61 protein-coding genes (2 of these 61 running past the window's edge) are annotated in these 55854 nt (G+C 72.0%); 39 read left to right on the top strand and 22 right to left on the bottom strand.

Going from position 1 to position 55854, the window contains the following annotated elements:
- The 7 genes from clpB to Mco01_RS09760 form a co-directional block, all read right to left on the bottom strand.
- Nucleotides 1-265: the 5' portion of an ATP-dependent chaperone ClpB gene (gene clpB / locus Mco01_RS09790; protein WP_204056549.1), read on the bottom strand. Its footprint begins 2327 nt before the window's first position; the window shows 265 of its 2592 coding nt (coding positions 1-265); it begins with the start codon at nt 263-265; its stop codon lies beyond the left edge, outside the window.
- Between the two features lie 27 nt (nt 266-292).
- A complete protein-coding gene (locus tag Mco01_RS09785) occupies nt 293-595 on the bottom strand; it encodes a heat shock protein transcriptional repressor HspR (RefSeq protein WP_269750602.1) in 303 nt (100 codons plus the stop codon).
- Nucleotides 596-644: 49 nt separating this feature from the next.
- A complete protein-coding gene (dnaJ, locus tag Mco01_RS09780; RefSeq protein ID WP_036325285.1) occupies nt 645-1823 on the bottom strand; it encodes a molecular chaperone DnaJ in 1179 nt (392 codons plus the stop codon).
- A gap of 78 nt (nt 1824-1901) precedes the next feature.
- Complete coding sequence (gene grpE / locus Mco01_RS09775) at nt 1902-2564, bottom strand: nucleotide exchange factor GrpE (protein ID WP_204056548.1); 663 nt, start codon at nt 2562-2564, stop codon at nt 1902-1904.
- Complete coding sequence (gene dnaK / locus Mco01_RS09770; protein ID WP_204056547.1) at nt 2561-4435, bottom strand: molecular chaperone DnaK; 1875 nt, start codon at nt 4433-4435, stop codon at nt 2561-2563. The genes grpE and dnaK overlap by 4 nt, the downstream gene beginning before the upstream one ends.
- 180 nt (nt 4436-4615) lie before the next feature.
- Complete coding sequence (locus Mco01_RS09765; protein WP_204056546.1) at nt 4616-5074, bottom strand: hypothetical protein; 459 nt, start codon at nt 5072-5074, stop codon at nt 4616-4618.
- A 31-nt stretch (nt 5075-5105) separates the two neighbouring features.
- A complete protein-coding gene (locus tag Mco01_RS09760; protein ID WP_204056545.1) occupies nt 5106-5564 on the bottom strand; it encodes a hypothetical protein in 459 nt (152 codons plus the stop codon).
- A gap of 80 nt (nt 5565-5644) precedes the next feature.
- On the opposite strand from Mco01_RS09760, the gene Mco01_RS09755 reads away from it, so the two are divergent.
- Both Mco01_RS09755 and Mco01_RS09750 read left to right on the top strand, forming a co-directional pair.
- Nucleotides 5645-6373: an ABC transporter ATP-binding protein gene (locus tag Mco01_RS09755; RefSeq protein ID WP_204056544.1), complete on the top strand. Its 729-nt coding sequence runs from the start codon at nt 5645-5647 to the stop codon at nt 6371-6373.
- Nucleotides 6370-7104, top strand: coding sequence for an ABC transporter permease (locus Mco01_RS09750; protein ID WP_036325288.1), 735 nt, complete (start codon nt 6370-6372; stop codon nt 7102-7104). Before Mco01_RS09755 ends, Mco01_RS09750 begins: the two co-directional genes overlap by 4 nt.
- 66 nt (nt 7105-7170) lie before the next feature.
- Here Mco01_RS09750 and Mco01_RS09745 read toward each other — a convergent pair whose 3' ends face one another.
- Nucleotides 7171-8742 carry an alpha/beta hydrolase gene (locus Mco01_RS09745; protein WP_204056543.1) on the bottom strand — a complete coding sequence of 524 codons (1572 nt, stop codon included), beginning with the start codon at nt 8740-8742 and terminating at the stop codon, nt 7171-7173.
- A gap of 224 nt (nt 8743-8966) precedes the next feature.
- Between Mco01_RS09745 and proC the strand changes: the two genes are divergently transcribed.
- Nucleotides 8967-9761: a pyrroline-5-carboxylate reductase gene (gene proC, locus Mco01_RS09740; protein ID WP_036325289.1), complete on the top strand. Its 795-nt coding sequence runs from the start codon at nt 8967-8969 to the stop codon at nt 9759-9761.
- On the opposite strand, the gene Mco01_RS09735 is transcribed toward proC, so the two are convergent.
- The 5 genes from Mco01_RS09735 to Mco01_RS09715 are packed head-to-tail and all read right to left on the bottom strand — an operon-like array spanning nt 9743 to nt 14796.
- Complete coding sequence (locus Mco01_RS09735; RefSeq protein WP_204056542.1) at nt 9743-10165, bottom strand: 4Fe-4S dicluster domain-containing protein; 423 nt, start codon at nt 10163-10165, stop codon at nt 9743-9745. The two genes, proC and Mco01_RS09735, sit on opposite strands and share 19 nt — an antisense overlap.
- A complete protein-coding gene (locus tag Mco01_RS09730; protein WP_204056541.1) occupies nt 10162-11754 on the bottom strand; it encodes an FAD-dependent oxidoreductase in 1593 nt (530 codons plus the stop codon). Before Mco01_RS09730 ends, Mco01_RS09735 begins: the two co-directional genes overlap by 4 nt.
- Complete coding sequence (locus Mco01_RS09725; RefSeq protein ID WP_204056540.1) at nt 11751-12752, bottom strand: ABC transporter substrate-binding protein; 1002 nt, start codon at nt 12750-12752, stop codon at nt 11751-11753. Before Mco01_RS09725 ends, Mco01_RS09730 begins: the two co-directional genes overlap by 4 nt.
- Nucleotides 12749-13162, bottom strand: a complete 414-nt coding sequence (locus Mco01_RS09720) for a 4Fe-4S dicluster domain-containing protein (protein ID WP_204056539.1) — start codon at nt 13160-13162, stop codon at nt 12749-12751. The genes Mco01_RS09725 and Mco01_RS09720 overlap by 4 nt, the downstream gene beginning before the upstream one ends.
- The gene (locus tag Mco01_RS09715) at nt 13159-14796 is read right to left on the bottom strand and encodes an FAD-dependent oxidoreductase (RefSeq protein ID WP_204056538.1); all 1638 of its coding nucleotides are present in this window, start codon (nt 14794-14796) and stop codon (nt 13159-13161) included. The genes Mco01_RS09720 and Mco01_RS09715 overlap by 4 nt, the downstream gene beginning before the upstream one ends.
- 344 nt (nt 14797-15140) lie before the next feature.
- Between Mco01_RS09715 and Mco01_RS09710 the strand changes: the two genes are divergently transcribed.
- From Mco01_RS09710 to Mco01_RS09665, 10 genes are all read left to right on the top strand, one after another.
- The gene (locus Mco01_RS09710; protein ID WP_204056537.1) at nt 15141-16532 is read left to right on the top strand and encodes an efflux RND transporter periplasmic adaptor subunit; all 1392 of its coding nucleotides are present in this window, start codon (nt 15141-15143) and stop codon (nt 16530-16532) included.
- A complete protein-coding gene (locus Mco01_RS09705; protein ID WP_204056536.1) occupies nt 16529-17239 on the top strand; it encodes an ABC transporter ATP-binding protein in 711 nt (236 codons plus the stop codon). Before Mco01_RS09710 ends, Mco01_RS09705 begins: the two co-directional genes overlap by 4 nt.
- A complete protein-coding gene (locus Mco01_RS09700; protein WP_204056535.1) occupies nt 17236-18420 on the top strand; it encodes an ABC transporter permease in 1185 nt (394 codons plus the stop codon). The genes Mco01_RS09705 and Mco01_RS09700 overlap by 4 nt, the downstream gene beginning before the upstream one ends.
- Nucleotides 18421-18523: 103 nt before the next feature.
- Nucleotides 18524-19687, top strand: a complete 1164-nt coding sequence (locus Mco01_RS09695; protein ID WP_204056534.1) for an acetoin utilization protein AcuC — start codon at nt 18524-18526, stop codon at nt 19685-19687.
- A gap of 55 nt (nt 19688-19742) precedes the next feature.
- A complete protein-coding gene (locus Mco01_RS09690; protein ID WP_204056533.1) occupies nt 19743-20522 on the top strand; it encodes a phosphatase in 780 nt (259 codons plus the stop codon).
- A 311-nt stretch (nt 20523-20833) separates the two neighbouring features.
- Nucleotides 20834-21037 (top strand): helix-turn-helix domain-containing protein, encoded by a 204-nt coding sequence (locus Mco01_RS09685; RefSeq protein ID WP_030456159.1) that lies wholly within the window; start codon nt 20834-20836, stop codon nt 21035-21037.
- A 207-nt stretch (nt 21038-21244) separates the two neighbouring features.
- Nucleotides 21245-21343: a 30S ribosomal protein bS22 gene (locus Mco01_RS09680; RefSeq protein ID WP_018654693.1), complete on the top strand. Its 99-nt coding sequence runs from the start codon at nt 21245-21247 to the stop codon at nt 21341-21343.
- A gap of 71 nt (nt 21344-21414) precedes the next feature.
- Nucleotides 21415-22428: an NAD-dependent epimerase/dehydratase family protein gene (locus tag Mco01_RS09675; RefSeq protein WP_204056532.1), complete on the top strand. Its 1014-nt coding sequence runs from the start codon at nt 21415-21417 to the stop codon at nt 22426-22428.
- A gap of 97 nt (nt 22429-22525) precedes the next feature.
- Nucleotides 22526-23464 carry a lysophospholipid acyltransferase family protein gene (locus Mco01_RS09670; protein ID WP_204056531.1) on the top strand — a complete coding sequence of 313 codons (939 nt, stop codon included), beginning with the start codon at nt 22526-22528 and terminating at the stop codon, nt 23462-23464.
- An 89-nt stretch (nt 23465-23553) separates the two neighbouring features.
- Nucleotides 23554-24582 (top strand): alpha/beta fold hydrolase, encoded by a 1029-nt coding sequence (locus tag Mco01_RS09665; protein WP_204056530.1) that lies wholly within the window; start codon nt 23554-23556, stop codon nt 24580-24582.
- Nucleotides 24583-24677: 95 nt separating this feature from the next.
- Here the strand turns inward: Mco01_RS09665 and Mco01_RS09660 are convergent, their stop codons facing one another.
- From Mco01_RS09660 to Mco01_RS09650, 3 genes are all read right to left on the bottom strand, one after another.
- Nucleotides 24678-25547, bottom strand: coding sequence for an HAD family hydrolase (locus Mco01_RS09660; RefSeq protein ID WP_036325295.1), 870 nt, complete (start codon nt 25545-25547; stop codon nt 24678-24680).
- A 65-nt stretch (nt 25548-25612) separates the two neighbouring features.
- The gene (locus Mco01_RS09655) at nt 25613-26314 is read right to left on the bottom strand and encodes a DUF5667 domain-containing protein (protein WP_204056529.1); all 702 of its coding nucleotides are present in this window, start codon (nt 26312-26314) and stop codon (nt 25613-25615) included.
- A 105-nt stretch (nt 26315-26419) separates the two neighbouring features.
- A complete protein-coding gene (locus tag Mco01_RS09650; RefSeq protein ID WP_204056528.1) occupies nt 26420-27067 on the bottom strand; it encodes a sigma-70 family RNA polymerase sigma factor in 648 nt (215 codons plus the stop codon).
- Nucleotides 27068-27269: 202 nt separating this feature from the next.
- Between Mco01_RS09650 and Mco01_RS09645 the strand changes: the two genes are divergently transcribed.
- Nucleotides 27270-28802, top strand: coding sequence for a hypothetical protein (locus Mco01_RS09645; RefSeq protein ID WP_204056527.1), 1533 nt, complete (start codon nt 27270-27272; stop codon nt 28800-28802).
- A gap of 7 nt (nt 28803-28809) precedes the next feature.
- Here the strand turns inward: Mco01_RS09645 and Mco01_RS09640 are convergent, their stop codons facing one another.
- Nucleotides 28810-29058: a glutaredoxin family protein gene (locus tag Mco01_RS09640; RefSeq protein ID WP_204056526.1), complete on the bottom strand. Its 249-nt coding sequence runs from the start codon at nt 29056-29058 to the stop codon at nt 28810-28812.
- A 183-nt stretch (nt 29059-29241) separates the two neighbouring features.
- Between Mco01_RS09640 and Mco01_RS09635 the strand changes: the two genes are divergently transcribed.
- The 7 genes from Mco01_RS09635 (at nt 29242) to hemL (ending at nt 37033) form a co-directional block, all read left to right on the top strand.
- Nucleotides 29242-29940: a redox-sensing transcriptional repressor Rex gene (locus Mco01_RS09635; RefSeq protein WP_036325299.1), complete on the top strand. Its 699-nt coding sequence runs from the start codon at nt 29242-29244 to the stop codon at nt 29938-29940.
- Nucleotides 29941-29965: 25 nt separating this feature from the next.
- The gene (locus tag Mco01_RS09630) at nt 29966-31276 is read left to right on the top strand and encodes a glutamyl-tRNA reductase (RefSeq protein ID WP_204056525.1); all 1311 of its coding nucleotides are present in this window, start codon (nt 29966-29968) and stop codon (nt 31274-31276) included.
- Complete coding sequence (gene hemC / locus Mco01_RS09625) at nt 31273-32184, top strand: hydroxymethylbilane synthase (RefSeq protein WP_036325301.1); 912 nt, start codon at nt 31273-31275, stop codon at nt 32182-32184. Before Mco01_RS09630 ends, hemC begins: the two co-directional genes overlap by 4 nt.
- Nucleotides 32181-33770: a bifunctional uroporphyrinogen-III C-methyltransferase/uroporphyrinogen-III synthase gene (locus Mco01_RS09620; protein WP_204056524.1), complete on the top strand. Its 1590-nt coding sequence runs from the start codon at nt 32181-32183 to the stop codon at nt 33768-33770. Before hemC ends, Mco01_RS09620 begins: the two co-directional genes overlap by 4 nt.
- 99 nt (nt 33771-33869) lie before the next feature.
- Nucleotides 33870-34892, top strand: coding sequence for a porphobilinogen synthase (gene hemB / locus Mco01_RS09615; RefSeq protein WP_239103461.1), 1023 nt, complete (start codon nt 33870-33872; stop codon nt 34890-34892).
- Nucleotides 34893-35029: 137 nt separating this feature from the next.
- Nucleotides 35030-35674 (top strand): bifunctional DNA primase/polymerase, encoded by a 645-nt coding sequence (locus tag Mco01_RS09610; protein WP_036325303.1) that lies wholly within the window; start codon nt 35030-35032, stop codon nt 35672-35674.
- A 63-nt stretch (nt 35675-35737) separates the two neighbouring features.
- Complete coding sequence (hemL, locus tag Mco01_RS09605; RefSeq protein ID WP_204056522.1) at nt 35738-37033, top strand: glutamate-1-semialdehyde 2,1-aminomutase; 1296 nt, start codon at nt 35738-35740, stop codon at nt 37031-37033.
- Nucleotides 37034-37036: 3 nt separating this feature from the next.
- On the opposite strand, the gene Mco01_RS09600 is transcribed toward hemL, so the two are convergent.
- The 3 genes from Mco01_RS09600 to Mco01_RS39750 form a co-directional block, all read right to left on the bottom strand.
- Nucleotides 37037-37633 carry a Uma2 family endonuclease gene (locus tag Mco01_RS09600; protein ID WP_239103460.1) on the bottom strand — a complete coding sequence of 199 codons (597 nt, stop codon included), beginning with the start codon at nt 37631-37633 and terminating at the stop codon, nt 37037-37039.
- A gap of 106 nt (nt 37634-37739) precedes the next feature.
- Entirely contained in the window at nt 37740-38717 is a 978-nt protein-coding gene (locus Mco01_RS09595; protein WP_204056521.1) for an EamA family transporter, read from the bottom strand.
- A gap of 2 nt (nt 38718-38719) precedes the next feature.
- Nucleotides 38720-38842 (bottom strand): hypothetical protein, encoded by a 123-nt coding sequence (locus Mco01_RS39750; protein ID WP_275410478.1) that lies wholly within the window; start codon nt 38840-38842, stop codon nt 38720-38722.
- A 73-nt stretch (nt 38843-38915) separates the two neighbouring features.
- Between Mco01_RS39750 and Mco01_RS09590 the strand changes: the two genes are divergently transcribed.
- The 6 genes from Mco01_RS09590 to ccsB all read left to right on the top strand — a co-directional run bounded on the left by Mco01_RS09590 (nt 38916) and on the right by ccsB (nt 44665).
- Nucleotides 38916-39824, top strand: coding sequence for a LysR family transcriptional regulator (locus tag Mco01_RS09590; protein ID WP_204056520.1), 909 nt, complete (start codon nt 38916-38918; stop codon nt 39822-39824).
- Between the two features lie 12 nt (nt 39825-39836).
- Nucleotides 39837-40541: a histidine phosphatase family protein gene (locus Mco01_RS09585; protein WP_204056519.1), complete on the top strand. Its 705-nt coding sequence runs from the start codon at nt 39837-39839 to the stop codon at nt 40539-40541.
- Between the two features lie 96 nt (nt 40542-40637).
- Nucleotides 40638-41204: a TlpA family protein disulfide reductase gene (locus Mco01_RS09580; protein WP_204056518.1), complete on the top strand. Its 567-nt coding sequence runs from the start codon at nt 40638-40640 to the stop codon at nt 41202-41204.
- On the top strand, nt 41197-41931 hold the full coding sequence (locus tag Mco01_RS09575) for a cytochrome c biogenesis CcdA family protein (RefSeq protein WP_204056517.1): 735 nt from the start codon (nt 41197-41199) through the stop codon (nt 41929-41931). Before Mco01_RS09580 ends, Mco01_RS09575 begins: the two co-directional genes overlap by 8 nt.
- Nucleotides 41931-43700: a cytochrome c biogenesis protein ResB gene (gene resB, locus Mco01_RS09570; RefSeq protein WP_204056516.1), complete on the top strand. Its 1770-nt coding sequence runs from the start codon at nt 41931-41933 to the stop codon at nt 43698-43700. The genes Mco01_RS09575 and resB overlap by 1 nt, the downstream gene beginning before the upstream one ends.
- A 2-nt stretch (nt 43701-43702) precedes the next feature.
- Nucleotides 43703-44665, top strand: coding sequence for a c-type cytochrome biogenesis protein CcsB (gene ccsB / locus Mco01_RS09565; protein ID WP_204056515.1), 963 nt, complete (start codon nt 43703-43705; stop codon nt 44663-44665).
- A 20-nt stretch (nt 44666-44685) separates the two neighbouring features.
- Here the strand turns inward: ccsB and Mco01_RS09560 are convergent, their stop codons facing one another.
- Entirely contained in the window at nt 44686-45003 is a 318-nt protein-coding gene (locus Mco01_RS09560) for a PLDc N-terminal domain-containing protein (protein ID WP_036326758.1), read from the bottom strand.
- A gap of 169 nt (nt 45004-45172) precedes the next feature.
- Between Mco01_RS09560 and Mco01_RS09555 the strand changes: the two genes are divergently transcribed.
- On the top strand, nt 45173-46156 hold the full coding sequence (locus Mco01_RS09555) for a hypothetical protein (RefSeq protein WP_204056514.1): 984 nt from the start codon (nt 45173-45175) through the stop codon (nt 46154-46156).
- Between the two features lie 9 nt (nt 46157-46165).
- Nucleotides 46166-46402: a hypothetical protein gene (locus tag Mco01_RS09550; protein WP_204056513.1), complete on the top strand. Its 237-nt coding sequence runs from the start codon at nt 46166-46168 to the stop codon at nt 46400-46402.
- A gap of 162 nt (nt 46403-46564) precedes the next feature.
- Here the strand turns inward: Mco01_RS09550 and Mco01_RS09545 are convergent, their stop codons facing one another.
- Nucleotides 46565-46786, bottom strand: coding sequence for a BldC family transcriptional regulator (locus Mco01_RS09545; protein WP_036325312.1), 222 nt, complete (start codon nt 46784-46786; stop codon nt 46565-46567).
- Nucleotides 46787-47045: 259 nt separating this feature from the next.
- Here Mco01_RS09545 and Mco01_RS09540 point away from each other — a divergent pair, with 259 nt between their 5' ends.
- From Mco01_RS09540 to Mco01_RS09495, 10 genes are all read left to right on the top strand, one after another.
- Nucleotides 47046-47255, top strand: a complete 210-nt coding sequence (locus Mco01_RS09540) for a DUF4229 domain-containing protein (RefSeq protein ID WP_036325313.1) — start codon at nt 47046-47048, stop codon at nt 47253-47255.
- A 348-nt stretch (nt 47256-47603) separates the two neighbouring features.
- Nucleotides 47604-48341: a demethylmenaquinone methyltransferase gene (locus Mco01_RS09535; protein WP_036325314.1), complete on the top strand. Its 738-nt coding sequence runs from the start codon at nt 47604-47606 to the stop codon at nt 48339-48341.
- A 129-nt stretch (nt 48342-48470) separates the two neighbouring features.
- The gene (locus Mco01_RS09530; RefSeq protein ID WP_239103459.1) at nt 48471-49745 is read left to right on the top strand and encodes a geranylgeranyl reductase family protein; all 1275 of its coding nucleotides are present in this window, start codon (nt 48471-48473) and stop codon (nt 49743-49745) included.
- Between the two features lie 100 nt (nt 49746-49845).
- Nucleotides 49846-50205: an NADH-quinone oxidoreductase subunit A gene (locus Mco01_RS09525; RefSeq protein WP_036325316.1), complete on the top strand. Its 360-nt coding sequence runs from the start codon at nt 49846-49848 to the stop codon at nt 50203-50205.
- Nucleotides 50206-50207: 2 nt separating this feature from the next.
- Nucleotides 50208-50759, top strand: a complete 552-nt coding sequence (locus Mco01_RS09520; RefSeq protein ID WP_036325317.1) for a NuoB/complex I 20 kDa subunit family protein — start codon at nt 50208-50210, stop codon at nt 50757-50759.
- Nucleotides 50756-51421, top strand: a complete 666-nt coding sequence (locus tag Mco01_RS09515) for an NADH-quinone oxidoreductase subunit C (RefSeq protein ID WP_204056512.1) — start codon at nt 50756-50758, stop codon at nt 51419-51421. The genes Mco01_RS09520 and Mco01_RS09515 overlap by 4 nt, the downstream gene beginning before the upstream one ends.
- Before the next feature lie 73 nt (nt 51422-51494).
- Nucleotides 51495-52811, top strand: coding sequence for an NADH-quinone oxidoreductase subunit D (locus Mco01_RS09510; RefSeq protein WP_204056511.1), 1317 nt, complete (start codon nt 51495-51497; stop codon nt 52809-52811).
- Nucleotides 52808-53491 carry an NADH-quinone oxidoreductase subunit NuoE gene (nuoE, locus tag Mco01_RS09505; protein WP_204056510.1) on the top strand — a complete coding sequence of 228 codons (684 nt, stop codon included), beginning with the start codon at nt 52808-52810 and terminating at the stop codon, nt 53489-53491. Before Mco01_RS09510 ends, nuoE begins: the two co-directional genes overlap by 4 nt.
- Nucleotides 53488-54774 (top strand): NADH-quinone oxidoreductase subunit NuoF, encoded by a 1287-nt coding sequence (gene nuoF / locus Mco01_RS09500; RefSeq protein WP_204056509.1) that lies wholly within the window; start codon nt 53488-53490, stop codon nt 54772-54774. Before nuoE ends, nuoF begins: the two co-directional genes overlap by 4 nt.
- Nucleotides 54771-55854 carry the 5' portion of an NADH-quinone oxidoreductase subunit G gene (locus Mco01_RS09495; RefSeq protein WP_204056508.1) on the top strand. The gene runs 1313 nt beyond the window's last position, so only the first 1084 of its 2397 coding nucleotides appear in the window; it begins with the start codon at nt 54771-54773; its stop codon lies off the right edge, out of view. Before nuoF ends, Mco01_RS09495 begins: the two co-directional genes overlap by 4 nt.

Genomic DNA, 55854 nt, shown 5'->3' with positions numbered 1-55854 from the left:
TGAGGAGCTGCCGGGAGCTGGACGGCGCGCTCACCGTGGAGCCCTGCGCCTTGGGCAGGCGGTCGAGCAGCTCCTCGGTCTGGACGCGCAGCCGCTTCCAGTCGGCGCCCACCGCCTCCAGGAGCGGTACGGCGATGCCGCCGGTCTGGGTCAGCATGGTCGCGAACAGGTGGGCGGGCGCGACCTCGGGATTGCCCTCGGCGGCCGCGCGGCGGACCGCCCCCGACAGAGCCTCCTGGCTCTTCTGCGTGAGTTTGTAGTCCATATGTGTTCGATGCCTCGATTCGCGACGTTACGCGGGCGGCAGTTCGTAGCGGACCAGCGCCCTCATCATGGTGAGCTCGCCCCTGAGCCGGGCGACCTCCTCCCGCAGACGCATGTTCTCGGTCTCGAGCTCGAGGATGCGCTTGATTCCGGCGAGGTTGATGCCGTGCTCCTGGGACAGCCGCTGGACCTCGCGCAGCAGCACGATGTCCCGCGTGGAGTAGAGCCGCCCGCGGCCCGCCGTACGGCCGGGGCTGACGAGGCCGAGCCGGTCGTACTGGCGGAGGGTCTGCGGGTGCAGCCCGGAGAGCTGGGCGGCCACCGAGATCACGTATACGGGTGTGTCATCGGAAAGATCGAAAAAGTTCGCATCCATCGGCTCACTCGCTTCTGGCCTGCTTGATCAGCTCTTCGCGTAGGTCGGGGCCCTCGGTGGCGTCCCTGAACTCCTCCAGAGCGGCCCGGGCCTTGTCGTCGAGGTTCTGGGGCACCGCCACCTGCACGGTGACCAGCAGGTCGCCCTTCGTGCCGTCCTTGCGCGCGGCGCCGCGGCCGCGGACCCGGAACGTGCGCCCATTGGGGGTGCCCTCGGGAATCCGCAGGGTCACCGGCATGCCCTTGAGCGTCGGCACCTTGATCTCGGCGCCGAGCGCCGCCTCCGGGAAGGCGACCGGCACGGTCACGGTGAGGTTCTCCCCGCTGCGGCCGAACACCGGGTGCGGCTTCACGTGGACCAGCACGTAGAGGTCGCCGGCGGGGCCGCCGTTCTCGCCGGGCGCCCCCTTGGCCTTGATCCGGATGCGCTGCCCGTCGCCCACCCCGGCCGGAATGCGGGCCTGGATCGTGCGGGTGCTCTTGCCCCGGCCGCTGCCCTCGCAGACCGGGCAGGGGTCGTCGACCACGAGGCCGCGGCCGCGGCAGTCGCGGCACGGCTCGGAGAAGGCGAAGTTGCCGAGGTTGCGGCTGGCCGCGCCCGTGCCCTCGCAGGTCGGGCAGACCCGCGGCGTGGTGCCGGCCTTGGCGCCGGTACCGCCGCAGGCGGCGCAGGCCGAGGAGCTCGTCAGCCTGAGGGACACCGTGGTGCCGTCGACCGCCTCGCCGAAGCCGAGCGTGACCTCGGACTCGATGTCCTGGCCGCGCCGCGGCCGCGAGGTGGTCGTGGTGCGCGTCCCGCCGCCCCGGTTGAACAGCCCGCCGAACAGGTCGCCGATGCGCTCACCGCCGCCGGTCCCGCCGCCGCTGCCGCCGAACAGGTCGCCGAAGTCGAAGTTGAAGCCGCCGCCGCGCTGTGCGCCGGTGCCGGCGTAGCCGCCGAGGCCCGACCCGAAGAGCGTGCGGGCCTCGTCGTACTCCTTGCGGCGCTTGGTGTCGGACAGCACGTCGTAGGCCTCGGAGACCTCCTTGAACTTCTCCTCGGTCTCCTTGTTGCCCGGGTTGGCGTCCGGGTGGTACTGCCGGGCCAGCTTCCGGTAGGCCTTCTTGATCTCCTCGGCGGTCGCGGTCTTGGGCACACCAAGGACGGCGTAGTAGTCCTTTTCCAGGTAGTCCTTGGTGCTCATCTATCGCTTCCCTCACAGAGAAAAGGGGTCATTGGTCGTCTCTCCCGATCCTTCCCGATCGGGAGAGACTCCGGGTGATCAGCTCTCGTCCGGCTCGCCGGACGCGTGCGGGCCGTCGGAGCCCGTCGCGCCGCCGGCCTGCGCGGACGCCTCCTCGGCCGCCGCGCTTTCGTCCGGCTCGGCGACGGCCACCCGGGCCGGGCGCAGGATCCGGTCGCCGATGCGGTAGCCCGGCTGGAGGATCTCGACGCACGTGGGCTCGGTCACCTCCGCCGAATAGCTGTGCAGCAGGGCCTCGTGCACGGTCGGGTCGAAGGGGTCGCCCTTCGTGCCGTAGGTGCTCAGGCCCAGCTTGGCGACGGCCGACTCCAGCGACTCGCTCACCTTGGCGAAACCGCCGGTGAGCTCGCCGTGGTCCCGGGCGCGGCCGATGTCGTCGAGCACCGGGAGCAGCTCGCCCAGCACGCTGGCGACGGCCTGCTCCCTCACGGTGATCCTGTCCCGCTCGACCCTCTTGCGGTAGTTGCTGTACTCCGCCTGCAGCCGCTGCAGGTCGGCGGTGCGTTCCGCGAGGAGGTCGGAGGCGGCGGCCTCGGTGGCCGCCGTCCCCTCCTGCCTGCCGGCGCCGGCCTCCGCGGCCTGCTCTCCGGCGCCCTCGCGGGCCCGCCCCGTCTCGGGGTCGATCTTGCGGTTGTCGCGGATCACCGGCTCCTCCTCGAAGCCGTTCTCGCGCGGGGTCACTTGCTGCCGCCCTCCTGCTTCGGCTCGTCATCGACGATCTCCGCCTCGACCACGTCGTCGTCGGCCTTGGCCTGCTGGGCCCCGGCGTCGGCGCCGCCCTCGGCGCCGCCGGCCTGCGCGCCCTGCGACTGGGCGTAGATGGCCGAGCCCATCTTCTGGCTCACGGTGGCGAGCTTCTCCGCGGAGGCCCGGATGGCGGCCGTGTCGGTGCCCTCCAGCTCCTTCTTCAGCTCGGCCAGCGAGTCGTTGACCTCGGTCTTGACGTCGGCCGGGATCTTCTCGTCGTTCTCGCGGAGGAACTTCTCCGTCTGGTAGGCCAGCGAGTCGGCGTTGTTGCGGACCTCGGCGTCCTCGCGGCGGCGCTTGTCCTCCTCCGCGTAGCTCTCGGCCTCGCGCATCATGCGCTCGATGTCGTCCTTGCCGAGAGCGGAGCCGCCGGTGATGGTCATCGACTGCTCCTTCCCGGTGCCGAGGTCCTTCGCCGAGACGTTGACGATTCCGTTGGCGTCGATGTCGAAGGTGACCTCGATCTGCGGGATGCCGCGCGGCGCCGGCGCGATGCCGGTCAGCTCGAAGGTGGCCAGCTTCTTGTTGTACGCCGCGATCTCACGCTCGCCCTGGTAGACCTGGATCTGCACCGACGGCTGGTTGTCCTCCGCCGTGGTGAAGACCTCGGAGCGCTTGGTCGGGATCGTCGTGTTGCGCTCGATGATCTTGGTGAAGATGCCGCCCTTGGTCTCGATGCCGAGGCTGAGCGGGGTGACGTCGAGCAGCAGGACGTCCTTGACCTCGCCCTTCAGGACACCCGCCTGGAGCGCGGCGCCGATCGCGACGACCTCGTCCGGGTTGACGCCCTTGTTGGGCTCCTTGCCGCCGGTCAGCTCCTTGACCAGGTCGCTCACGGCCGGCATGCGGGTCGAGCCGCCGACCAGCACCACGTGGGCGATGTCGGAGACCTTGATCCCGGCGTCCTTGATGACCTGGTGGAACGGGCCCTTGCAGCGCTCGAGCAGGTCGGCGGTGATCCGCTGGAACTCGGCGCGGGTCAGCTTCTCCTCGAGGTGCAGCGGGCCCTCGGAGGAGGCGGTGATGTAGGGCAGGTTGATCGTGGTCTCGGTCTGGCTGGACAGCTCGATCTTCGCCTTCTCCGCGGCCTCACGGAGGCGCTGGAGGGCCATCTTGTCCTTCGACAGGTCCACGCCGTGGGCGTTCTTGAACCGGGTGACCAGCTCGTCGACGATCCGCTGGTCCCAGTCGTCGCCGCCCAGGTGGTTGTCACCGCTGGTGGCCTTGACCTCGACGAAGCCGTGGCCGTCCTCCTGGCCGACGTCGAGCAGGGACACGTCGAAGGTGCCGCCGCCGAGGTCGAAGACCAGGATCGTCTGGTCCTTCTCCTTGTCGAGGCCGTACGCGAGGGCCGCCGAGGTGGGCTCGTTGATGATCCGCAGCACGTTGAGGCCCGCGATCTGGCCGGCCTCCTTGGTGGCCTGCCGCTGGGCGTCGTTGAAGTACGCCGGGACGGTGATCACCGCGTCGGTGATCTTCTCGCCCAGGTAGGCCTCCGCGTCCTGCTTGAGCTTCTGCAGGACGAAGGCGCTGATCTGCTGCGGCGTGAACTTCTTGCCGTCGATCTCGACGGTCCAGTTCGTGCCCATCTGGCGCTTGACCGAGCGGATGGTCCTGTCGACGTTGGTCACCGCCTGCCGCTTGGCGACCTCGCCGACGAGGACCTCACCGTTCTTGGCGAACGCGACCACGGACGGAGTCGTCCGCGAGCCCTGGGCGTTCGCGATGACGGTGGGCTCGCCGCCCTCGAGGATCGAGACGACGGAGTTGGTCGTCCCCAGGTCGATACCTACCGCACGTGCCATGAGTACGTCCTTGTAGTCAAAGTTGAGTCGGTTGGACTCATGCTTAACCCACTCCCGGGTCCTTGTCAAACGTCTTGAGTCTATGGGGCTCAACCCGGGAGTGCGCGAAATTCATCCCGCCTCCGAGGGACATTTCGGGCGGAAGCGGGAGAGGTGTAGACGTGTGGAGGTTCGCGCTGGTCAGCGGGCGCCGTCGGCCAGTCTCCTGGACCCCAGCCTCTTCTTGAGGGCGACGGTGGCCGTCTTCCGGACGGCGATGGCGGGGCAGACCGCGTGGGCGGCGGAGGGCTTGGCGCCCTCCCAGATCGTCACGACCACCTTCCTGGCCGTCTCCCTGACGGACACGTGGTCGAGCACGGTGCAGGGGGCGACGCCGGACCACCAGGTGAGGCGGACCTTGCGGCCGTGTGCGACCGGCGTGGCCGAGGACCAGCGGACCTTGTGCACACCGACGGTGCGCCGATGGCGGCCCGCGGCCGAGGGCGCCGCCGCCGTGAAGGCGGAGGCCGGGGCCGTGAAGGCGGAGGCGGTGACGGCGGTGACGGTCGCCGCCGATGAGCCGAGGGCCGGCGTGAGAGGGGCGGCCGTGACCGCCAGGACCGTCAGAACCGCTGTGGTGGCGCCGCGAAGGGTCCGCATGCTCCTTGGACGGCTCGCGCGCCCGGCTGGTTCACGAGGCGGCGCCGTCGACCACCTTCCGGGCGCCGAGCGGCGACGTCAGGGCCACCGTCGTCGTCTTCTGGATGGCGATCTCGATGCAGGCCGCGTCGGGGGAGCGGCGGTCCTGGCCCTCGTACAGGGTCACGACGACCTCGTCCGCGCTCTCCTTCACCTCCACCCGGTCGAGGACCGAGCAGGGCTCGACGCCGGACCACCAGACGAGCCGCAGGCGCGCGCCGTCGTCCACGGGGGTCGCGCTGAGCCATGTGACCTTGTGCGTCCGCAGCGTGTGCCCGACGGGCGTCACGGGCGACGGCGAAGGCGTCGCGGCCGGCGCGGCCGAGCTCGCGGGGACGCCCACGGGCTCCCCGGACGGGGTGGTCGGGACGGAGGACGCGGTCGTCGTCGAGGGGGTCTCCCCGCAGGCGACCGCCATGGACAGGAGTGCCACGAGCCAGAGCTTCCTCATGTTCTGTAGACGGGCCACGGGCCCGCCTGGTTCAGCGGGGACACGTTGACGTCACCCTCGCGACCGGTTAAATTCAACGCATGATGAATTCGGTCGGGCCCGCGATAGCCGTACGGGATCTGCGGGTGTCGAGGGGTGGCGTCGAGGTGCTGCACGGGCTGACCTTCGACGTGCCCCGAGGTGAGGTGACGGGCCTGCTGGGCCCGAGCGGCTGCGGGAAGACCACGCTCATGCGCGCGATCGTGGGCGTCCAGATCGTCGCCGGAGGCGAGGTGACCGTCCTCGGCGAGCCGGCGGGCAGTCCCCGGCTGCGGCGGCTGATCGGCTACTCGACGCAGAACCCGGCGGTCTACCGGGACCTGTCGGTGCGGGAGAACCTGCGCTACTTCGCCGCCGTGCTCGGCGCGCCCAAGGACGACGTCGAGCGCGTCCTGGAGGAGGTCGGCCTCACCGGGGCGGCCCACCAGCTCGGCGGCTCGCTGTCGGGCGGCCAGCTCAGCCGGGCGAGCCTCGCGGTCGCCCTGCTCGGCTCCCCGGAGCTGGTCGTGCTCGACGAGCCCACGGTCGGGCTCGACCCGGTCCTGCGGCAGGAGCTGTGGCGGCTGTTCCACGGCCTCGCCGATCGCGGGGTGACGCTGCTCGTGTCGAGCCACGTCATGGACGAGGCCGCCCGCTGCGAACGGCTCCTCGTGCTGCGCCAGGGGGAGATCCTCGCGGACGGCACACCGGACGGGCTGCGCGAGCGCACCCGGACCACGGATCTGGAGGAGGCGTTCCTGCGCCTCGTCGAGGAGAGGGCGGCGGCATGAACCCGGCGATCACGATCGCGACGGCGCGCCGGATCATGAACCAGCTGCGCCACGACCACCGCACGGTCGCGCTCATGGTGCTCGTGCCGACGCTGGTGATGATCCTTCTCTACTACGTGATGGACGACGAGAGGTCGTTCGCCATGTGGGCCCCGATCCTGCTGTGCGTGTTCCCGTTCCTGGTGATGTTCCTGGTCACCTCGATCGCCACGCTGCGGGAGCGGACGTCGGGCACGCTGGAGCGGCTGATGGCCTCGCCGCTCGGCAAGCTCGACCTGCTGCTCGGCTACGGCATCGCGTTCGGGCTGATGGCCTGCGTCCAGGTGGCGCTGGCGCTGACCGTCTCGCTGACCTGGCTCGGGCTCGACCTGCCCGGCGACCTGTGGCCGCTGGTGCTCGTGGCGCTGCTCAACGCGCTGCTCGGCACCGCGCTCGGCCTGCTGTGCAGCGCGTTCGCCCGCACCGAGTTCCAGGCCGTGCAGTTCATGCCGATCGTCATGATCCCCCAGATCCTCCTCGGCGGGATCCTGGTGCCCCGCGCCCAGATGGCGGCGCCGCTGGAGTGGATCTCCGACGTCCTGCCCATGTCGTACGCCATCGAGGCGATGAGGGACGCGGTCGTCGGCGGAGACATCGGCGGGGAGTTCTGGCGCGACCTGCTGATCGTGGCCGGGGCCGCGCTGCTGGCCCTCGTCCTCGGCGCCGCCACCCTGCGCCGGCGCACGCCGTAGGGGCTCCGCGCACGGGAGAGCCCCCGGTCCTCGACGGACCGGGGGCTCTTTCGTACGAGTGGGGTGTCAGCGCTCGCCGGGCACCCAGTCGTCGTCCTGCGCGGCCGACGACTTCATCAGCGTCGTCGCGGAGGCCGGCGGGACCGGGTCGGCGAACGGCGCGCAGTGCACGTCCGGCCCCGGCTTGCTCGCCGGCAGCGTGCCGTCGGACAGGTACGCCTTCCAGATGTCGTCGATGCAGGCGTTGCCGCGGCCGGTCAGGCCGTGGTTGCCGCCGCCGTCCATGACGACCAGCCGGGAGTTCGGGAACCGCTTGTGCATCTCGACGCCGCCCTGGTACGGAGTGGCGGCGTCCTTGGTGTCCTGGAAGAACAGCGCGTTCTTGACCTGCCGGCCGTCGATGCGCTGCTCGTGGGTCACCCGGACGGGCCAGTAGGCGCACTGGGCGTTGAACCAGGCGTTGCCCCACGTCAGGAAGGGGGCGGTCCGGTACGACTGCCACCAGTCGCGGTGCCAGGTGCCCCAGTTGCGCGGCCACTTGGCGTCCGAGCACTCGACGGCCGAGTAGACGGCGAAGGAGTTGTCGTCGCCGCTGCTGTCGCCGTACGTGGCGTACGCCGCGAGCAGGGGCGCGGTCTCGGAGGCCGTGACGTAGCGCGACAGTGCGTTGGCCAGCAGCGGCCAGCGGCTCTTGAGGTAACCGCCCGCGAGGTAGGTGTCGTCGAACTCGTCCGGCCCGACCCGGCCCTCGGCCGGCGCGGCCTTCAGCTTGGCGCGGGCCGCGTAGAACGCCTTCTCGACATCGGCCCCGGTCGTGCCGAGGTGGTACGTCGCGTCGTACGTGGCGATCCAGGCGAAGAAGTCCTTGGCCCGGGCCTCGAAGGCGTGGTTCTGGTCGAGGTTGGCGTCGTACCACACCCGCTCGGGGTTGACGATGCTGTCCAGGACCAGGCGGCGGACCTTGGTCGGGAACAGGGTGGCGTACGTGGCGCCCAGGTAGGTGCCGTAGGAGTACCCGACGTAGCTGATCTGGCTCTGGCCCAGGGCCTTGCGGATCTGGTCCATGTCCGTGGCCGCGTCGACCGTCGTCATGTGGTCGAGCAGGTGGCCGTACGTCTTGCCGCACGCCTCGGCGTAGCCCTTCGACCGCTTGACCCAGGCCAGCTCCTCGGCGAGGTTGGACGGCACGTAGTCGGGCCGCACCGGGTCGAAGAAGTGGACGTCGCAGCGGAGCGCGGGCTCGCTGGAGCCGACGCCGCGGGGGTCGAATCCGATCAGGTCGTACTTCGCCGCGAGGGCGGCGCCCAGCCGCGTGGTCATGACGGCGGGGTAGGCGAGCCCGCTGCCGCCCGGTCCGCCGGGGTTGAACAGCACGGCGCCCTGGTAGTTCGCGGTATCGGTCGCCTTCTTGCGGGAGACCGCGATCTTGATCTTCTGGCCCCGGGGGTTGCCGTAGTCGAGGGGGACCTCGACCATCGCGCACTCGATTCCGGCGGGAAGGCCCTCGCACTGGGCCCACTGAGGAGCGGGAGGAGTGTAGTCGGAGGCATGCTGGGCACTGGCCGTCGCGGGTCCCGCGACCAGCAGTCCGGTGAGCCCCAGGCCGGCGGTGGCCAGCGCTGTGAGGATTCTCTTCACGTAAACCCCTTCGACGCCGGCGGTTCCTCCGTTGGAACCGGCTTATGGCACCATCCGGTAGATCCTCCGCATAAAGCCGGTATAAGGCGACGGATGTCCTCGGTTGGTTGTGAAACCGCAACATTCAGTTCGGCGATCGTGTGAAGTCCGCGTTCCCGCGCACCGGCGCGCCCTCGGTAAGCTGCGAGGAAGATCCCCGGAGCCCACGTCGGTGAGGTGCAGCCATGATCGCGATACTCGGGACCGGCAAGATGGGCGAGGCCCTCATGTCCGGGCTGCTGCGCGCCGGGCTCGGGCCGTCCGAGGTCATCGCCACCGCCCGGCGTCCTGAGCGGGCCGAGGCGCTGCGCGAGCGGTACGGCGTGCGGGTGGCCGGCAACGCCGAGGCGGCCGAGGAGGCCGACACCCTGATCCTCGCGGTCAAGCCGCAGGACATGCACACGCTGCTCGCCGAGATCGCCCCGCACGTTCCCGGCGGACGGCTGGTCATCTCGGTCGCGGCCGGCATCACGACCGCCTTCGTCGAGGCGCGGCTCGGGGAGCAGGTGCCCGTCGTCCGCGTCATGTCGAACACGCCGGTGCTCGTCGACGAGGCCATGAGCGTGATCTCGGCCGGCGCGCACGCGGGCGAGGAGCACCTCAAGCGCACCGAGGAGCTGCTCAGCCCGGTCGGCAAGGTCCTGCGGATCCCGGAGTCCCAGCAGGACGCGGCGACCGCGCTGTCCGGCAGCGGCCCGGCGTACTTCTTCTATCTGGTCGAGGCCATGGTCGACGCGGGGATCCTGCTGGGCATGCCGCGCGCCGCCGCCCTCGACATGGTCGTCCAGTCGATCGTCGGAGCCGCGACCATGCTGCGCGACTCCGGTGAGCACCCGGTGATCCTCCGCGAGGCCGTGACCTCCCCCGGCGGGACCACGATCTCCGCCATCGCGGAGCTGGAGCGCCACCGGGTCCGGGCCGCGTTCCTCGACGCCATCGAGGCGGCCCGCGACCGCAGCCGTCAGCTCGCCTCCGGCTGACGTTCCGAGACCCCGGCGTCATCTCCGGAGGCGTCCGTCCGGGACGGGCCTTCGCCTCCGGAGGCGGCCAGACGGGCGGTGAAGACGAAGTTCTTGTCGAGCCGGCTGCCCGGCGTGCGGCCCCGCCCCCAGCCGATGACGTGGCGGTAGCGGCCCATCGCGCCCGACGCGACGAGCGCCGCCTCGTCCGTGTACGGCGAGCCGGCCGGGGCCGGGCCGGCGAGCGGGGCCACGAAGAGGGCGTCCGCGGGACAGTGCGCCTCGCACATGAAGCACGTCTGGCAGTCGGGCTGCCTGGCGATCACCGGCACCCCGTCCGTCCCGGGCTCGAACACGTCCATCGGGCAGACCTTGACGCAGATGTCGCACCGCACGCAGCGGTCGCGGCTGACGATCTCGATCACGCCGTCACCTCCCGGGTCTCCTCAGCCGCGGTCCAGATCTCGTCTAGGCCGCCCACCCGGACGCGGTGGGCGAGCCGGGGGTCGGCCGCCGGCCGGTCGACCCGCTGGTGCATGCCGCGCGACTCCTCCCGGGCGAGCGCGGCCCGGTACATCCAGCGTCCGTGCGCCACCATGGCCGCGGCCTGCCTGGCCCGCAGGGCCTCCCGGCCCTCGCCGGTCAGGTGGGCGGCGACCGACGTCCACAGCCCGTCCAGCGCGCCGAGGGAGCGCCGCAGCCCCTCCGAGGAGCGGAAGTAGTTGCGGCCGAGCGGCAGGATCTCCTCCTGCACGGCCCCGACGACCTCGGCCGCGTCCGGACCGCCGCCGGCCGGGCCGTACGGGCGCAGGCCCGCCCGCCCCGCCGCACGCGGCCTGTCCGCACGGCGCTGCCTCGCGGCGAAGGCCGCGGCCGCGGCGCCCGCCCAGGTGCCGGAGGAGACGGCCCAGGCGCCGTTGTGGCTGCCGCCGCCGCTGACGCTGCCCGTGATGAGCTCGCGCGTGGCCACGTCGCCCGCCGCGTACAGGCCGGGGACGGTGGTGGCGCAGTCGTCGCCGGTGACCCGCAGGCCGCCGGTCCCGCGTACGGTGCCCTCGAACACCAGCCGTACCGGGTAGGACTGGGCGAAGGGGTCGATGCCGGCCTTATCGAGGGGCAGGAAGTAGTTGGGCTGCGCCTGGCGCATGGCCTCCCGCAGGCCCGGCGGGGCCTTGTCCAACCGGGCGAACACCTGCCGGCCGTCGGCGAGCATCCGGGCGATCGGGCGCCGGGCCGCCGTCATGTCCCCGACGTCCAGCCTGTCGCCGTCCTCGTCGTAATAGCTGGCGAACTGCATCATTAGGCCCTTGGTGTGCGAACCGTACGCGGGGGACAGGGCGTAGGCGTTGGAGAACTCCATGCCCGACAGCTCCGCCCCCAGCTCGGCCGCCATGAGGTGGCCGTCCCCCGTGTCCACGTTGAGCCCGAAGGCGCCGGACAGGAACGCACACCCGCCGGTGGCGAGGACGACCGCCCGGGCCCGGGCCTCCCAGCGCCCGCCGCCCTGCTGACGGCGGATCCCCGCGGCGCCCGCGACCGCGCCGTCCGCGTCCGCGAGCAGCTCCAGCGCGGGATGGTGATCGAGGATGAGCACGCCGCTTCGGTGGACCCGCCGCCGCATCCTGCGCATGTACTCCGGTCCCTGGAGGCTGCTGCGCCGTTCCACCCCGGCGTCGTCCACCGGGAACGGGTAGCCCCAGCCGGCGAGCCGGTTGATCTGGCGGTAGGTCTCGTCGAGCACCCGGGCCATCCACCGGCGCTCGGTCAGCCCGCCGGCGATGGCCTCGCGCCGGGCCATCGCGTCCTCGCGCAGCGCGAGGTCGGGCGGCACGTACCACAGGTTGTTGCCGCCGGAGGCCGCCGACCCGCTGGTCCCGCAGTAGCCCTTGTCGGCCAGCACGACGACGGCGCCCGCCTCGGCCGCCGCGATGGCCGCCCACGCCCCGGCGGGGCCGCCGCCCAGGACCAGCACGTCGGCGTCCCGTACGAGATGCGGGGCAGCGGACGGGCTCATCCCCGCGCTCCCGGGGCGATCCACTGGTCGATGGAGAAGTCGGACTTCACGAAGCCCTGCTGGACGAGGAACCTCTTGGTGCTCTCCAGCAGCGCCAGCCCCTGCTGGGTGAACGGCTCCTCGGGGAGCTGGCTCCGCACCGTCGTCGCTTTCACGACGTCGGGGGGGAAGCCGCCCACCTTAACCGAGAAGGCCAGATAGCCGTCCCAGTTGGCCTTGACCAGCTTGGTCCCCTCCCTCTGGGCCCGCTGCCACACCTTCACGAAACCGGGATGGCGGTCGAGGAAGGAGTCCGGCACGATGGTGACGCTGGTGCCCAGGTAGGCGGGATGGTCCTTGGAGGCCACGTCGATCACCGGATAGCCCTTCGCCCGCAGGGCCTCCAGGTTCGCGGCCGGGAGGGCCGCCGCGTCGATGTCCCCGTGCTCCAGCGCCGCCTCCATGTCGCTGTTGTAGAGGTGCAGGACCGCCTGCGGCCGCACCTTGGCGTCGCCGAGCGCGCCCAGCAGGTAGCGGTGGATGTAGGACCCCTTCTGCACGGCGACCTTCCGGCCCGCGAGCTCCGCGAGCGACGCCGGCCCGCCCTGCTTCTTCGTGACGATGCCGGCGTCGAGGCCGACCGTGGCCTGCGCGATCAGCCGGCTGGACTGCCCGGTGCCCCGCGCCACCAGGGCCGGGGTGTCGCCGTACGTCGCGACGTCGAGCGCGCCCGACACGAGCGCCTGGTTGAGGTCGGGGCCGTTCGGGAACGTGTACGTCTTCACCGCGGCGACCCCCGCGGGGGCCAGCAGGGGGATGAGCTTCCTCACGCTGTCCAGGTAGCCGAACACGCCTGTCAGCCTGTTCCCGGTGCCGATCACGCCGATCCGCAGCGTGTACGGCGTGCTCGCGCCGCCCGAGGGGGCTCCCGTCGCGGCGTCCCGCCCGCAGGCCGACAGCGCGGCGGGCAGCGCCAGCGCGGCGGCCGCCAGGAGGACGAACGATCGTCGCGTCGTCATCGGTGCTCCTTCTCGGAGACGGGACGGGAGGGGGACCCGGAGGCGGCCGGCCGGGAGGATCCGGAGGCCGGACCGGACGGACCGGGCAAATCGGGGCCGACCGCGAGGAGGGCGCCCGGCGTGCGGCCGCGGCCCCAGCCGATCTCCCTGCGGTAGGCGCCGAGCAGGCCGGACGCGACGAGGTGCGCCTCGTCGCGCAGCGGTGAGCCCGCCTCCACCGGCTGGGGGCTGGGCGCCACGAAGAGCGCGTCCACCGGGCAGTACGCCTCGCACATGAAGCACGTCTGGCAGTCGTGCCGGCGGGCGATCACCGGAACGCCGCCGGGGCCGGAGTCGAAGACATTGGTGGGGCAGACCTGGACGCAGCGGTCGCAGCCGACGCACCGCTCGCCGGAGACGACCTCGATCACGACGCCGCCCGCAGGTGATCGGCGTACTCCTGCGGGCCGACCGGCGCGACCGGGTCGGGCCGGACCCGGATCTCGTCGAGCCCCTCCACGAGCAGGCGGCGCCGCCACGACTCGTCGGAGCCGGGAAGGTCCTCCCGCTTGTGCATGCCGCGCGACTCCTGCCTCGCCAGGGCCGCGGTGTACATCCACCGCGCGTGGGCGGTCATCGCGGCGGCCTGCCTGGCGTGGACCGCGCCCGCGCCCGTGCCGTACAGCGAGGAGCGGACCCGGTCCCACGTGGCGTGCAGGTTCGCCAGCGCGGGCCCGAGCCGGTCGCCGTGCCGCAGGTAGTTCTTCTCGTACGGGTGCACCTCGGCCTGGACGGCGGCGACGACCTCGCGGTACCCGTCACGGGCGGCGGGACGGCCGGTGGGCCGCAGTCCGGCGCCGCCCGCGGGGATGAGGGGACGGCGCGAGGCCGAGGGCGCGAGCGCCGCGGAGAACCGGGCCGCGCCCCGCCCCGCCCAGGTGCCCGAGGAGATCGCCCACGCGGCGTTGTGGCTGCCGCCCCCGGTGAAGCCGCCGCACACCAGCTCGCGGGTGGCCGCGTCGCCCGCCACGTACAGGCCGGGTACGGAGGTCGCGCATTCGTCGTCCGCCACGCGGATCCCGCCCGTCCCGCGCACGGTGCCCTCCAGTAGCAGCGTGACCGGGAAGAGCCGGGTGAACGGGTCGACGCCCATGCGGTCGAAGGGCAGGAAGAAGTTCGGCTGGCCGAGCCGCATGGCCCGCTGGACGTCGGGGCCGGCCCGGTCGATGCGGCAGTAGACCTTCTCGGTCAGCAGGGTACGGGCGATCACCGACCGGCCCTTCTGGCTGCCCGCCCCTTCGAGCACCGTGCCGTCCTCGCGATAGAACGTCGCGAAGGAGTAGTACGCCGTCTTGGTCACGGAGGAGAACTCCGGCGCGATGGCGTAGGCGTTGGAGAACTCCATGCCCGACAGCTCCGCGCCTGCCTCGGCCGCCATGAGTGCCCCGTCCCCGGTGTTGACGTCGCAGCCCAGCGCGCGGCTGAGGAACGCGCAGCCACCGGTGGCGAGTACGACGGCGCCCGCCCTGACCCGGTACGGCCGGTCACGCTGCCGCTGGTAACCGGCGACGCCGGCCACCGCGCCGTCCTCGTCCGTCAGCAGCTCGACGACCGGGCTGTGGTCGAGGATCCGCACTCCGGCGCGGCGCAGCAGGATCCGCATCCGGCGCATGTACTCGGGCCCCTGGACGCCGCGCCGGACCTGCCCGCCCTCGCCGTCGGGAGGGAACGGGTACCGGCCGGCGTCCGCCAGCTCGCCCATCCCCTCGTACGTCTGGTCGAGCACGCGGGCCATCCAGTGGCGGTCGGCGAGGTGGCCGCCGAGGGCCTCCCGGGAGGCCATGGCCCTCTCCCGTTCGGCGGGACGCGGCGGCACGTACCACACCCCGGTGCCCGCGGAGGCGGTCGCGCCGCTGGTCCCGCAGTAGCCCTTGTCGGCGAGGACGACATCGGCGCCCGCCTGCGCGGCCTTGTACTCGGCCCACGCGGCGGCGGGCCCGCCGCCCGCCACGAGGACGCCGGCGGACAGGTCGAGCGGGTCGGACGAGGTGCCGGTGACGGTCACGGAACTCCTCCTGAGGGGAACTCTTCACGGCAGGGATCGGATCGGGAGCGCGCCGAGGCCGCCGGTACGGCGAATCGGTGGCAGTCCAGACGGGAAGCGCCGGGCCCGCGCATGCCGAGGTGTGCCGCCCGCGAGCGGACGACGTCGTTGAGAACGCGACAGAGGATGTCGAACGCGGGCGTTACCGCCCGTTCAGCGCCGAAGCCGACATCGGGGAACGAGAGTGGACGTCTCGGCCATGTCTATGACCATAAAGACGAAATAACCTAGTGTCCAGGGGGATAATAAGGGGAATTCGTAGCGCCGCGGAGGAGGCCGCTTTACCCCGGCTTTACGATTGCCGGGTGGCGTTACGTCGCGGGATCCTCCCGCTTGTCATCGTCCTTCTGGCCGCCGGCTGCACCTCCTCGGAGCCGCCCAAGACGCAGCTCGGAACCGTCACCCGCACCGCCGTCAGTGAGGTCGTCGAGGCCCCGGCCACGGTCGCCGCGCGGGCCACGGCGACGCTGACCGCCCCCGCGTCCGGGACGATCGTGAAGCTGTACGTCCAGGACGGCGACACCGTGAAGAAGGGCCAGATCCTGGCCAGGATCGGCTCCCCGCAGGCGAAGGAGCAGCTCGCGGCGGCGAGGAAGGCCGACAGGCAGGCGTCCCGGCCCGTCTCCGCCGTCCCGGTGGCCGCGTCGGTCAGCCTGCCGCGGCTGCGCCTGCCGGGCGCGCTCGACGCCCGGGTGGCCCGCTGCTTCGCCCAGGCGAGGAAGGCGGCGCGCTCGATCGGGGACAAGGCGGTCAGGGCCCGGCTGCTGTCCGCGATCGACGCGGCCGAGGCCCAGCAGCGCGCCCAGCAACGGGCGCTGAGCCAGGTCGTGGACGGCCTGAGCCGGTCGATCGACCAGGTGCTCGCCCAGGTGACCGGGCAGGTGGGGGCCGGGCTGAGCGGACTGACCGCCTCCATGACGTCGCTCCAGGCCGCGTCGCGGGCGCAGACCAGGACCGCCGTACGGGCGGCGCAGCGAACCGTGGACGCCCTCACGGTCAAGGCGCCGTTCGCGGGCGTGGTCACGCTCGGCGGCGCCTCGTCCTCGACCGGCGGCGCGGCCGGGCTGAGCGCGCTGATCGGCCAGCTGCCCGCCGGGGCCGGCGAGCAGGCCGCGTCGGCCGTGGCCGCGCCCACCGGCCGGTCGGCCGGGGTGATCGCGACCGGCGTCCCGGTCACGGCGGGGGACCCGGTCGCCACCGTCACCGACGTCTCCGCGCTCTCGCTGTCGGCCGACGTGGACGAGACCGACGTCCTGCTGGTCAGGCGCGGGACGCGGGCGACGGTCGAGCTCGACGCGGTGACCGGCGCGACGTACACGGCCACCGTGACCGGTGTCGGCGTGACGCCCAAGGAGGGCGCGACGGGCGGGGTCAGCTACCCGGTGCGCCTGCGGCTCGGGGCGGGCGCCTACGACGACGGCGGCCCGGCCCCGGCCCCCAAACCCGGCATGAGCGCCGTGGTCCACCTCGCCGTGCGCGAGTCGCCCGACGCGACCGCCGTTCCGGCCTCCGCGATCGTGACCAGCGGCAGGGAGACGATCGTCTGGGCCGTCAGGGACGGCAGGGCCGAGCGGCGGGTGGTCAAGCTCGGCGCCCAGGGCGACGCGGTCGTCGAGATCCTGAACGGGCTGTCGCCGGGCGAGCGGGTGGTCGTGAAGGGCGCCGACACGGTCCGGACCGGGCAGTCCCTGACGTGACCGCCCCCGAGCCGGCCGCCGCGTTCGAGGCGGTGGACCTGCGGCGCTCCTACCAGCTCGACGGCGTCTCCGTGGACGCGCTCCGAGGGGTCGACCTGCGGATCGGCCAGGGGGAGTTCGTGGCGATCGTCGGCCCCTCGGGGTCGGGGAAGTCGACGCTCATGCACCTGCTCGGCTGTCTCGACCGGCCGACGTCCGGCGTGCTCCGGGTGGGCGGCGTCGATGTCGCGACGCTCGACGACACCCGGCTGGCCGAGCTCCGCAACCGGACGATCGGCTTCGTCTTCCAGTCGTTCCACCTGCTGGCGCGCACGCCGGCGCTGGACAACGTGGCCCTCCCGCTCGTCTACCGGGGCGTACCGAAGGCGGAGCGGCGGGCCAGGGCGACGGCGGCGCTGCGGGCGGTCGGCCTCGGCCACCGGCTGGGTCACCGGCCGTCCCAGATGTCGGGCGGCGAGCAGCAGCGCGTCGCGATCGCGCGGGCCCTGGTGGGGGACCCGAAGGTGGTGCTCGCCGACGAGCCGACCGGCAACCTCGACACCCGGAACGGCGAGGAGGTGATGGGCCTGCTGGAACGGCTCAACGCGGACAGCGGGGTGGCCGTCGTCCTGGTCACCCACGAGGCGGAGGTGGCGGCCCGGGCCCGCCGGCGGATCCACGTGCGTGACGGCCTGGTGGAGGCCGACAGCGGCGGTGCGGGCCGATGAGGACGGCCGAGGCCCTGCGGATGGCGCTGGAGGCCCTCCGGGTCAACCGGCTGCGCAGCACGCTCACCATGCTGGGCGTGGTGATCGGCGTCCTCGCCGTGGTGATCCTCGTGGCCATCGGCACCGGGGCGAAGAACGCGGTGGAGAAGGAGATCGCGGGGCTGGGCAGCAACATCATCCTCGTGGTCCCCGGTCAGGTCGGGCTGGGCGCGGCCCCCACGCAGAGCCGCCTCGACCTGTCGGACGTCGCGTACGTGCGCCGGGTCGTCGGGGACCCCGCGAAGGTCACGGTGGCCGTGAACTCCGGGGAGCCGGTGCGCGTGGGCCGGACCGAGGTGTTCGCCACGCTGACCGGGACGGACCAGAACCTGCCGAACATCTTCGACCGCCCGCTGCGCCGCGGCCGGTACCTCAGCGCCACCGACGTCGACACCCGCAGGAGGGTGGCGATCCTCGGCGCCGAGGTGGCGGCCAAGCTGTTCGGCGACGTCGACCCCGTCGGGCGGCAGGTGACGATCGCGGGCGTGCGCTTCCGGGTGATCGGCGTGTACGAGACCGTGGGGTCCACCTTCGGGGTGGCCCGCGACCAGGAGGTGCACGTCCCGGTCACCACGGCCCAGCGGCTCATCGGGCTGCCGAGGATCAACGGCATCGCCATCGGCGCGTCCGGCCCGGACGAGATCGAGCCGCTGCAGCGCCGCGTCGTGGCGGCACTGGACGCCCGCTATCCGGACGAGAAGTTCTCCGCCGTGACGCAGACGCAGCTGCTCGGCACGATCGGGACCGTCCTCACCATGCTGACCGGCGTGCTCGCGGCGATCGCGGGCATCTCGCTGCTGGTGGGCGGGGTCGGGGTGTCCAACATCATGCTCGTCAGCGTCCGGGAGCGGACCAAGGAGATCGGCCTGCGCAAGGCCCTCGGCGCCCGGCAGCGCGACATCCTCGGGCAGTTCCTCATCGAGGCCGTGCTGCTGACCACGATCGGCGGCCTGATCGGCATCCTGCTCGGTGTCGGGGGCGCGCTGCTCATCCAGGAGCTGTCCCCGGTGCCGGCCGCGATCACCTGGTGGTCGGTCGCGCTCGCGTTCGGGGTGTCGGCCGGGGTCGGGGTGTTCTTCGGCGTCGCCCCGGCCCGCCGCGCCGGCCGTCTGGACCCCGTGGTGGCCCTGCGCGCCGAGTGACCGTCCACGTCCGAACGCCGCCCCCCGCAGGCGGGAGGCGGTGTTTCCGCGGCGTGTCGGGCGGATGAACGGCGGCCGCGGGCGGTGCTGTACCGTCGCGGTCATGAGTCAGGCGGTGCGGGTCGTCTGGGACGACAGGCTGGTTTCGTACGACTTCGGCCCCGGCCACCCGCTGGCGCCTGTGCGCGTCGAGCTGACCATGGAGCTCGCCCGCGACCTCGGCGTGCTCGACGGGGCCGACGTGATCGGATGCGCGCCCGCCACCGACGACGAGCTGGCCCTCGTCCACAGCCGGGACTACATCGCGTCGGTGAAGGAGGTCTCCCGGACCGGCCGGCCGGACCTGCGGCACGGGCTCGGCACCGAGGACAACCCGGCGTTCGCGGGCGTCCACGAGGCCTCGGCGCTGGTCGCCGGCGCGACGCTGGCCGCCGCCCGGGCCGTCTGGTCGGGCGAGGCCGAGCACGCCGTCAACGTCGCCGGGGGGCTGCACCACGCGATGCCGGCCGCCGCGAGCGGCTTCTGCGTCTACAACGACCCCGCGGTCGCCATCGCCTGGCTGCTGTCCCAGGGCGCGTCCCGGGTGGCGTACGTGGACGTGGACGTCCACCACGGCGACGGGGTGCAGGCCATGTTCCTGGACGACCCCCGGGTGCTCACGATCAGCCTGCACGAGAGCCCGCGGACCCTCTTCCCCGGCACCGGCTTCCCCCACGAGACCGGCGCAGAGGGCACGGCGGTCAACGTGGCCCTGCCCGCGGGCTGCGGCGACACCGGCTGGCTGCGGGCCTTCCACGCCGTCGTGCCGCCGCTGCTGCGGCACTTCGCGCCGGAGGTGCTCGTCACCCAGCAGGGATGCGACAGCCACGCCCTCGACCCGCTCGCCCACCTCATGCTGAGCCTGGACGGCCAGCGGACGGCGTACGCGGCGCTGCACCGGCTGGCCCACGAGACGGCCGGCGGCCGGTGGATCGCCGTCGGCGGCGGGGGCTACGAGCTGGTCCAGGTCGTGCCGAGGGCGTGGACCCACCTGATCGCCGAGGCCCTCGGACGGCCGGTGGAGCCGGCCACGCCGACCCCGGCGAGCTGGCGGGCCCTGGTCGAGGGGCGGACGCGCGACGTCCCCCCGCTCACCATGACCGACGGGCGGGACCCTCAATGGCGTGACATTTCGGAAGGGTACGATCCAGCCGACGCCGTGGACAGGGCTGTGATCGCGACGAGGAACGCCGTGTTCCCCTTCCACGGCCTGGACCCGATGCCGTGAGCCTCGTCGCCTGAGGCGGCGGAATCACGCCGAGACGAGGAGCGCTGAACCTGACGTGACCTCTCCCACCCGCGCCGAACTCCGCGAGCACCTCGTCAGGACCGCCATCGCCGGCGACGTCGCCACCAGCCGCGAGAACAACCTCGACCACTACCGGTCGCTCGCGCTGCGCGACCCGCACTACATGTTCGGGCTCAGCTTCGAGGGCGAGTGGTCGTTCCGTCAGATCCTGGAGTTGATGTCCGAAAAGGCGGGGGTGGTCGCCGATCCGGCGCACCGCGAGGGCCAGGACGTGATCGACCCGGACCGGACCATCGACGCGGCCGAGGAGATGGCCGACCGGATCGCGAAGGTGCTCCGCCGGGGCGCGCCCAGGGTCGCCGTGGCCACCGGGCACCCCACCGGCCTGCTCACGGTCCACCTCGCGCTCGCCCGGTTCGCCGCCGCCAACGGCGCGGTACTGGTGACCCCGGCCGAGGGGTGGACGTACATGGGCGGGGGGATCGGCCGCCGCAGGCGCATCCGCTACCTGGACGGTGTCGCCATGGTGGAGGACCGGGGCAGCTTCGTCCACACGCACGACCCGCACCCGATGCGGGCGATGCTGGCCGAGGAGCGGCCCGACTTCGTGATCGCCGACCACGGCTGGGCCGGGGCGGCAGGCGAGGCGGGGGTCGAGACGGTCGGCTTCGCCGACAGCAACGACCCGGCGCTGTTCGTCGGCGAGGCCGAGGGCAAGATCGCCGTGACCGTCCCGCTCGACGACAACGTGCCGCCGCGCCTGTACGCGCCGCTGACCGCCTACCTTCTGGACCGTGCCGCCCGGAGCCTCTGAACAGGATCCGGACCTCCCAAATCGGGCGTTTCGCGCCCACTTTTCCACCCATGTGTCCACCGTTTGCCAACTTTTTTGTGATCCTGGGCGACTCTTATGTGAGAGATGTTGGTCCGTTCCAAGGTTGAGGCGAGGGGCACGGCCCGGCTGCTGCCAGCGATTTTCTCGATTTTGACGGCACATGGCTCCGGAGACTGATGAAATGGGGGGTTTGCCTACACGGAGTCCGGACTTACGCTGACGGCAGTACACGTGCGTGAGCGATGGCACCAGTGGGGATAACCCGGAAACACGTGCGGAAGAGGCGTCCGATGGGTGCAGGCGAAAGACCTCTCAGCGAGGTGAAGTTCTTGACGGTGGCCGAGGTGGCGACCGTCATGCGGGTGTCCAAGATGACGGTGTACCGGCTCGTGCACTCGGGCGAGTTACCGGCCATCCGGGTCGGCCGTTCCTTCAGAGTGCCCGAGCAGGCGGTACACGACTACCTGAGAGACGCGTTCATCGAAGCAGGGTGACGCGTATCCAGAGCCGCGGCGGAGGGAGCCCGCCTCGCCGGAGGCGAGGCAGAGGGCGCAGGGCCATGCCGTGACGGGCGCATGGCCGACTCGCGGCCACGCGGGGTCCCCCGGGAGGAGCGATCTACCGTGGATCGCCGGTAGGCTGTTGAGCCGGTGTGCGCGTGCGCGCCGGTAAGACATCCATCACCGTCACCTGGGGGTCCCGTGGGCTCTGTGATCAAGAAGCGCCGCAAGCGCATGGCCAAGAAGAAGCACCGCAAGCTGCTGAAGAAGACCCGCATCCAGCGGCGTAACAAGAAGTAGTCGAGACGGCGCGCGCACCGGTCCCGAGGGACCGGGCGACCGTGCCCTCGCGCACCCCCAGCGAGGCGACGATGGCTCGTACCGTTCTCGTCACCGGGGTCTCCCGTCACATCGGCGCCCGTGTGGCGAGCGCCCTTGCGGCGGATCCGGAGATCCACCGGGTCATCGGAGTGGACACGGCGCCGCCGCCGTCCGCGACCCTGGACGACGGCGCGCTGCTCGGCCGTACGGAGTTCGTCCGGGTCGATCTGCGAAGTCCCGACGTCGCCCGGGTCATCAGGGCGGCGGACATCGACACCGTGGTGCACCTCAGCCTGGTCAGCGGCCCTTCACACAGCCGCACGGCCATGAAGGAGCACAACGTCATCGGCGCCATGCAGCTGCTGGCGGCCTGTCAGCGGTCCGACACGGTGCGCCGGGTGGTGATCCGCTCGACCACGGCCGTGTACGGCTCCTCGCCGCACGCCCCGGCCGTGTTCACCGAGGACACCGAGCCCGTCGACGGCGCGCGGTCCGGCTACGAGAAGGACGCGTTCGAGATCGAGGGGTACGTCCGCGGCTTCGCCCGGCGGCGTCCTGACATCAGCACGACCGTCCTTCGCTTCGCCAACTTCATGGGCCCGGGGGTCGACTCGCCGCTGACGCGGTACTTCTCCCAGCCCGTGCTGCCCACGGTGCTGGGCTTCGACCCGCGGCTGCAGTTCGTCCACGAGGACGACGCGGTCGAGGTGCTCCACCGGCTCGCCGGGGAGGACCACCAGGGCGTGTTCAACGTGGCCGGAGACGGCGTGCTGCTGCTGTCGCAGTGCGCGCGGCGCGCAGGCCGGCCGGTGGTGCCGGTGCCGTCCCCGGCGTTCGGGCTCCTCGGCGGGCTCGCGCGCAGCGCCGGGCTGGTGGACTTCTCCCCGGAGCAGATCGCCCTGATGAGCCACGGCCGGGCGGTGGACACCGGGCGGATCGCGGCGGAGCTGGGGTGGCGGCCGAAGTACACGACCGCGGCCGCGTTCGACGACTTCCTGGCGTCGCGCGGGGCGTCGCCGGCCGACGTGCTCGGCGTGCTCGGTGGCCTGCTGCGCAGGCGATGACGCCCCCGGACCTCCGGGGACCTCAGGTGCCCGCGGGTGCTTCCCGGCCCGGGAGGCGGCCCGCGGGCGGAAGCGATGGTGAGGACGTGAGCACACCGTGAGCGCGACGACGGCCCCGGGCGGGCCGTCCGAGGACGGCGCCCAGATCATCCCCCTGCACGCGGCCACCGGGCGGGAGGACGGGCCGCCGGGCGACCGGAACGCGGACGACCGGCTGGCCGAGGTGCTCGCCTTCCTCCGGCGCAGGCTCGCCGGGGAGTACGAGATCGACGAGTTCGGCTTCGACCCCGACCTGAACGACACGGTGCTGCTGGAGCTGCTGCGCCCGCTCTACCGGCACTGGTTCCGGGTGGAGACCGTCGGGCTGGAGAACGTCCCGGCCGACTCGGGCGCCCTCGTGGTGGCCAACCACTCCGGCACGCTCCCGATGGACGCGCTGATGCTGCAGGTCGCGCTGCACGACGAGGCGCACCGCCCGCTCCGCCTGCTCGGGGCCCACCTGGTCTACCAGCTTCCCGTGCTCGGGCACCTGGCCCGCAAGTCCGGGCACACGCTCGCCTGCCGGGAGGACGCCGACCGGCTGCTGCGCAAGGGCGAGCTGGTCGGGGTCTTCCCTGAGGGCTTCAAGGGCATCGGCAAGCCGTTCTCCGAGCGGTACCGGCTGCAGCGGTTCGGCCGCGGCGGCTTCGTGGCCTCCGCCATCCACGCGGGCGTGCCGATCATCCCCTGCGCCATCGTGGGGGCCGAGGAGATCTACCCCAAGATCGGCGACTTCCGCTCGCTCGCCCGGCTGCTCGGCCTGCCGTACCTGCCGATCACCCCGTTCTTCCCCTGGCTCGGCCCGTTGGGCCTGGTCCCGCTGCCGTCGAAGTGGATGATCTCGTTCGGGGAGCCGATCCGCACCGACGAGTACGGCCCGGACGACGCCGACGACCCCATGCTCGTCTTCGACCTGACCGACCACGTGCGGGAGACGATCCAGGGGCAGCTCGACGCCCTGCGCCTGCGCCGCGGCCCGGCCTTCCCCGTGGCGTGAGGGGACCGCGACCTATTGGTCGCGGGGTCTAACAAAGCGACCTACTGGTCGGTATGGTGTGCTCACCACTTCCCCCGAGGAGAGCGACCATGGCCGATCGGCGTACCGCCGTGCTCGCCGGGCTGGCCGTGGGCCTGGCCCTGGGCGCCGCCCGGCGGCGGGCGAGAGCCGTACGGGAGGGGGGCCGGCCGGCGCTCGGCGGCGTGCGCGGCCGCGCCCTGACGGTCACCACGGACGACGGCGTGCGGCTCGCGGTCGACGTCGAGGACCACCCGGACCCCGAGTTCGCGGTCGTCTTCGCCCACGGCTGGGTGATGAGCCGCGACTGCTGGCACTTCCAGCGGGAGGCGCTGGCGGGCCGGGCCACCCTCGTCTTCTACGACCAGCGGGGACACGGCGAGTCGTCGGCCTGCTCCGTCGACGCCTGCACGATCGACCGGCTCGGCGACGACCTGGCCGCCGTCATCCGGGAGGCCGTGCCGGAGGGACTGCCGGTCGTCCTCGTGGGCCACTCGATGGGCGGCATGACGATCATGGCGCTCGCCGCGCGGCACCCCGGCCTGGTCGCCGGCCGGGTGGTGGCCGCCGCCCTGCTCAGCACGTCGTCGGGCATGCTCGACCGCGCCACGTTCGGCCTGCCGGGGCCGCTCGGGCGGCTCGCCCCGCGGGTCACGCCCCTGGTGTTCGAGCGCATGCTGGCCCGGGCCGCGGTGATCGACGGGCGTCCCGCCCTGAAGGCCCGCGCCAACCTGCCGGTGACCCGCTACGTCGCCTTCGGCAGGGGCGCCGGGCGGCGCCACGTGCGGTTCGTCAACGCCATGGCCGCCGCCACGCCGACCGAGGTCATGGTCGGGTTCTTCCGCGACTTCCGGGTGCACGACAGGCGGGCGGCGCTGGCCGCCCTGCGCGAGGTCGAGACGCTCGTCATGGTGGGCGAGAACGACCGGCTCACGCCGCCCGTCCACAGCCGGCGGATCGCCGAGGCCCTGCCGGACGCCCGCTTCGTGGTGATCCCGGTCGCCGGGCACATGATCGGGCTCGAACGGCCCGGCCGGGTCGGCGCCGAGCTCACCGCCCTCCTCGCCCGGGCTCGCGCCCGCCCCGCCGTCGCGGGCTGAGCGGGCCCGCCCTACCCGCGGCCGTCATCGGGCGGCCCGGCCCACCCGCGGCCGTCATCGGCCGCGCCCGGACCCCGTACGGCCCGGGGGCGCGTTCAGAGGACCGAGCGGTAGTGGCGGCGCAGCGCGATGCCCGCGGCGATGCCGCCCGCCACCGCGCCCGCGGTCGCGGCGATCGGCAGGCCGATCAGGGTGGCCTTGCGGCCGGTGCGGAAGTCGCGGACCTCCCATTCGCGCTCCCGGGCGAACTCGCGCAGCTCGCTGTCGGGGTTCACGGCGTACGGGTGGCCGACGAGGGAGAGCATCGGCAGGTCGTTGGCCGAGTCGCTGTAGGCCGAGCAGCGGGACAGGTCGAGCCCCTCCCGCCGGGCCAGCGCCCGGACGGCCTCGGCCTTGGCCGGCCCGTGGAGGAGGTCGCCGACCAGGCGCCCGGTGTAGGCGCCGTCGGCGGTCTCGGCGACCGTGCCGAGCGCCCCGGTGAGGCCGAGCCGCTGGGCGATCACCCGGGCGAGCTCGACGGGGGTGGCGGTGACGAGCCACACGCGCTGCCCGGCGTCGAGGTGGGCCTGGGCGAGGGCGCGGGTGCCGGCCCACACGCGGTCGGCCATCACCTCGTCGTAGATCTCCTCGCCCAGCCGGACGACCTCGTCGACCTTGAGCCCGGCGACGAACGCGAGGGCCATCTCCTTGGCCCTCGCGATGTGCTCGGGGTTCTCGCTGCCCCGGACGCGGAACCACGCCTGCCCGAGGGCGAACTTCATCAGGTCCTGCGTGGTGAACAGCCCGCGCGCGGCGAGGCCGCGGGCGAAGTGGTAGATCGAGGCGCCCCGCATCATCGTGTTGTCGACGTCGAAGAACGCCGCCGCGGTCAGGTCGGGCACCACCGCGGGCGCCGAGACGGCCGCGGCGGCCGCCACCTCACCGGCGATCTCCGCCGCGACCCGCCGTCGCAATAGCCGCCTCATGGGTCATCAGCTTAACGGCCGGCCCTTGCCGCAGAAGGGAGCAGGCGTGAGCGGGGCATGTCGTGTCAACGTCCGGAAGCCGTCATCGTATCGATGTAACTCAGGTATTGATTGGCCTTGTCGCGATTTTCCCTGTCGAGCTTGGGGAGCAGCGGCTCCACCGTCGTGTGTTGCTCGCGGGCGAATCGACGGGCCTCGCCGGAGGCCTCGCCCCTGCGCTCGACCCGGCTCAGCGCCGCCCGGGTGGTGCTCTCCATGTCGTCGAGCGTCTGGGTGATCAGGTCGTGCCGCCCGGGGCTGCCGGCCGTCAGCAGCGACGCGGTCTCCTCCGCCCGCTGGCGCGCCGCGTCCATCTCCCGCTGGGCCCGCTCCTCGTCGTCGTACGCCAGGGACAGCACAGTCGATTCGGCGGCCCGCTTGAGCGGGTAGAGCACGTCGCCCGGCAGCGCGTGGTGCGTGCGCACGCCGAGGCCGAACATCGTGACCAGCAGCGCGGCGAACACCAGCGCGGGCCGCATCCGCACGAGCAGGGACGGTCGCCGGCGACGGGGGGCGTGGGCCGCGGGAGTGGGGGGAGCGGCGGCCGCGGCGGCGGCCCGCTCGGCGGCGTGCGTGCGCAGCAGCTCCTCGCGCAGGCCGGCGCGGAACTCGGGACGGGGACCTGGGCCGAGCAGCGAGCGGAGCCCGGCGAGGCGCGCCACCACCCGTGCGCCGGTGCGCGTCGCCCACCCGCCGCGCCACCAGCGCGAGGGTCGCCACCAGCCCATGAAACCGCTCCCGCCATCCCCCGCTTGGTGAACTGGAGATCCTTGTGAAGATCCACCCCTGCCACATGCCCAACGACGGCACGCCGGAAATGGTTACGGCAGGAGTCAGCCCAGATCCTTCGGCAGGGCCCGGGCGAGGGCCTTGATCGCCCGGAACTGGAGCGCCTTGATCGCCCCGCTCTTCTTGCCCATGATCATCGCGGTCTCGGCCAGCGACATGCCGTGCAGGAACCGCAGGATCACGCACTCCTGCTGCTCGGCGCCCAGTTGCTTGATCGCCTGCATGACGTGCTCGTTGACCATGTTGGTCACGACCGCGTTCTCCGGGATGTGCGGCCCGTCGAGCGGCGTGTCGAGCACCTCGGCCGTCGTCACCTCCAGGCGGTTGCGGCCGGACTTGAAGTGGTCGGTCACGAGGTTGCGGGCGATGGTCACCAGCCAGGCGCCGAAGTCGCGGCCCTGCCAGGTGAAGTCGGTGATCCCGCGCAGGGCGCGCAGGAAGGTCTCGCTCGTCAGGTCCTCGGCCAGCGCGTGCCCGCCCACCCGGAAGTAGACGTAGCGGTAGACGAGGTCGACGTAGTGGTCGTAGAGCATGCCGAACGCCTCGCTGTCGCCCGTCTTGGCGCGCAGCACCAGCGTCCGCATCTCGTCGTCGTGTTCGCGCTCGCGCGCGGCGGGCTCGGCGGAACGAACGGTCCGCGCTGCCTCGGCGGCTGGAGGGGACAGTCCGGCCAACGGCCACGTGTTCGGCATCCGGTTATCCCATGGGGGAAGGGGAGTCGGCGTGCTCGAACACTCTAGAAATCAACGGGAGATAACACAATCCGTCTGAGCACAGTAATAACGTGCTGTAACGGGACTCGCACGGATGTGGCCCGCGGACGTCACGCGAAGGGCAGGTCAGGGGGCACCGGCTACCCGTGCGATGGCAATGTCCGGCAGCATGGGGTCCACCATGGACGTCCTTGTCGCCATCCTCGCGTTCGCCGGCGCGCTGCTCGCCGGCATCACCACCGGCGTGCTCATCGGCCGCCTCCGTGACGAGGCCGCCGGCTGGCTGATCGCGTGGAGCATCGCGACGGGCGCGCTGGCCCTGTCGCTGGCCGCGGTCGCCGTCGGGCATCTGGCCGGGTTCGGAGGCGTGACCTTCCGGGCCTTCCAGATCACCGGCTCGCTGCTCGCGCCCCTCTGGCTCACCGTCGGCGTGCTGCAGTTACTCGCGGAGAAGGCCACCGCGCGGTTCACGTCGTGGCTGCTGGGGATCGCCCTCACGATCGTGGGCGCGGTGATCATGCTGCTCGACCCGATCGTCGGCGGCTTCACCAAGGACCTGCCCGCGGGCCCGCCCCACTGGGACATCTGGCCCGAGTGGCTGCTGCGCGGCGTGCACATCCTGGTCATCTTCCTGCTCCTGGTGGCGCTGGCCATCGCGCTGCTCAGCTGGCGCGACGGCGACGACTTCGACGTCGACAACATGAACGCGACCGTGGTGCTCGCCCCGGCGGGCATGGCGCTGTCCGCGTCGCTCGAGCTCACGCTCCCCGGCGTCGTGGTGGTCGCGCTGATGGGCGTGGCGGCCGGGGGTGTCTGGTACGCCGTCGCCCGGCCCCTCGCGCCGTACGACGACGAGGACGACGAGGACGGGGACGAGGACGACGACTGGCGGGGACGGCAGTCCCAGGGCCGGGGCCGCCGCGGCGCGGACGGCGGCGACGGCGGGGCGACGGCCGCCTCCCCGATGCCGGCCGGGTCGTCCGCCGCGTCACCCCGCCGCTCGGGTCTGGGCGACCTGGTGGCGGAGTACCGGGCCGGCGAGCAGGGCGAGGTCGACTACGCGGCCCGCATGCAGCCCGGCGACCGCTCGTTCGCCGCCCGCGCCAACCCGGCGGACGGCTACCAGGCCCGCATCCCGCAGGCCGACGACTTCGGCGGGCCCGCCACCGGCCAGCTCCTCCCGGCCGATCCCTTCGGCCAGGGGCGACCGGCCGAGTACGGCATGCCGGCCGCGCGTCCCGACCAGGAACGGGGGATGCCGGCCACGGGCGCGGTCTTCCCTGGGGCCGAGGCGCCGCCTCCGGCCGACCTGGCCGCCAGCTTCGGGGTGGGCTTCAGCAGGTCGGCCGCCAAGCCCAGGCCGGCCGGCGGCTCGGTCAAGCCGTCTCCCTCCATCTACGGCCTGCTCACGGTCTTCACGCTGCTCGACGGATCGGGCGACGCGTTCGACAAGCTGGCCGAGGAGACGGTCGAGGCCGTCCAGCGCACCGAGCCCGACACACTGATCTTCGTCTGCCACGGTGTGAAGTCCGCCCCGCTCCAGCGGATCGTGTACGAGCTCTACCGCGACGAGGTCGGCTTCGCCGAGCACCAGCGCCAGCCCCACATGGAGCGCTTCGCCACCGAGCGCGTGCCCTTCGTCCTGGCCGCCAACGTCATCGAGCTCACCGTCAACGCCGCCAAGGTCGTCCCGCTCCCCACGGCCCTTCTCTAGGGGGCGATCAGGCCGTGAGCGCGGCCCGGAGGCGGGTCTCGTTCACGCGCCAGTAGTCGTGCTGGACGCCGTCCACGAGGACCACGGGGATCATCTCGCCGTACTCGGCCATGTCCTCGGCTGAGGCGGTGATGTCGCGCTCCTCCCACGGGACGCCGAGCTCGGCGGCCACCCGCTCGACCACGGCCCTGGCGTCGTCGCACAGGTGGCAGCCGGGCTTTCCGAGCAGCGTGACACGGTGATCGCGAGGACTCATGACGTCACATTATTCCCCCGGAGGCAGGGCCGGATTCGCGACTGAGCCCCGATCCTGGGACAGTGGACGTACGCCCGACTTTGTGCGTGGGTTCACAAAGGCACTAACCTGTTGTACATCCGTCGCATCCGCTCGTGCGGCCGGGAGGCGCACCGGCCGCCCGTCCCCCTGGAGCACCGGCCAGTGATCCGCCGTATCCCGCAGGCACGCGACCGCGGCATTCCCGACGCGACCGTCGCGAGGCTGCCGCTCTACTTGCGCGCCCTCAACGGGCTCGCGGAGCGGGGCACGCCCACCGTCAGCTCCGAGGATCTGGCGCTGGCGGCCGGGGTCAACTCGGCCAAGCTCCGCAAGGACCTGTCGCACCTCGGGTCGTACGGAACGAGGGGCGTCGGCTACGACGTGCAGTATTTGATCTACCAGATCTCACGTGAGCTTGGTCTCACTCAGGACTGGGCCGTGGCCATCGTGGGCGTCGGTAACCTCGGGCGCGCCCTCGCCAACTACGGCGGGTTCGTGTCCAGGGGGTTCCGGATCGCGGGGCTGCTCGACGCCGATCCGCGCGTGGTGGGCGACCGCATCGCCGGTCTCGTCGTGGAGCACACCGACGAGCTGGAGGCCGTGATCAAGAAGCGCGGGGTCTCGATCGTGGTCATCGCCACACCGGCGACGGCCGCCCAGCAGGTCTGCGACCGGGTCATCGCGTCCGGCGTCACGAGTATTTTGAACTTCGCCCCCGTCGTCCTGGCTGTGCCGGACGGCGTGGATGTACGTAAAGTCGATTTATCCATCGAACTGCAGATACTTGCGTTCCACGAGCAGCGCAAGGCTAACGGAGGGCCCATCATGGCCGAGGAGTGGCCGGACGGGGTGGTCATGTGAGTGAGCTGTCCACCGGAGCGCGCTCATGAGCATCCTCGTCGTCGGCCTCAGTCACCGGACCACACCGGTCGCGCTGCTCGAACGCGTCACGGTCAGCGGCGACGCGCTCGTCAAGCTGCTGCACGACGTCCAGCAGGACGAGAACGTGGCCGAGTCGCTCGTGATCTCCACGTGCAACCGGGTCGAGATCTACGCGGACGTCGACCGCTTCCACGGCGGCGTCACCGCGGTGATCGGCCTGCTCGGCGCGCACTCCGGCCTGCCGCAGGAGCAGCTGGCCCGCCACCTGTACGTGCACTACCAGGACCGGGCCGTCCAGCACCTGTTCACGGTGGCCTGCGGCCTCGACTCGATGGTGGTCGGCGAGGGTCAGATCCTCGGCCAGATCCGGGCCGCGCTGCGGCTCGCCCAGAACGAGGGCACGGCGGGCACGGCCCTCAACGAGCTCACCCAGCACGCCCTGCGGGCCGGCAAGCGGGCGCACGCCGACACCGGCATCGACCGGGCCGGCGCCTCACTGGTCGGGGTGGGCCTCACCCTGGCCGAGCGGGTCCTCGGGCCGGTCGCCGGCCGGCGGGCCCTGGTCGTCGGGGCCGGGTCGATGAGCTCGCTGTCGGCGGCCACGCTGGCCCGCGCCGGCGTCACCGACATCGTGATCGCCAACCGCACCCACGAGCGGGCCGTACGGCTGGCCGAGTCGGTCGGCGGCCGGGCCGTCGAGCTGAGCGAGGTCCCGGCGGAGCTCGCGGGGGCCGACCTCGTCGTGTCCTGCGTCGGCGCCGGCGTCCGCACGATCACCCCAGAGATGGTCGAGGCGGCCGTCCGCGATCGCGAGGCGCCGCTGTTCCTCCTCGACCTCGCGCTGCCCCACGACATCGAGCCGTCCGTCCGCGTCCTGCCGGGCGTCACGCTGGTCGACCTGGAGTCGATGCAGCAGGCCGGGCTGGGCGCCGACGTCGAGGACGGCGGCCGCGCCGAGGCGATCGATCAGGTCAGGCGGATCGTCGCCGAGGAGGTCACGGCCTACCTGGAGGCCGAGCGGGCCGCCCTGGTCACGCCGACCGTGATCGCGCTGCGCAGCAAGGCCGCCGGCGTGGTCGAGGCCGAGATGGGCCGGCTCATGTCGCGCCTCCCCGAGCTGGACGGCAGGATGCGCGACGAGATCACCCAGACCGTCCGGCGGGTCGTCGACAAGCTGCTGCACGAGCCGACCGTACGGGTGAAGCGCCTGGCGGCGGCGCCCGGCGGCGACCAGTACGCCGAGGCGCTGCGCGAACTGTTCGGCCTCGATCCGAAGGCGCCCGACGCCGTGTCCCGGCTGGAGGTGGAGGGATGACCGCGGCCCTGCGGCTCGGCACCCGCAAGAGCCTCATGGCGACCACGCAGTCGCAGATGGTCGCCGACCGGCTGACGGCCCTGACCGGGCGGGAGGTCGTGCTCGTCGGCGTGACCACGCTCGGCGACGTCTCCCGGGCCCACCTCACCCAGCTCGGCGGGACCGGTGTGTTCGTCAACGAGCTGCGGGCCCGGCTGATCGCCGGCGAGATCGACTTCGCGGTCCACTCGCTCAAGGACCTGCCGACGAAGCAGGACGAGCGGGTCGTCGTGGCCGCCACGCCGCCGCGCGACGACCCCCGTGACGCCCTGGTCGGCTCCGGCAAGCTGTCCGACCTTCCGGCGGGAGCGCGGATCGGGACGGGCTCACCCCGCAGGGTGGCCCAGCTCCGCGCGCTCCGGCAGGATCTCGAGTACGTCCCCATCAGGGGAAACGCGGACACCCGCATCGGCAAGATCGCCTCGGGGGAGCTCGACGGGGTCGTACTGGCCGCCGCCGGGCTGGGGCGGATCCGCCGTGAAGCGGAGATCTCCCAGGTGTTCGAGGTGGACGAGATGCTCCCCGCCCCCGGGCAGGGGTCGCTCGCCGTCGAGTGCCTGGCCGTCCGCGACGATCTCATCGAGCTGCTGAGCGTGATCGACGACCCGGCCACCCGGGCCGCCGTGACCGCGGAGCGCTCGGTGCTCGCCGCCCTCGAGGCCGGTTGCGCGGCGCCGGTAGGTGCGTTCGCGTCCGGTGACGGGCACATTCTCAGTCTGACCGCAGCCGTCGTCGCGATCGACGGCGTCCGGTCGGTGCGCAAGTCCGCCTCCGGACCTCTTCCGGCGGCCATGGATCTGGGCCGTGAGCTGGCGGCCGCCATGATCGCCGAAGGGGCCGGCACGTTGATGGGGGAGCAGGCCCATTGAGCCCCGCGAATGACAGCACACAGGCCCGATCCGGGTTCGTCGCCTTCGTCGGCGCCGGCCCCGGCGACGAGAACCTGCTCACGTTGCGCGGTGCCGATCTGCTGAGCAGGGCCGACGTCGTGGTCATGGACCTCAAGGCGTACGGCGCGCTGGCGCGCCACTGCCGCGAGGACGCGGAGATCGTCGACATCTCCGCCGACGCCGCGGAGAACTCGGTGTCGCTGCGCACCATCCAGGAGGCGAAGGCGGGGCGCACGGTCGTGCGGCTGTGCCCTGGCGACCCCTCGTTCTTCTCCTCGGTCACCGACGAGGTCGCGGCCTGCTCCAAGGCCGACGTCGACTTCGAGATCGTTCCGGGCGTGCCGCCCGCGACGGCCGTCCTCACGTACGCGGGCATCCCGCCGGCGGTGTCGGTGCCGGAGTTCCGCATCGTCGACGCGCACCAGGTGGACGACTGGTCCGTCCACGCGGGCTGCCAGGGGACGCTCGTCATCTACAACGGCGTGACGGAGGCCGTGCCGATCAGCAAGGCGCTGATCGCGGGCGGCAAGCCCGACACCACGCCGGTGGCCGTGACCAGCGACGGCACGACGACCGAGCAGTACACCGTGGTCTCCACGCTGGGCCGCCTCGGTCCTGACCTGAAGCACGCCGGCATGACCGAGCCCGCCCTGATCGTGGTCGGGGAGGCCGTCGGCCTGCGCGACCGGCTGTCGTGGTTCGAGACCAAGCCGCTGTTCGGCTGGCGGGTCCTGGTGCCGCGGACGAAGGAGCAGTCCAAGGGGCTGTCGGAGCAGCTCCGCTCGTACGGCGCGGTGCCCGAGGAGGTGCCGACCATCTCCGTGGAGCCGCCGCGCACGCCGCAGCAGATGGACCGCGCCATCAAGGGCCTGGTCACCGGCCGCTACGAGTGGGTGGCCTTCACCAGCGCCAACGCGGTCAAGGCGGTCCGGGAGAAGTTCGAGGAGTACGGGCTGGACGCGCGGGCGTTCGCCGGGCTCAAGGTCGCCGCCGTCGGCGAGGCGACGGCCCGGTCCCTGGTGGAGTTCGGGGTGAAGCCCGACCTCATGCCGACGGGCGAGCAGTCGTCCGAGGGCCTGCTGGCCGAGTGGCCGCCGTACGACTCGATGCTGGATCCGATCAACCGCGTGCTGCTGCCGCGGGCCGACATCGCGACCGAGTCGCTGGTCGCCGGCCTCGTCCAGCTGGGGTGGGAGTGCGACGACGTCACGGCGTACCGCACGGTCCGGGCCGCGCCCCCGCCCGCGCCCATCCGCGAGGCGATCAAGGGCGGCGGATTCGACGCGGTGCTGTTCACCTCGTCGTCCACCGTGCGGAACCTCGTGGGCATCGCCGGCAAGCCGCACAACGTGACGGTGATCGCGGTCATCGGCCCGCAGACGGCCAAGACGGCCGAGGAGTTCGGCCTGCGGGTCGACGTGATGGCTGACAAACCGTCGGCTTCCGCCCTCGCGGCCGCCCTGGCGGACTATGGTGCCAAGACGCGCCACGCCGCCATCTCGGCCGGGGAGGTGCCCAGGAGGCCGTCTCAGACGCGCCGCGGCGCCCGCCGACGGGTGAAGTGACCGGAGCGCGTCAGCACGATCCAAGATGAAGCCGGGGAAATCGCCGATCGGCCCCGGCGTGTTGACCCTTGCATGAGGGTCACCCGAGTGGAGAGCACAGTGACTGCCACGCCCCACACTCCCGCGCAGGCCGCCGGCCTCGCGCAGTTCCCGGTCGCGCGCCCGCGGCGGCTGCGCCGTACGGCGTCGCTGCGGCGGATGGTCGCCGGGACGCGGCTGCACCCGGCCGAGCTGGTCCTGCCGATGTTCGTCAAGGAGGGCATCGCCGAGCCGCAGCCGGTCGGCTCGATGCCCGGCGTCGTCCAGCACACCCGCGACTCGCTGCGCAAGGCCGCCCACGAGGCGGCCGAGGCGGGCGTGGGCGGCCTCATCCTGTTCGGCGTGCCCGAGCACAAGGACGCCAGGGGCTCGGGGGCCGACGACCCGGAGGGCATCGTCCAGGTCGCCCTGCGCGAGCTCGCGGCCGACCTCGGCGACGCCCTCGTCCTGATGTCGGACACCTGCCTCGACGAGTACACCGACCACGGCCACTGCGGGCTGCTGACCGAGGACGGCGAGGTCGACAACGACGCCACGCTGGAGCGGTACGCGTCGGCCGCGGTCGCCCAGGCCGCGGCGGGCTCGCAGGTGATCGCGCCCAGCGGGATGATGGACGGCCAGGTGGCCGCCATCCGGGCGGGGCTCGACGCGGCCGGCTTCGAGCAGACCCCGATCCTCGCCTACTCGGCCAAGTACGCCTCGGCCTTCTACGGGCCGTTCAGGGACGCCGCCGAGTGCGCGCCGCAGTTCGGCGACCGCAGCGCCTACCAGCAGGACCCGGCGGGCCCGGTCGGCGAGGCGCTGCGCGAGGTGCGGCTCGACCTGGCCGAGGGCGCGGACGCCGTCATGGTCAAGCCCGCCCTGGCGTACCTGGACATCCTGCGCCAGGTCCGCGACCTGGTCGAGGTGCCGGTCGCGGCCTACCAGGTCAGCGGCGAGTACGCGATGGTGGAGGCCGCCGCGGCCAACGGCTGGATCGACCGCGACCGGGTGATCATGGAGTCGCTGGTGGCGATCCGGCGCGCCGGGGCCGACCTGATCCTGACCTACTGGGCGACCGAGGTCGCGCGCCGACTATCCTGACTGCTCATCCCGGGGGTCGCGCCGCGAGGGGGGCGACCAGGGGTGCATCATCGGGAGCATGGTCCGGCGATCCCGGGCCGGATCTGCCGACCGTCCCGGCCGACCGCCGGGCGGGTCGGCTTGTGGGGAGGAGCGCCATGGTGGGGGTACCGCTGGCTCGCCGCACGAAACGGCGTGCGCACCGGGCACCGCGGAAGATCACTTCGGTGCTCGAGTACGCCCAGCTGGGCTGGGCGAGCTGCCAGGGGGCTCACCCGCTGGCAGAGGGCGGCAGGGCCTGTTCCTGCGACCGGGTGGGCTGTCCCGACCCGGGGATGCATCCGCTGTCGCCCGCCTGGCAGATGCAGGCGACGACCGACACGGCCCTGCTGACCCGGTGGTGGGAGCAGGAGCCGGACGCCAACGTGATTCTGCCCACCGGCAGGGTGTTCGACGTGTTCGACGTACCCGCGGCGGCGGGGGTACCCGCGCTCGCCGCGATGGACGCCGCCGGATTCGAGACGGGCCCGGTCGCCGAGAACGGCGACCGGGTGCTTTTTTTCGTGGCCACCCGCGGCGCCCCCGAGGACGAGGACGAGTGGTGGTCCTGCCACCTCGACGCCGGCCCGGAGACCATCGACGCGACGCCCGGCCTGCGCTGGCACTGCCGGGAGAGCTACGTCCTGGCGCCGCCGTCCACGCTGCCCACGGGCGGCGCGATCGAGTGGATCAGGCCTCCGGACGGGCGGCCGCTGCCCGACCCCCTGCGCGTTCTCGACCTGCTCGCCGACTTCTGCGAGTAGGGCCCTCCACTCCGGGGGGCCGTGTGCCGCGCGCGTGCGGCGTGTCCCCGTAATCTGGGGGGCGTGACGCGAACGCAGACCTCCGAGGACCTGTTCGACCGTGCCCGCCGGATCGTTCCTGGCGGCGTCAACTCGCCGGTGCGCGCCTTCGGCGCCGTGGGCGGCACCCCCCGGTTCATGGCCTCGGGCGAGGGTCCGTACATCACCGACGTGGACGGCAACCGCTACGTCGACCTCGTGTGCTCCTGGGGCCCGATGATCCTGGGCCACCGCCACCCCGCCGTCGTGGCCGCGATCGAGGAGGCGCTCGGGCGGGGCCTGTCGTTCGGCACGGCCACCGAGGGCGAGGTCCTGCTGGCCGAGGAGATCGTCTCCCGTGTGGCGCCCGTGGAGCGGGTCCGGCTCGTCAGCTCCGGCACCGAGGCCACCATGTCCGCCGTACGGCTGGCCCGGGGCTTCACCGGGCGGTCCAAGGTCGTGAAGTTCGCCGGCTGCTACCACGGCCACGTGGACGCGCTGCTCGCCTCGGCGGGCTCGGGCGTCGTCACGTTCGGCCTCCCCGACACCCCCGGCGTCACCGGGGCGTCCGCGGCCGACACGATCGTCCTGCCGTACAACGCGCTCGACGCGGTCGAGGAGGCGTTCCGGACGTTCGAGATCGCCTGCGTCATCACCGAGGCCTGCCCGGCCAACATGGGCGTCGTCCCGCCCGCGGAGGGCTTCAACCGGCGGCTGCGCGAGCTGTGCACCGAGCACGGCGCGCTGCTCATCATCGACGAGGTGCTGACCGGGTTCCGCGTCTCCGCGGCCGGCTGGTACGGGCTCGACCCGGTCGAGGCCGACCTCATGACGTTCGGCAAGGTCATGGGCGGCGGGCTGCCCGCGGCGGCGTTCGGCGGGCGGGCCGACGTGATGGCCGCCCTCGCCCCCGAGGGGCCCGTCTACCAGGCCGGCACGCTGTCGGGAAACCCCCTGGCCTGCGCCGCCGGGCTCGCCACCCTGCGGGCCTGCGACGACGACGTGTACGACCGGGTGGACGCCTCGGCCCTAGTCATCGGCCGCGCGGCCTCCGACGCCCTCGCCGCGGCCGGCGTGCCCCACCGGCTCCAGCGGGCCGGGAACCTCTTCTCGATCTTCTTCACCGACCAGCCGGTAACCGATTTCGACTCGGCGAGGACCCAGAACGCCGCCGCCTACCGGGCGTTCTTCCACAGCATGCTCGACCAGGGGGTCTACCTGCCGCCCTCGGCCTACGAGGCGTGGTTCCTGTCGGCCGCCCACGACGACGAGGCCCTCACGCGGATCGCCGAGGCCCTTCCCATCGCCGCCAAGGCCGCCGCCCAGGCCGGGGAGTCCTGACCCTCACTTCACGAGTACGGCGAGGTCCACGTCGATCGGGAAGGGGACGGACACGGCCAGCCGTTCGTGGTGGATGCCCGTGAGGCTGTAGGCGCCGCCCGCGGGATCCCGCTCGTAGACGTAGACGACGGGCCGGCCGGCGTCCTCCTCGACGCGCCAGAAGTGCCGGATGCCCGCTTCGGCGTACCGCAGCGGCTTGGTCTTGCGGTCCCGGTCCACCGACTCCGGCGAGACGATCTCGACTACGAGGTGCACTTCTTCGGGGAGGTAGTACGTCCGCTCGTAGTCGGCGGCGGCCTCGGCGTCGATCACCATCACGTCGGGACACGGACGCGTGCGCCGGCTCAGCTTCACATCCATCTGGTCGACAGCCACCAGATGATCCGGCGCCTGGGAGTCGAGCCGCTCACTCAACCTGCGGATGAGAAGTTGATGGAACCGCCGCTGGGGGGACATGAAGACAAGTGCTCCATCGATCAGCTCGACGTGCTTGAAGAAGTCGGGCTCGCCGTTCGGGCCCTCCGCAGGCAGGTGATCGAGGTCGTCCGCCGTCCAGCCCCAAGGGGGCGGGGCGGGCCAGTACTCGAGTGCGCTGCTCACGCGGCTCACCGTAGCATCGTTCCCGTCACTCTTCGTAGTCATCTCGCTCATCTCCGTACCCCGTGACCATTGTCTCCCGGTTCCTGCGCGAACGGAACAAACCCCGTCAGCGGGTGGGGCGGTCGGTGGGGGCGGAGAGCGGCGGCAGGAGGACGGCGTCGAGGGCGGCGCGGCGGGCGCGTGTCTGGACGGCGAGCGCCCGGAGGTAGCCCTGCTCCGGCGGCGTGGGGACGACCCGCGGCCGGGAGTTGGCGTACAGCAGCCCGGCCAAAATGAGTCCGCCCGCCGCGACCGTGACCGGCGAGACGGGCTCGCCCGTGACCAGGGCGGCGGAGGCCAGCCCGAACACCGGAACGAGCAGGCTGTACGGCGCCACCACGGAGGCGTTGTAGCGGGTCAGCAGCCATCCCCACACGCCGAACCCGCCCAGCGTGGAGAGGAAGGCGGTGTACATGACTGCCCCGACGCCCTCGGCCGTGAACGAGGTGAGGGACGACGCCCCTTCCGTGACCAGCGCCAGCAGCAGGAGCGGCCCGGCCGACACCGCGCTCACCCAGACCATGAACCGCAGGGAGTCGGGCGGCGCGGCCCGGCGGGTCGCGACGTTGCCGGCGCCCCACCCGGCTGCGGCGCCCACGCACAGCAGGAAGGCCCCGAACGGGATCGCCCCCGACCTCGCCACCACACCGGCCGCGATCAGGCCGAGGCCGGCGAAGGCGACGGCCATGCCGATCACCCGTCGCCGCCCCAGCCGCTCGCGCAGCAGCACGGTCGCGAACAGCGCGGTGAATACCGCCTGCACCTGGATCACCAGCGACGTCAGCCCCGCCGGCATCCCGGCCCGCATGCCCAGCAGGAGCAGGCCGTACTGGGCGACGCCGAGCGTGGCACCGGTGGCGAGGACCCGGCGCCACGGGACCCGCGGCCCACCGACGACGAGCACGGCCGGGAAGGTGGCCAGCAGGAACCGCAGCGCCGCGTACATCAGCGGCGGGTAGTGCCGGAGCCCGGCCTCCATGACGACGAAGTTGAACCCCCAGACCGCGGCGAGGCCCACCGCGAGGGCGAGGTGGCGGGGGCGCACGGTCAGCGGGCGGAGGAGGAGGGACGGCGCGTCCGGCTCTGACGCGCGTGGACGGCGAGGGTCTCCAGGTAGGAGATCTCGTCGCGACGGGCGGACTTCGTGAAGAGCTTGTTGAAGATTCTCATGCCAACATCTTCGCATCGCTTAATTGTTGAGTACAAGCAAGTTTTTCTAAGGCGGACGGTTTAGACTGGCTACATGTTGGATCTGAACCGGCTGAAGGCCCTGCACGCGGTCGCGGTGTACGGCTCGATCGGCGCGGCGGCCGAGGCGCTGCTGGTCACTCCTTCCGCGATCTCGCAGCAGCTGGCCAAGCTCGAGCGCGAGACCGGGGCCGTCCTCATCGAGCGCAACGGCCGCGGCGTGCGGCTCACCGACGCCGCCGGGCTGCTCGCCGAGCACGCCGAGCGCATCCTCGCCCTGGTGGAGACCGCCGAGGCCGACTTCGAGGCGTTGCGCGGCGAGGTGGTCGGCAGGCTCACCGTCGCGGCGTTCCCCACGGCCGCGCGCGGGATCCTGCCCCGGGCGCTGTCCCTGATGAAGGCCCGCCACCCCGACCTCGGCGTCGTCCTGTACGAACGGGAGCCGGAGCGGCAGATCCGGGAGGTGGCGCGGGGCGAGATCGACCTCGCCGTGGTGCAGGACTGGCTGAACCGGCCGATGGCGCTGCCCGAGGGCCTGTCCCGCACGGCCCTGCTCGACGACGTGGCCGACGTCGTGGTGCCGTCCGGTCACCCGCTGGCGCGCAAGCCCGGCGTGCGGATGTCCGACCTCGCCGGAGACTGCTGGATCAGCTCGACGCCGGGCACGGTCTGCCACGATTTCCTGATCTTCCTGCTCCGCTCCGAGGAGCACGAGCCGCAGATCGTCTGCATGGCCGACGAGTACCCGACGCAGCTCGCGCTCGTCGCGGCCGGCCACGGCTGCGCGCTGATCCCGCGGCTGGGCCGGGGGGCGCTTCCCGACGGGGTCGAGGTGCTGTCGATCCAGCCGCCGCCGACACGCCGGATCTACGCCGTCTGGCGCAGCGACGCGGCCCGCCGCCCCGCGATCCGCGCCGCCGTCGACGCGCTGGCCTCCACCTGCTCGGAGCTCCCCGCCGGGTAGGCTGTCCAGGTCATGACAGAAATGACCATCATCCACCTCCTCCGGCACGGAGAGGTCCACAACCCGGCGGGCGTCCTGTACGGCCGGCTCCCGGGCTACCACCTGTCCGAGACCGGCCGCCGGATGGCCGAGACGGTCGCCAAGGCCGTCGCCGGCCGGGACATCGTCGCCGTGTGGAGCTCGCCCATGGAGCGAGCCCAGGAGACCGCGGCCCCCTCCGCCGAGGCCCTGGGCCTCCAGGTGCGGACCGACAAGCGGCTGACCGAGGCGGGCAACGTCTTCGAGGGCCTGCGGGTGGCAGGGGGCGGCGGGGTGTTCCGCGACCCCCGCTCCTACCGCCACTTCCGCAACCCGTTCCGCCCGTCCTGGGGCGAGCCGTACGTCGACGTGGTGGCGCGCATGAAGGCGGTCATCGACGACGCGCGCGGTGAGGTGCGGGGCCACGAGGCGCTGCTCGTCAGCCACCAGCTGCCCATCTGGATCACGCGCCTGGCCGCGGAGGGCCGGCGGCTCTGGCACGACCCTCGCCGCCGCCAGTGCTCGCTGGCGAGCCTCACCAGCTTCACGTTCGAGGGCGGACGGCTCATCAGCGTCGGCTACAGCGAGCCCGCCGGGGCCCTGCTGCGGCAGGTCGCGGAGCCGCAGGGCGAGGCCGCGCTGTTCGAGCACGCCGACCCGCCGCTGCCGGAGGCCGTGCGCGGAGAGCCGGAAGACTGAGCGTCCCGGGCCCGATCCCGACCCTCTGGGCGGGGCACCCGCGGGCGTCGGTAGGCTTACAGCTCTACCGGTCGTAGTACAAGGAGTCGTCCTCCCGTGTCCGCCAAGAGCCTGACCGTGATCGCCGCTCTGGCCGTGACGGCCCTCGCCGGCTGCGCGGGCGGCCAGACGTCCCAGCCCCGATCCGGGGACACGCGCTTCGTGGCCGGGGACGGCCGCGTCCAGTTCTTCGCCGCCGCCGACCGCCAGAAGGCCCCTGCCATCGAGGGCGCCACCCTCGACGGCGGCACCGCCACACTGGGCTCCGGCAAGGTGTACGTGCTCAACTTCTGGGCGTCCTGGTGCGCCCCCTGCCGCGCCGAGGCGCCCGTGCTCAAGGACATCGCGTCCCGGATGAAGCCGAAGGGCGTGGAGTTCCTCGGGGTCAACTTCAAGGACCTCCAGGCCTCCGCCCAGGCGTACGACCGCACCGTGCAGCCGGGGTACCCGAGCATCTTCGACCAGAGCGGCAAGGTCCTGCTCGAGTTCCACGACACGGTGCCGCCGGCGGCCATCCCGTCCACGCTGATCATCGACCAGCAGGGCCGCATCGCCGCCCGCGCCCTCGGGGCGGTCAAGTACGACGACCTCCTCGGGGCCGTCACCAAGGTCAGCGATGAGTGACCTGGGCGCCACCGTCGCGAGCGGTTCGATCCTGCTGGCCCTGCCCATCGCGGTGCTGGCCGGGCTGGTGTCGTTCGTCTCGCCGTGCGTGCTCCCGCTCGTGCCCGGCTACCTGTCGTACGTCACGGGGATGAGCGGCGACCCCAAACGGGGACGCATGGTGCTGGGCAGCGCGCTGTTCGTGCTCGGGTTCGCCGCGGTGTTCGTGCTCGGGGGAGCGCTGTTCGGGGGCCTCGGCGGGGCGCTGCTGGGCAACGCCGGCGTGATCACACGGGTGCTCGGCGCCGTGACGATCGTGCTCGGGCTGGCCTTCCTCGGGCTGGTCCCCGGCCTCCAGCGCGACATGCGCCTCCACCGGCTCCGGCCGGCGGCCGGGCTCGCGGGCGCCCCGCTGCTCGGGGTCGTCTTCGGCCTCGGCTGGACGCCCTGCATCGGGCCGACCCTGGCCGTCGTGCTCACGCTCTCGGTCGACCAGGGGAGCGCCGCCCGGGGCGCGGCGCTCGCCTTCGCGTACGCGCTGGGCCTCGGGGTGCCGTTCGTGCTCGCCGGGCTGGCCTACCGCAGGGCGCTGCACGCGTTCAGGGCGGTGCGCCGCCACACTCCGCTCATCACCCGGATCGGGGGCGCCATGCTCGTGCTCGTGGGCGTGCTGCTCGTGACCGGCTGGTGGGGCGGCCTCATCGCCGGCCTGCAGGGCTGGGTGGGCGGATTCGAGCCGGTGATCTGATGAGCGCTCCCCACGACCACCTCGAGCGCGCCGCGACCGACGCCGAGACGCCGGTCGCCATCGAGAGCGCGCCCCCGGAGCCGGGGCGCCCCGTCGGCCTGGGCGTGCGGGGCTGGCTGCGCTGGTCCTGGCGCACGCTCACCTCGATGCGCACGGCGCTGATCCTGCTGTTCCTGCTGGCGCTCGGCTCGGTGCCCGGCTCGCTCTACCCGCAGCGCGGGGTCGACCCGGCCAGGGTCGCGCAGTACTTCACCGACAACCCCACCGAGGCTAAGTGGCTGGACAGGTTCTGGCTGTTCGACGTCTTCACCTCGCCCTGGTTCGCGGCCATCTACCTGCTGCTGTTCGTCTCGCTGGCCGGCTGCGTCCTGCCCCGGGCGCTCGCGCACCTCAAGGAGATCCGCAGGAAGCCGCCCGCCGCGCCGCGCAACCTCCTGCGCCTGCCGCACGCCGAGGCGTTCGAGGGCGAGCTGACGGTGGAGCAGGCGGCCGCCGTGCTGCGCCGCAGGCGCTTCCGGGTCGTCACCGGCCCCGACTGGGTCGCCGCGGAGAAGGGCTACCTGCGGGAGACCGGGAACCTGCTCTTCCACCTGGCGTTGCTCGTCCTGCTGTTCGCGGTCGGCGCCGGCGGCCTGTACGGCTACCGCGGCAACGTGCTGGTGGTGGAGGGCGACGGCTTCTCCAACACGGTGGCCGCCTACGACCGTTTCATGCCGGGGCAGCGGGTGACGGCCGAGTCGCTGACGCCGTTCTCGTTCACGCTCAAGGACTTCCAGGCCAGCTACGTGGCCGCCGGGCCGAAGGCGGGCCAGCCGCTCGACTACTCGGCCCGCCTGACGGTCCAGGACTCGCCCACCTCGGCGCCCCGGGACGTGGACCTCAAGGTCAACGACCCGGTCGACGTGAACGGCACGCTGACCTACCTCATCGGCCACGGGTACGCCCCCACGTTCAAGGTGACGGACGGCAAGGGGCAGGTGGCCTACGACGGGCCGGTGCCCTGCCTCGCCGACGACCAGGCCACGTACACGTCCGAGTGCGTCATCAAGGTCCCCGACGCCCAGCCGACCCAGCTCGGCTTCCTCGCGCGGTTCCTGCCCACGACCGTCCCGAACGGCGGCGCCTGGGTGTCGATCTTCCCCGGCGCGGCCAACCCCACGGTCCAGGTCTTCCCGTTCGGGGGCGACCTCGGCCTGAAATCGGGGCGGCCGCAGTCGGTGTACCAGCTCGACACCGATCACCTGAAGCCGCTCGGCGCGATGTCGGCCCAGCCGGCCCCGCTCAACGTCGGCGACACCAAGGAGCTCGCCGACGGCGCCGGGAAGATCCAGTTCACCGGCGTCAAGGAGTGGATCAGCCTCCAGGTCACGTACGACCCGGGGCGCATGCCCGCGCTGCTGGCCGCCGCCGCCGCCGTCATCGGGCTCGTGCTCTCGCTGACCGTCCGGCGGCGCCGGCTGTGGGTGCGGATCGGGGACCGCAAGGTCACGGTGGGAGGATTGACCCGCACCGAAGGCGGCGGCGCGACCTTCGCCGAGGAGCTCAACGAGATCGTCACCGCGCTCCGCGGCGGCGCGCCCGCGCCCGCCCCGGACGACGTGGCCCCTACGCCGGAGACGGCCGCCCCGGAGGCCGAGGACGCTCAGCGCCCGGAGGAGCCCGAACGGGCCGGGCGGACCCCTGAGGGCCCGTCCGGCCGCGAGAGCCGAGACGGCGCCCACGACGCCGACGAACACGCTGCTCCGGGCGCCCGCCCGGACGAGGAGTAGACATGCCCGCCCAGGTCAACGAGGGACTCGCCACGCTGAGCGATCAGCTCATCCTGGCGACCGTCCTGCTCTATCTCGCCGCCATGATCTGCTTCGCGCTGGAGCTCGCCTTCGGCCGGGTCCGCACGGCCGCGGCCGCGGCGCGACGCCGGCCGGTCGCGGTCGGCGCAGGAGCACCGGCGTCCCTGCCCGAGGAGGCCGCCGCTGATGCCCGTCCCGGGCCTGAGCCGGCCGCGTGGGCCGTCAGGGCCGGGACGGTCGCCGTCGTCCTCAGCTGGATCGCCTGGGCGGGGAACCTCGCCGGCATCCTCACCCGCGGCCTCGCCGTCGACCGGTGGCCGTGGGGCAACATGTACGAGTTCGTGGTGGCGATCTGCTTCGCCGCCGTGAGCGCGTTCCTCGTGCTGCTGACTCGTCAGCCGATCCGGTTCCTGGGGGCGTTCGTCACCGTGACGGCGGCGCTCGGGCTCGGCTTCGCCGTGCTGTTCCTGCACGTCCAGGCCGGCCCGGTGATGCCGGCCCTGCACTCGTACTGGATCGCCATCCACGTGACCGCGGCGATCGTCGCGAGCGGGCTGTTCATCCTGGCCGGCGTGTGCGCGATCCTCTACCTGATCCGCAAGGACGGCCAGGCGTCGGCGCTGCCGACCCGCGACGTGCTGGAGCGCGTGACCCACCGGGCCATCGTGATCTCCTTCCCCATCTGGACGTTCGCCGTGATCGCGGGCGCCATGTGGGCCGACCGCGCCTGGGGCCGCTACTGGGGCTGGGACCCCAAGGAGGTCTGGGCGTTCGTCACCTGGATCGTGTACGCGGCGTACCTGCACGCGCGGGCCACGGCGGGCTGGCGCGGCACGGCCGCCATCGTCGTGTCGCTGGTCGCCTTCGGCTGCCTGCTGTTCAACCTCGTCGGGGTGAACATCTTCATCTCCGGCCTCCACTCCTACGCCGACGTGCCGAAGTAGGACCCGCCGGAGCCGGGGGATCAGTCGTCGTCGCGGAGACGGCGGTCGAGCTGGCGGAGGAACTCGGGGTCGTCGTCGGGCCCACGGGGCACGTCGTGCTGCGGCCGCCGCCGTACGCCCGCCGCCATGCCGGCCGGGCCGTGCACGGCCTCACGGGCGTGCTGGGGACGCCCCAGGAGCAGCCAGATCAGGGCCCCGAAGGGGAGGAGGAGCACCACGATGAGGATCCACAGCGCCTTGGGGACGGCGCGCACCTCGGTCCCGGGGGTCGTGATCACGTCGAACAGGCAGTAGAGCCAGAAGGCAAGCAGCGCCAGGCCGATAATCACGCTAGGCATGTCCACACGGTAAGCCATGTCTGCATGTGATCGTGTTTGTGCTCCTCATTCGGGGTGACGGCATTCGGGGTGACGGCGCGAGATCCGCATCGTACGGTGGACCGGTACATGCGCGAGGGCCGTCCCGGGTGGCGGCGCGGGCGTGACGGCACGTGGCGAGTGAGGTGCGATGGCGGAGCCGGGCGACAGGGGCCGCCACCGGCGGGGGTCGCGGTGGTGGCAGCGCGGGCCGTACGTGTCCTCGCACCGCCGGGCCGACGCGCCGGAGCACTCCGCCGATCGGGCTCCCGACCGTCCCGCCGAGCGGGCCCCCGAGCGTCCGGCCGAGCGCGCCCCCGACGCCCCCACGGACTGGTTCCGCCAGCGACGGCCCGTCGAGCGGCCGGTGGAACGGCCGCGGGAATGGCCGGGAGAGTGGGAGCGGCCCCCGGCCGAGCGGGTCGCCGTGACCGCCCCCGTGGTGGACGACCGCCCCCAGTACACCTGGCGCGACTTCGAGCTCGACGACCTGCCGCTGCGGGCCGCGCCGCACGCCCCCGACGCCCCCGACCTCAGGGACGGCAGGCGGCACTGCGGGCCGCTGGAGCGCATCCTGTACCGCCAGTGGGACGCCATGGAGGGCCCGCCCCCCGCGGACGCCGTACGGGCCGTGGACAGCCTGGCGCGGCTCCCCGACCGCATCAAGACCGCGCTCGCCATCGGACTCGAGGGCATCTACGTGGGCCGCGGCGGCGTGCCGGACCTCGACGACATGGGCTACCTGCGCGGCGCGCCGCTGCCCTCCGGCCGCGCCACCTGGGACGTCTGCGCCGGCGCGTACGGCGACCGCAAGATCGTGGTGGGAGACCGGCCGTCGCCCACGCCGGACGTCATGATGCACGAAGTCGGGCATGCGCTGGACGACGTGGACGCCGGTCCGGGAGAGTGGGTCTCGGACTCCCCCGAGTTCGCCGCGCTCTACGAGGAGTGCCTGCCGCTGTTCGCCTCGTCGTTCCACCGGCAGCCGGGGGGCCTCGGGCGCAAGGAGTTCTTCGCCGACGCGTTCGCCGCGATCGCGTCCCGGCAGCGTCCGGCCCTCGTCGACATGCTCGGCGGGGACACCCGCGCGGCGCTCAACGTGATGTTGTTCTTCAACAGGCGCTTTGGGATCTAGGTGATTCGGATGTACGTGATCCGGCTCGGCGACGGGACGTTGCGCGTGCCGCAATCCCTCACGACCGGCGACGGGCGTCTGATCGGCAACGCGTACGTCGAGGTGGCGCCCGGCGACCCCGGCTACGACGCCTGGCTGGCCGAGTCCATCACCGAGGAGGAGGAGGCCGAGCGCCGCCGCCGATGGCGCGAGGGCGACGAGGAGCTCGAACGGGCCTTCCTCGCGTTCAAGGCCGAGCAGGACTGAGGGGCGTCACTCGGCCCGCGGGCGCGGGGAAGGGCGGGGCCTGGCCGGCAGGGGTGCAGGACGAGCCGGGAGGCCGGGTTCGAGGGGCGGCGCGGGAGGCTGACTCCGGTGACCCTGCGGCGTCCGGGTAGCGCGCAGGATCACCCGGTGCTGGTACGTGCGTCAGACTCGCGGTGAGTCGCCGTTCGGCCGGTCGGCCGTCAGTACGTCCTCTCCGCGAAGGAGGGCGTGCACTTCCGATTCGCGGAACCGCCTGTGCCCTCCGGGGGTACGGATGCTGCTGATTCGCCCAGCCGCGGCCCAGCGTGTCACGGTCTTCGGGTCGACCCTGAAGAGGGCGGCAACCTCTCCTGGGGTCAGCAGTCGCTCGCTGCTACTCTCCACAATCTCTCCCCCTCGCGTCCCGCGTCCTGCAGCGGGCGGACAGGTAACCAGTGTGCCGAGCGAAGCCTGATTTATCCGTGGTTTTCGCAGAAGATCACGGGTTGTTACCGGCTCAGTGCCCGATTGTTATATGATAGAGCCTCTTTGGGGCGCTCATGGGTGTTTCTTTACAAAAGCGCCTTGTTGTGAACACTAGCAGTGCCCACCGCAGATGCGAAGAGAGACCAACGTCTCGGGAGAGTGACGTAGCCTCGACGCTGTGCACCCGGTAGTCGTTTACACGCTTTCGCGTCTGGGCCTGTTCGCCGTCGCCCTCGGCGTCCTCTATCTCGTCGGCCTGCGCACGTTCCCTCTGCTCGTGATCGCGTTCCTGGTCAGCGGCGTGGCCAGCTACGTGCTGCTGTCCAAACAGCGGGACGCGGTGAGCGCGCGCATCGCCAGGAATCGCGGGGGAGCGGGGAGAGACTAGGTCGTCGCGAACATGCCGACCCGGGCATGGTACTCATGCCCGGCCTCAGGCGTGTCGGTTCCCACCAAAAGCCCCCTGTTAACTGTCAGGAACGGCTTTACCCCGTTTCCCCTTTCTCCCCACTGGACGCGTGCCGCGCGCCGGCCGCGCCTCGGTGGGAGCCCGGTCCGCGGGCGGCGCCGGAGCCCGGGCGGCGATGGCGCCCCCCGGCGGGTGACGGGTGTGACCTGTGTGTTCTTGCGAGCATTCCCCAAGTTCTAGCAGACTCGGCGTAATCGCTGAACTACGTTGCGCTCATCGGGGCACGGTGGTGGGGCACCGGCCCCGCCGCCGCCTAGGCTTGCGTGCATGACGCGCGCATCGCTGGACAAGCAGCCGCACGAGGTCGCCGCGATGTTCGATCGCACGGCCCGGCGCTACGACCTGGTCAACGACGTCCTGTCGCTCGGGCAGGACCGGCTGTGGCGCAAGGCCACAGCCGAGGCGATCGACGCCGGCCCGGGCGAGCTGGTCCTCGACCTCGCCGCCGGCACCGGCACCTCGACGGACGCCTTCACGATGCTCGGCGCGCGCGCCGTCGCCTGCGACTTCTCGCTCGGCATGCTGCGCACCGGCGTCGAGCGGCGCGGCGGCTCCGGCCTGTACGGCGGCGGCGTGCGGGGTGTGACGTTCGTCGCCGGCGACGCGCTGCGCCTGCCGTTCCGCGACGACACCTTCGACGCGGTCACCATCTCCTTCGGGCTGCGCAACGTGGCCGACACGGAGCAGGCGCTGCGCGAGATGCTCCGTGTGACGCGGCCGGGTGGCCGGCTGGTGATCTGCGAGTTCTCCCGGCCAACGCCGCGCTCGTTCGACGTCGTCTATTCGCAATACCTGATGAAACTGCTGCCGCCGGTCGCCCGGATGGTCAGCTCCAACCCGGACTCGTACGAGTATCTGGCCGAGTCGATCCGCGCCTGGCCGGACCAGCCGGCCCTCGCCCGGACGATTCAGCGGTCGGGCTGGGAGAAGGTGGCCTGGCGCAATCTCACCCTCGGCGTCGTCGCCCTGCATCGGGCCGTGAAGCCCGATGCCGTCCGTGGTTAACCGCACCCCTCTGACGCTGTGCGGCGGATAGGGGTTAGACTGCGGCGCGACAGTTTGTGAAGTGGTTCACAAAGGCACGAAGGTCCCAAACCATTCGAGGCCTTCCTTGTTGGACAGGACAGGTCCCCCGTGAGCGAGCAACCCCGCGTAGCGCGGACAGCGGTGGACGCCGACGTCATCGTCGTCGGCGCGGGCCCCGCGGGGTCGACGGCCGCCTTCTACCTCGCCCGGTCCGGCCTCGACGTGCTGCTCCTGGAGAAGACGCGCTTCCCGCGGGAGAAGGTGTGCGGCGACGGTCTCACGCCGCGGGCCGTCAAGGAGCTCGTCGCGATGGGCGTCGACATCGACGCGCCCGGCTGGATCCGCAACAAGGGGCTGCGGGTCGTCGGCGGCGGCCTCCGCCTGGAGCTCGACTGGCCGGAGCTGCACAGCTACCCCGACTTCGGGCTCGTCCGCACCCGCGCCGACTTCGACCAGATCCTCGCCCGGCACGCGGAGGAGCGCGGCGGCGTCCGCCTCCGGGAGGGCGTGAACGTCACGGGCCCCCTGCTCGACGAGCGCAGCGGCCACGTCGTCGGCGTCACCGCCAAGGCGGACGGCGAGGAGGTCGCCTACCGGGCGCGCCTGGTGATCGCGGCCGACGGTAACTCCACGCGCCTGTCCATCGCGTTGGGGCTGCACAAGCGCGAGGACCGCCCGATGGGCGTCGCCGTGCGGACCTACTACACCAGCCCGCGGCACGACGACGACTACCTGGAGTCGTGGCTCGAGCTGTGGGACGAGGACCGGCTGCTGCCCGGCTACGGCTGGATCTTCGGCGTCGGCGACGGCACCTCCAACGTCGGCCTCGGCCTGCTGAACACCAGCGACGCGTTCAAGAACATCGACTACCGCGACCTGCTCAGGCGCTGGGTCAAGAACATGCCCGCCGAGTGGGGCTTCACCGACGAGAACATGACGGGCCCGATCAGGGGCGCCGCGCTGCCGATGGGGTTCAACCGGCAGCCGCACTACACCCGCGGGGTCATGCTCGTCGGCGACGCGGGCGGCTCGATCAACCCGTTCAACGGCGAGGGCATCGCGTACGCCATGGAGACCGGCCGCATCGCCGCCGAGGTCGCCGTGCAGGCCCTGTCGCGGCCCACCCCCGCCCAGCGTGAGCGGGTGTTACTCGCGTACCCGCGTATTCTGAAAGACGCCTACGGCGGTTACTTCACCCTCGGGCGGCTCTTCGTGGAGGCGATCGGGAGGCCCGGGGTGATGAAGTTCGCCACGCGGCACGGGCTGCCCCACCCCACCCTGATGAGATTCGCCCTGAAACTTCTCGCTAATCTCACAGACCGGCGAGGCGATGCCTCGGACCGCATAATCAACGCCCTGTCCAAGGTGGCTCCGCCTTCATGACCGAGATGTACCGCACACTGCCGCCGGTCGACGAGACGGCCGATCAGCCCGGCGCTCTCGTGATCGACCAATTTCACCGAGTAAGCGAGGACATGTAGCCATGGAGCTGTATGTGCCGATTCTGGTGCTCGCGGTCCTCGCGGCGGGGTTCGCCGTGTTCTCCGTGGGCATCGCGCCCTTCACCGGGCCGAAGCGCTGGAACCGCGCCAAGCTGGACGCCTACGAGTGCGGCATCGAGCCGACTCCGCAGCCGGTCGGCGGCGGCCGCTTCCCGCTGAAGTACATGATCACCGCGATGCTGTTCATCGTGTTCGACATCGAGATCATCTTCCTCTATCCGTGGGCGGTGGCCTTCGACAAACTCGGCGTGTTCGGGCTGGTCGAGATGGTGCTGTTCATCGTCACCGTCCTCGTGGCGTACGCCTACGTCTGGCGCCGTCGCGGCCTCGATTGGGATTAGCCATGGGTCTTGAAGAGAAACTCCCGAGCGGGTTCGTCCTCACCACCGTCGAGCAGGTGGCGGGCTGGGCCCGGAAGAACTCCGTCTGGCCGGCGACCTTCGGTCTCGCCTGCTGCGCGATCGAGCTGATGGCGACCGGCGGCCCCAAGCACGACCTCGCCCGGTTCGGCATGGAGCGCGCCTCGGCCTCTCCCCGCCAGGCGGACCTCATGATCGTGGCCGGCCGGCTGTCGCAGAAGATGGCGCCGGTGCTGCGGCAGATCTACGACCAGATGGCCGAGCCCAAGTGGGTCATCGCGATGGGCGTCTGCGCGTCCAGTGGCGGCATGTTCAACAACTACGCCATCGTGCAGGGCGTGGACCACGTGGTGCCCGTCGACATCTACCTGCCCGGCTGCCCGCCGCGCCCGGAGATGCTGATCGACGCCATCGTGAAGCTGCACGACAAGATCCAGAACATGAAGTTCGGCGCGCACCGCGAGCGGCAGATCGAGGAGCTCGAGCTCCAGGCGCTGCGCACGCTGCCGCTGATCGACCAGGGGGCCGGGAAGTGAGCACGGAGAATCTGCCCGGGCTGCCGGAGGAGCCGGTCGCCCGCAGGGGCATGTTCGGCGTCAAGGACACCGGGGACACCTCCGGCTACGGACGCCTGGTCGTGCGCCGTCCTCCCAAGCCGTCGAGCGTCCGGCCGTACGGGTCGTACTTCGACGAGGTGGCGGACGCGCTGGAGCCGGCCGTGGGCGACGCGATCGAGCGGGTCGTGGTGGACCGCGGCGAGGTGACGTTCCACGTGTCGCGTGAGCGTCTCGCCGAGGTGCTGCGCCACCTGCGGGACGACCCGGCGCTGCGGTTCGAGCTGTCGCTCGGCGTCTCGGGCGTCCACTACCCGGACGAGACCGGCTCGGAGCTGCACGCGGTCTACCACCTGTGCTCGATCACGCACAACCGCAGGGTGCGCGTCGAGGCCGCCTGCCCCGACGCCGATCCGCACGTTCCCTCCACAGTCTCGGTCTACCCGACGCACGACTGGCATGAGCGCGAGACGTACGACTTCTTCGGAATCGTCTTCGACGGGCACCCGGCGCTGACCCGGATCGAGATGCCCGACGACTGGGAGGGGCACCCCCAGCGCAAGGACTACCCCCTCGGCGGCATCCCGGTCGAGTACCGCGGCGCCGAGGTCCCCGCGCCGGACAACAGGAGGTCGTACTCGTGAGCGAGCGTAGCGAGCGAGCCAGTAAGCGCAGCAGCGTCGCTCACGAGGTGACGAGCGAAGCGAGGAGACGGTCGTGAGCGCAACGGAGACCGAGGGCCGGATCTACGACGTCGCGGGCCAGGACTGGGACGAGCTGGTCCAGAACGTCACCGACTCCGCCGAGGAGCGGCTGGTCGTCAACATGGGCCCGCAGCACCCGTCGACGCACGGCGTGCTCCGCCTGGTGCTGACGCTCGACGGCGAGACGGTGACCGAGGCCCGCACGGTGATCGGCTACCTCCACACCGGCATCGAGAAGAACATGGAGTTCCGGACGTGGACCCAGGGGGTCACGTTCGTCACCCGCATGGACTACCTCGCGCCGATCTTCAACGAGACCGCGTACTGCATGGCGGTCGAGAGGCTCCTCGGCATCACCGACCGCGTGCCGGAGCGGGCGCAGGCCATCCGGGTCATGATGATGGAGCTCAACCGGATCTCCTCGCACCTGGTCGCCATCGCGACGTACGGCCTGGAGCTGGGCGCCACGACCCCGATGCTGTTCGGCTTCCGCGAGCGGGAGCTGGTGCTCGACCTGTTCGAGTACATCACCGGCCTCCGGATGAACATGGCGTACGTCCGGCCGGGCGGCGTGAGCGTCGACCTGCCGGCCGGCGCGGTCGACAAGATCGGCGAGTTCCTCAAAATCATGCCGGGCCGGATCAAGGAGATGCGCAAGCTCCTCGACGCCAACCCGGTCTACACCCGCCGGACCAAGGACGTGGCCTACCTCGACCTGACCGGCTGCATGGCGCTCGGGATCACCGGGCCGATGCTGCGGGCCGCCGGCCTGCCGTGGGACCTGCGCAAGTCGCAGCCGTACCTGGGCTACGAGACCTACGAGTTCGACGTGCCCACGCAGAACACCTGCGACGTGTACGGCCGCTACCTGGTCCGGGTGGCCGAGATGGAGGAGTCCCTAAAGATCATCGAGCAGGCCCTCGACCGGCTCTCCGGTCCGCTGAAGGGCGGCCCGGTGATGATCGAGGACAAGAAGATCGGCTGGCCCGCGCAGCTCGCGCTCGGCCCCGACGGCCTCGGCAACTCGCCCGACCACATCGCCCACATCATGGGCAGCTCGATGGAGGCCCTGATCCACCACTTCAAGCTGGTGACCGAGGGCTTCCGGGTGCCCGCCGGGCAGGCGTACGCCTCGGTGGAGTCGCCGCGCGGCGAGCTCGGCGCCCACGTCGTCAGCGACGGCGGGACCCGGCCGTACCGCGTGCACTTCCGCGACCCGTCCTTCACTAACCTGCAGGCGCTGCCCGCGACGTGCGAGGGCGGCATGATCGCCGACGTCATCTCGGCGGTCGCCTCGATCGACCCCGTCATGGGAGGTGTGGACCGGTGACCTACGCACCCGAGGTCCGCGCGCGTCTGGAGACGGACGCCAAGGAGATCATCGGCCGCTACCCCCGGCCGCGCTCGGCCCTGCTGCCGCTGCTGCACCTGGTCCAGTCGGAGGACGGCTACGTCTCCGACGACGGCCAGGAGTTCTGCGCGGAGATGCTGGGCCTGTCGAAGGCCGAGGTCGTGGGCGTGGCCACCTTCTACACGATGTACAAGCGCAAGCCGGCCGGCGAGTACAACGTCGGCGTCTGCATCAACGCGCTGTGCGCCGTGATGGGCGGCGACCAGATCTGGGAGGAGCTCAGCGAGCACGTCGGCGTCGGTCACGACGAGACGACCTCCGACGGGAAGATCACGCTGGAGCGGCTGGAGTGCAACGCCGCCTGCGACTTCGCGCCCGTGATGATGGTCAACTGGGAGTTCTTCGACAACCAGACGCCGGATTCGGCCAGGCAGCTCGTCGACGACCTGCGCGAGGGCAAGGAGGTCGCGCCGACCCGCGGGCCGTCCAGGCTGTGCACGTTCAGGGAGGCCTCGCGCGTGCTCGCCGGGTTCCCCGACGGGCTGGCCGGCGAGGGTCCGTCGGCCGCCGGCCCGTCGCTGGAGGGGCTGCGGCTGGCCAAGGCCAACGGCTGGGAGGCCCCGAAGCCGGGCGCCCAGGAGCGGGGGAGCGAGAAGTGACGACGCTGACGCCGGTCCTCACCGGGAACTGGGACCTGCCCGACTCGTTCACCCTCGGCGGGTACGGCGAGTACGAGGCGGCCAAGAGGGCCCTGGGCATGGACCCGGACGCCATCATCCAGATTGTCAAGGACTCTGGCCTGCGCGGCCGCGGCGGCGCGGGCTTCCCCACCGGCATGAAGTGGGGCTTCATCCCGCAGAACGACGGCAAGGCCCACTACCTCGTGGTCAACGCCGACGAGTCCGAGCCGGGGACCTGCAAGGACATCCCGCTCATGATGGCCAACCCGCACTCGCTGGTGGAGGGCGTGATCATCACGTCCTACGCCATCCGGGCGAACTACGCCTTCATCTACGTCCGCGGCGAGGTCCTCCACGTCATCCGCCGGGTGCAGGCGGCCGTCCGGGAGGCGTACGAGAAGGGGTACCTGGGCGCGAACATCTTCGGCTCGGGCTACGACCTGGAGCTCGTCGTCCACAGCGGCGCCGGCGCCTACATCTGCGGCGAGGAGACGGCGCTGCTCGACTCGCTGGAGGGCTACAGAGGTCAACCTCGCCTCAAGCCCCCCTTCCCCGCCGTCGCGGGCCTCTACGCGAGTCCCACCGTCGTCAACAACGTCGAGTCGGTGGCGAGTGTTCCGAGCATCGTGGCCAACGGCGCCGACTGGTTCGCCGGGATGGGCACCGAGAAGTCGAAGGGCTTCGGCATCTTCTCGCTCTCGGGCCACGTCACCCGCCCCGGCCAGTACGAGGCGCCGCTCGGCATCACGCTGCGCGAGCTCCTCGACATGGCGGGCGGCATCCGCGAGGGCCACGAGCTGAAGTTCTGGACGCCGGGCGGCTCCTCGACGCCGATCTTCACGGCCGAGCACCTGGACGTGCCGCTCGACTTCGAGTCGGTCGGGGCGAAGGGCTCGATGCTCGGCACCCGCGCCCTGCAGATCTTCGACGAGACGACCTGCGTGGTCCGGGCCGTCCTGCGGTGGACCGAGTTCTACGCCCACGAGTCCTGCGGCAAGTGCACCCCCTGCCGGGAGGGCACCTACTGGCTCAAGCAGGTGCTCAAGCGGCTGGAGAAGGGCCAGGGGACCGAGGACGACCTGGCCACCATCACCGACATCGCGGACAACATCCTGGGCCGCTCGTTCTGCGCCCTCGGCGACGGCGCGACGAGCCCGATCCACTCGTCGGTGAAGTACTTCCGCGACGAGTACCTCAAGCACTTCGAGATCGGCGGCTGTCCGTTCGATCGCGCCGCTTCCACGGTGTGGGGGTCCAAGTGACAGTTCAGACGACGCAGCCGGAGCAGCCGGTCGTGGACATGGTCACCCTGACCATCGACGGCTTCCAGATCAGCGTCCCCAAGGGCACGCTGATCATCCGGGCGGCCGAGCTGCTGGGGATCCAGGTCCCCCGCTTCTGCGACCACCCGCTGCTCGCGCCCGCGGCCAACTGCCGGCAGTGCCTGGTGGACATCACCGACGCGGGCAACGGCCGGGGCTTCCCCAAGCCGCAGCCGTCCTGCGCCATCGAGGTCGCCGAGGGCATGGTCGTGAAGACCCAGCTCACCTCGCCGGTCGCCGAGAAGGCTCAGCGCGGCGTCATGGAGATGCTGCTGCTGAACCACCCGCTCGACTGCCCGGTCTGCGACAAGGGCGGCGAGTGCCCCCTGCAGAACCAGGCCATGTCGAACGGCCAGGGCGAGAGCCGGTTCGAGGAGCACAAGCGGACGTTCGAGAAGCCGGTCCCGCTGTCGACCGAGGTGCTGCTCGACCGGGAGCGCTGCGTGCAGTGCGCCCGGTGCATCCGGTTCTCCGACCAGATCGCCGGCGACCCCCTCATCGACTTCTTCGAGCGGGGGGCCAAGGAGCAGGTGGGCGTCGCCGACGGCGAGCCGTTCCAGTCCTACTTCTCGGGCAACACCATCCAGATCTGCCCGGTGGGCGCGCTGACCGGCGCTGCCTACCGCTTCCGCTCCCGCCCGTTCGACCTGGTCTCCACGCCGAGCGCGTGCGAGCACTGCGCCTCGGGCTGCGCGCTGCGCACCGACCACCGCCGGGGCACCGTGACCCGCCGGCTGGCCGGGGACGACCCCCAGGTCAACGAGGAGTGGAACTGCGACAAGGGTCGCTGGGCCTTCACGTACGCGACCCAGCCCGACCGCCTGCGGTCGCCGCTCGTCCGCGACGAGGACGGCCGGCTCGTCCCGGCGTCCTGGCCGGAGGCGCTCGCGGTGGCGGCCCAGGGCCTCGCCCGGGCGCGCGGCAGGGCCGGCGTGCTGGTCGGCGGCCGGCTCACCGTCGAGGACGCCTACGCCTACAGCAAGTTCGCGCGGGTGGCCCTCGGCACCAACGACATCGACT

The sequence above is a fragment of the Microbispora corallina genome (assembly GCF_016863035.1).
GTDB lineage: Bacteria > Actinomycetota > Actinomycetes > Streptosporangiales > Streptosporangiaceae > Microbispora > Microbispora corallina.
The sequence above is the reverse complement of the archived record's forward strand: the minus strand, read 5'-3'. Positions and strand labels throughout refer to the sequence as shown.

Coding starts and splice junctions, on each gene's coding strand:
- dnaJ (WP_036325285.1), bottom strand. CDS start 1,823: ATGAGCACCAAGGACTACCTGGAAAAGGACTACTACGCCGTCCTTGGT.
- dnaK (WP_204056547.1), bottom strand. CDS start 4,435: ATGGCACGTGCGGTAGGTATCGACCTGGGGACGACCAACTCCGTCGTC.
- Mco01_RS09765 (WP_204056546.1), bottom strand. CDS start 5,074: ATGCGGACCCTTCGCGGCGCCACCACAGCGGTTCTGACGGTCCTGGCG.
- Mco01_RS09760 (WP_204056545.1), bottom strand. CDS start 5,564: ATGAGGAAGCTCTGGCTCGTGGCACTCCTGTCCATGGCGGTCGCCTGC.
- Mco01_RS09755 (WP_204056544.1), top strand. CDS start 5,645: ATGATGAATTCGGTCGGGCCCGCGATAGCCGTACGGGATCTGCGGGTG.
- Mco01_RS09750 (WP_036325288.1), top strand. CDS start 6,370: ATGAACCCGGCGATCACGATCGCGACGGCGCGCCGGATCATGAACCAG.
- proC (WP_036325289.1), top strand. CDS start 8,967: ATGATCGCGATACTCGGGACCGGCAAGATGGGCGAGGCCCTCATGTCC.
- Mco01_RS09730 (WP_204056541.1), bottom strand. CDS start 11,754: ATGAGCCCGTCCGCTGCCCCGCATCTCGTACGGGACGCCGACGTGCTG.
- Mco01_RS09725 (WP_204056540.1), bottom strand. CDS start 12,752: ATGACGACGCGACGATCGTTCGTCCTCCTGGCGGCCGCCGCGCTGGCG.
- Mco01_RS09700 (WP_204056535.1), top strand. CDS start 17,236: ATGAGGACGGCCGAGGCCCTGCGGATGGCGCTGGAGGCCCTCCGGGTC.
- Mco01_RS09695 (WP_204056534.1), top strand. CDS start 18,524: ATGAGTCAGGCGGTGCGGGTCGTCTGGGACGACAGGCTGGTTTCGTAC.
- Mco01_RS09685 (WP_030456159.1), top strand. CDS start 20,834: ATGGGTGCAGGCGAAAGACCTCTCAGCGAGGTGAAGTTCTTGACGGTG.
- Mco01_RS09675 (WP_204056532.1), top strand. CDS start 21,415: ATGGCTCGTACCGTTCTCGTCACCGGGGTCTCCCGTCACATCGGCGCC.
- Mco01_RS09665 (WP_204056530.1), top strand. CDS start 23,554: ATGGCCGATCGGCGTACCGCCGTGCTCGCCGGGCTGGCCGTGGGCCTG.
- Mco01_RS09660 (WP_036325295.1), bottom strand. CDS start 25,547: ATGAGGCGGCTATTGCGACGGCGGGTCGCGGCGGAGATCGCCGGTGAG.
- Mco01_RS09655 (WP_204056529.1), bottom strand. CDS start 26,314: ATGGGCTGGTGGCGACCCTCGCGCTGGTGGCGCGGCGGGTGGGCGACG.
- Mco01_RS09650 (WP_204056528.1), bottom strand. CDS start 27,067: ATGCCGAACACGTGGCCGTTGGCCGGACTGTCCCCTCCAGCCGCCGAG.
- Mco01_RS09645 (WP_204056527.1), top strand. CDS start 27,270: ATGGACGTCCTTGTCGCCATCCTCGCGTTCGCCGGCGCGCTGCTCGCC.
- Mco01_RS09640 (WP_204056526.1), bottom strand. CDS start 29,058: ATGAGTCCTCGCGATCACCGTGTCACGCTGCTCGGAAAGCCCGGCTGC.
- Mco01_RS09630 (WP_204056525.1), top strand. CDS start 29,966: ATGAGCATCCTCGTCGTCGGCCTCAGTCACCGGACCACACCGGTCGCG.
- hemC (WP_036325301.1), top strand. CDS start 31,273: ATGACCGCGGCCCTGCGGCTCGGCACCCGCAAGAGCCTCATGGCGACC.
- Mco01_RS09610 (WP_036325303.1), top strand. CDS start 35,030: ATGGTGGGGGTACCGCTGGCTCGCCGCACGAAACGGCGTGCGCACCGG.
- Mco01_RS39750 (WP_275410478.1), bottom strand. CDS start 38,842: ATGAGAATCTTCAACAAGCTCTTCACGAAGTCCGCCCGTCGCGACGAG.
- Mco01_RS09590 (WP_204056520.1), top strand. CDS start 38,916: ATGTTGGATCTGAACCGGCTGAAGGCCCTGCACGCGGTCGCGGTGTAC.
- Mco01_RS09585 (WP_204056519.1), top strand. CDS start 39,837: ATGACAGAAATGACCATCATCCACCTCCTCCGGCACGGAGAGGTCCAC.
- Mco01_RS09575 (WP_204056517.1), top strand. CDS start 41,197: ATGAGTGACCTGGGCGCCACCGTCGCGAGCGGTTCGATCCTGCTGGCC.
- resB (WP_204056516.1), top strand. CDS start 41,931: ATGAGCGCTCCCCACGACCACCTCGAGCGCGCCGCGACCGACGCCGAG.
- ccsB (WP_204056515.1), top strand. CDS start 43,703: ATGCCCGCCCAGGTCAACGAGGGACTCGCCACGCTGAGCGATCAGCTC.
- Mco01_RS09560 (WP_036326758.1), bottom strand. CDS start 45,003: ATGCCTAGCGTGATTATCGGCCTGGCGCTGCTTGCCTTCTGGCTCTAC.
- Mco01_RS09555 (WP_204056514.1), top strand. CDS start 45,173: ATGGCGGAGCCGGGCGACAGGGGCCGCCACCGGCGGGGGTCGCGGTGG.
- Mco01_RS09550 (WP_204056513.1), top strand. CDS start 46,166: ATGTACGTGATCCGGCTCGGCGACGGGACGTTGCGCGTGCCGCAATCC.
- Mco01_RS09535 (WP_036325314.1), top strand. CDS start 47,604: ATGACGCGCGCATCGCTGGACAAGCAGCCGCACGAGGTCGCCGCGATG.
- Mco01_RS09525 (WP_036325316.1), top strand. CDS start 49,846: ATGGAGCTGTATGTGCCGATTCTGGTGCTCGCGGTCCTCGCGGCGGGG.
- Mco01_RS09520 (WP_036325317.1), top strand. CDS start 50,208: ATGGGTCTTGAAGAGAAACTCCCGAGCGGGTTCGTCCTCACCACCGTC.